The sequence below is a fragment of the Gordonia sp. 852002-51296_SCH5728562-b genome, from assembly GCF_001665475.1.
Lineage (GTDB): Bacteria > Actinomycetota > Actinomycetes > Mycobacteriales > Mycobacteriaceae > Gordonia > Gordonia sputi.
The window spans coordinates 1-57,671 of sequence record NZ_LZMI01000109.1; the positions used below are offsets into that span (position 1 = coordinate 1).

Annotated in this window: 48 protein-coding genes and 4 tRNA genes (1 of these 52 running past the window's edge); 16 read left to right on the top strand and 36 right to left on the bottom strand. The window is 65.8% G+C overall.

Annotated elements, in window-relative coordinates; genetic code table 11:
* Positions 1-195 precede the first annotated feature (195 nt).
* From A5766_RS18320 to rplJ, 15 genes are all read right to left on the bottom strand, one after another.
* Entirely contained in the window at positions 196-4,152 is a 3,957-nt protein-coding gene (locus A5766_RS18320; RefSeq protein ID WP_049698696.1) for a DNA-directed RNA polymerase subunit beta', read from the bottom strand.
* 79 nt (positions 4,153-4,231) lie between these two features.
* Positions 4,232-7,729: a DNA-directed RNA polymerase subunit beta gene (gene rpoB, locus A5766_RS18325; RefSeq protein ID WP_064905894.1), complete on the bottom strand. Its 3,498-nt coding sequence runs from the start codon at positions 7,727-7,729 to the stop codon at positions 4,232-4,234.
* Between the two features lie 596 nt (positions 7,730-8,325).
* On the bottom strand, positions 8,326-9,438 hold the full coding sequence (locus A5766_RS18330) for a hypothetical protein (protein WP_064905834.1): 1,113 nt from the start codon (positions 9,436-9,438) through the stop codon (positions 8,326-8,328).
* On the bottom strand, positions 9,438-10,094 hold the full coding sequence (locus A5766_RS18335) for a hypothetical protein (protein WP_064905838.1): 657 nt from the start codon (positions 10,092-10,094) through the stop codon (positions 9,438-9,440). Before A5766_RS18335 ends, A5766_RS18330 begins: the two co-directional genes overlap by 1 nt.
* 81 nt (positions 10,095-10,175) lie before the next feature.
* Positions 10,176-11,453: an MCE family protein gene (locus A5766_RS18340; protein WP_064905841.1), complete on the bottom strand. Its 1,278-nt coding sequence runs from the start codon at positions 11,451-11,453 to the stop codon at positions 10,176-10,178.
* Entirely contained in the window at positions 11,454-12,788 is a 1,335-nt protein-coding gene (locus A5766_RS18345) for an MCE family protein (protein WP_064863206.1), read from the bottom strand.
* Positions 12,788-14,104, bottom strand: coding sequence for an MCE family protein (locus A5766_RS18350; protein WP_064905843.1), 1,317 nt, complete (start codon positions 14,102-14,104; stop codon positions 12,788-12,790). Before A5766_RS18350 ends, A5766_RS18345 begins: the two co-directional genes overlap by 1 nt.
* Positions 14,101-15,156, bottom strand: coding sequence for an MCE family protein (locus tag A5766_RS18355; RefSeq protein ID WP_005209189.1), 1,056 nt, complete (start codon positions 15,154-15,156; stop codon positions 14,101-14,103). The genes A5766_RS18350 and A5766_RS18355 overlap by 4 nt, the downstream gene beginning before the upstream one ends.
* 2 nt (positions 15,157-15,158) lie before the next feature.
* Positions 15,159-16,238, bottom strand: coding sequence for an MCE family protein (locus A5766_RS18360; RefSeq protein WP_064863203.1), 1,080 nt, complete (start codon positions 16,236-16,238; stop codon positions 15,159-15,161).
* Positions 16,235-17,572, bottom strand: a complete 1,338-nt coding sequence (locus A5766_RS18365; RefSeq protein WP_064905845.1) for an MCE family protein — start codon at positions 17,570-17,572, stop codon at positions 16,235-16,237. Before A5766_RS18365 ends, A5766_RS18360 begins: the two co-directional genes overlap by 4 nt.
* A gap of 3 nt (positions 17,573-17,575) precedes the next feature.
* A complete protein-coding gene (locus tag A5766_RS18370) occupies positions 17,576-18,448 on the bottom strand; it encodes an MlaE family ABC transporter permease (RefSeq protein ID WP_005209184.1) in 873 nt (290 codons plus the stop codon).
* 2 nt (positions 18,449-18,450) lie between these two features.
* Positions 18,451-19,257 (bottom strand): MlaE family ABC transporter permease, encoded by an 807-nt coding sequence (locus tag A5766_RS18375; RefSeq protein WP_005209182.1) that lies wholly within the window; start codon positions 19,255-19,257, stop codon positions 18,451-18,453.
* A gap of 2 nt (positions 19,258-19,259) precedes the next feature.
* Complete coding sequence (locus tag A5766_RS18380; protein ID WP_064905847.1) at positions 19,260-20,534, bottom strand: ABC transporter ATP-binding protein; 1,275 nt, start codon at positions 20,532-20,534, stop codon at positions 19,260-19,262.
* Positions 20,535-20,938: 404 nt separating this feature from the next.
* The gene (rplL, locus tag A5766_RS18385; RefSeq protein WP_039857022.1) at positions 20,939-21,328 is read right to left on the bottom strand and encodes a 50S ribosomal protein L7/L12; all 390 of its coding nucleotides are present in this window, start codon (positions 21,326-21,328) and stop codon (positions 20,939-20,941) included.
* 98 nt (positions 21,329-21,426) lie between these two features.
* Entirely contained in the window at positions 21,427-21,951 is a 525-nt protein-coding gene (rplJ, locus tag A5766_RS18390; RefSeq protein WP_049698686.1) for a 50S ribosomal protein L10, read from the bottom strand.
* A 295-nt stretch (positions 21,952-22,246) separates the two neighbouring features.
* On the opposite strand from rplJ, the gene A5766_RS18395 reads away from it, so the two are divergent.
* Together A5766_RS18395 and A5766_RS18400 are read left to right on the top strand one after the other, a co-directional pair.
* Positions 22,247-23,470: a glycoside hydrolase family 76 protein gene (locus A5766_RS18395; protein WP_064905850.1), complete on the top strand. Its 1,224-nt coding sequence runs from the start codon at positions 22,247-22,249 to the stop codon at positions 23,468-23,470.
* Between the two features lie 253 nt (positions 23,471-23,723).
* Positions 23,724-25,766 (top strand): CocE/NonD family hydrolase, encoded by a 2,043-nt coding sequence (locus tag A5766_RS18400; protein WP_064905853.1) that lies wholly within the window; start codon positions 23,724-23,726, stop codon positions 25,764-25,766.
* 18 nt (positions 25,767-25,784) lie between these two features.
* On the opposite strand, the gene A5766_RS18405 is transcribed toward A5766_RS18400, so the two are convergent.
* Positions 25,785-26,285, bottom strand: coding sequence for a TIGR04338 family metallohydrolase (locus A5766_RS18405; protein ID WP_064863198.1), 501 nt, complete (start codon positions 26,283-26,285; stop codon positions 25,785-25,787).
* Here A5766_RS18405 and A5766_RS18410 point away from each other — a divergent pair.
* Positions 26,284-26,841: a hypothetical protein gene (locus A5766_RS18410; protein ID WP_082933679.1), complete on the top strand. Its 558-nt coding sequence runs from the start codon at positions 26,284-26,286 to the stop codon at positions 26,839-26,841. The genes A5766_RS18405 and A5766_RS18410 overlap by 2 nt on opposite strands.
* A 10-nt stretch (positions 26,842-26,851) precedes the next feature.
* Here A5766_RS18410 and A5766_RS18415 read toward each other — a convergent pair whose 3' ends face one another.
* Entirely contained in the window at positions 26,852-27,688 is an 837-nt protein-coding gene (locus A5766_RS18415) for a DUF2786 domain-containing protein (protein WP_064863197.1), read from the bottom strand.
* A 154-nt stretch (positions 27,689-27,842) separates the two neighbouring features.
* On the opposite strand from A5766_RS18415, the gene A5766_RS18420 reads away from it, so the two are divergent.
* Positions 27,843-28,304: a hypothetical protein gene (locus A5766_RS18420; protein WP_005209160.1), complete on the top strand. Its 462-nt coding sequence runs from the start codon at positions 27,843-27,845 to the stop codon at positions 28,302-28,304.
* Positions 28,301-28,660: a winged helix-turn-helix domain-containing protein gene (locus A5766_RS18425; protein WP_039857021.1), complete on the top strand. Its 360-nt coding sequence runs from the start codon at positions 28,301-28,303 to the stop codon at positions 28,658-28,660. The genes A5766_RS18420 and A5766_RS18425 overlap by 4 nt, the downstream gene beginning before the upstream one ends.
* A 24-nt stretch (positions 28,661-28,684) precedes the next feature.
* On the opposite strand, the gene A5766_RS18430 is transcribed toward A5766_RS18425, so the two are convergent.
* Positions 28,685-29,641, bottom strand: coding sequence for an L-lactate dehydrogenase (locus A5766_RS18430; RefSeq protein WP_064905896.1), 957 nt, complete (start codon positions 29,639-29,641; stop codon positions 28,685-28,687).
* A gap of 264 nt (positions 29,642-29,905) precedes the next feature.
* Between A5766_RS18430 and A5766_RS18435 the strand changes: the two genes are divergently transcribed.
* Together A5766_RS18435 and A5766_RS18440 are read left to right on the top strand one after the other, a co-directional pair.
* Positions 29,906-31,477 (top strand): amino acid permease, encoded by a 1,572-nt coding sequence (locus tag A5766_RS18435; protein WP_005209154.1) that lies wholly within the window; start codon positions 29,906-29,908, stop codon positions 31,475-31,477.
* A gap of 128 nt (positions 31,478-31,605) precedes the next feature.
* Positions 31,606-32,538 carry an alpha/beta fold hydrolase gene (locus tag A5766_RS18440; protein WP_064905854.1) on the top strand — a complete coding sequence of 311 codons (933 nt, stop codon included), beginning with the start codon at positions 31,606-31,608 and terminating at the stop codon, positions 32,536-32,538.
* 115 nt (positions 32,539-32,653) lie between these two features.
* Here A5766_RS18440 and rplA read toward each other — a convergent pair whose 3' ends face one another.
* The 5 genes from rplA to A5766_RS18465 form a co-directional block, all read right to left on the bottom strand.
* The gene (gene rplA / locus A5766_RS18445; RefSeq protein ID WP_005209149.1) at positions 32,654-33,370 is read right to left on the bottom strand and encodes a 50S ribosomal protein L1; all 717 of its coding nucleotides are present in this window, start codon (positions 33,368-33,370) and stop codon (positions 32,654-32,656) included.
* Positions 33,371-33,486: 116 nt separating this feature from the next.
* On the bottom strand, positions 33,487-33,918 hold the full coding sequence (gene rplK, locus A5766_RS18450; RefSeq protein WP_005209147.1) for a 50S ribosomal protein L11: 432 nt from the start codon (positions 33,916-33,918) through the stop codon (positions 33,487-33,489).
* A gap of 109 nt (positions 33,919-34,027) precedes the next feature.
* Complete coding sequence (gene nusG / locus A5766_RS18455; protein WP_064863700.1) at positions 34,028-34,882, bottom strand: transcription termination/antitermination protein NusG; 855 nt, start codon at positions 34,880-34,882, stop codon at positions 34,028-34,030.
* An 82-nt stretch (positions 34,883-34,964) separates the two neighbouring features.
* The gene (gene secE / locus A5766_RS18460; RefSeq protein WP_005209143.1) at positions 34,965-35,438 is read right to left on the bottom strand and encodes a preprotein translocase subunit SecE; all 474 of its coding nucleotides are present in this window, start codon (positions 35,436-35,438) and stop codon (positions 34,965-34,967) included.
* Positions 35,439-35,476: 38 nt separating this feature from the next.
* Positions 35,477-35,549 (bottom strand) — tRNA-Trp (locus A5766_RS18465).
* 347 nt (positions 35,550-35,896) lie between these two features.
* Here A5766_RS18465 and A5766_RS18470 point away from each other — a divergent pair.
* Entirely contained in the window at positions 35,897-36,769 is an 873-nt protein-coding gene (locus A5766_RS18470) for a type IV toxin-antitoxin system AbiEi family antitoxin domain-containing protein (protein ID WP_064905856.1), read from the top strand.
* 102 nt (positions 36,770-36,871) lie between these two features.
* On the opposite strand, the gene A5766_RS18475 is transcribed toward A5766_RS18470, so the two are convergent.
* Positions 36,872-38,272: an aminotransferase-like domain-containing protein gene (locus A5766_RS18475; RefSeq protein WP_039857019.1), complete on the bottom strand. Its 1,401-nt coding sequence runs from the start codon at positions 38,270-38,272 to the stop codon at positions 36,872-36,874.
* Between A5766_RS18475 and A5766_RS18480 the strand changes: the two genes are divergently transcribed.
* Entirely contained in the window at positions 38,271-39,275 is a 1,005-nt protein-coding gene (locus A5766_RS18480; protein ID WP_082965566.1) for a DMT family transporter, read from the top strand. The two genes, A5766_RS18475 and A5766_RS18480, sit on opposite strands and share 2 nt — an antisense overlap.
* A complete protein-coding gene (locus A5766_RS18485) occupies positions 39,272-40,588 on the top strand; it encodes a diacylglycerol/lipid kinase family protein (protein ID WP_005209136.1) in 1,317 nt (438 codons plus the stop codon). Before A5766_RS18480 ends, A5766_RS18485 begins: the two co-directional genes overlap by 4 nt.
* 252 nt (positions 40,589-40,840) lie before the next feature.
* On the opposite strand, the gene A5766_RS18490 is transcribed toward A5766_RS18485, so the two are convergent.
* From A5766_RS18490 to A5766_RS18510, 5 genes are all read right to left on the bottom strand, one after another.
* Positions 40,841-41,926: a fused (3R)-hydroxyacyl-ACP dehydratase subunits HadA/HadB gene (locus A5766_RS18490; RefSeq protein WP_005209135.1), complete on the bottom strand. Its 1,086-nt coding sequence runs from the start codon at positions 41,924-41,926 to the stop codon at positions 40,841-40,843.
* 294 nt (positions 41,927-42,220) lie between these two features.
* Positions 42,221-42,388 carry a 50S ribosomal protein L33 gene (gene rpmG / locus A5766_RS18495; protein ID WP_003929651.1) on the bottom strand — a complete coding sequence of 56 codons (168 nt, stop codon included), beginning with the start codon at positions 42,386-42,388 and terminating at the stop codon, positions 42,221-42,223.
* An 88-nt stretch (positions 42,389-42,476) separates the two neighbouring features.
* Positions 42,477-42,550, bottom strand: a tRNA-Met gene (locus A5766_RS18500).
* 76 nt (positions 42,551-42,626) lie between these two features.
* Positions 42,627-42,699, bottom strand: a tRNA-Thr gene (locus tag A5766_RS18505).
* Positions 42,700-42,823: 124 nt separating this feature from the next.
* Positions 42,824-42,904 (bottom strand) — tRNA-Tyr (locus A5766_RS18510).
* 392 nt (positions 42,905-43,296) lie between these two features.
* Here A5766_RS18510 and A5766_RS18515 point away from each other — a divergent pair.
* The gene (locus tag A5766_RS18515; RefSeq protein ID WP_005209133.1) at positions 43,297-43,788 is read left to right on the top strand and encodes a YajQ family cyclic di-GMP-binding protein; all 492 of its coding nucleotides are present in this window, start codon (positions 43,297-43,299) and stop codon (positions 43,786-43,788) included.
* 22 nt (positions 43,789-43,810) lie between these two features.
* Here A5766_RS18515 and htpX read toward each other — a convergent pair whose 3' ends face one another.
* Both htpX and A5766_RS18525 read right to left on the bottom strand, forming a co-directional pair.
* A complete protein-coding gene (gene htpX / locus A5766_RS18520) occupies positions 43,811-44,665 on the bottom strand; it encodes a zinc metalloprotease HtpX (RefSeq protein WP_064905860.1) in 855 nt (284 codons plus the stop codon).
* A 97-nt stretch (positions 44,666-44,762) separates the two neighbouring features.
* The gene (locus tag A5766_RS18525) at positions 44,763-45,776 is read right to left on the bottom strand and encodes a polyprenyl synthetase family protein (RefSeq protein WP_039857016.1); all 1,014 of its coding nucleotides are present in this window, start codon (positions 45,774-45,776) and stop codon (positions 44,763-44,765) included.
* Positions 45,777-45,838: 62 nt separating this feature from the next.
* Here A5766_RS18525 and A5766_RS18530 point away from each other — a divergent pair, with 62 nt between their 5' ends.
* On the top strand, positions 45,839-47,140 hold the full coding sequence (locus A5766_RS18530) for an FAD-dependent monooxygenase (protein ID WP_005209126.1): 1,302 nt from the start codon (positions 45,839-45,841) through the stop codon (positions 47,138-47,140).
* Between the two features lie 111 nt (positions 47,141-47,251).
* The gene (locus A5766_RS18535) at positions 47,252-48,193 is read left to right on the top strand and encodes an oxygenase MpaB family protein (RefSeq protein ID WP_005209125.1); all 942 of its coding nucleotides are present in this window, start codon (positions 47,252-47,254) and stop codon (positions 48,191-48,193) included.
* Between the two features lie 910 nt (positions 48,194-49,103).
* On the opposite strand, the gene A5766_RS18540 is transcribed toward A5766_RS18535, so the two are convergent.
* The 4 genes from A5766_RS18540 to menD all read right to left on the bottom strand — a co-directional run bounded on the left by A5766_RS18540 (position 49,104) and on the right by menD (position 53,678).
* Positions 49,104-49,799 carry a demethylmenaquinone methyltransferase gene (locus tag A5766_RS18540; protein ID WP_039856312.1) on the bottom strand — a complete coding sequence of 232 codons (696 nt, stop codon included), beginning with the start codon at positions 49,797-49,799 and terminating at the stop codon, positions 49,104-49,106.
* Positions 49,800-49,812: 13 nt separating this feature from the next.
* Entirely contained in the window at positions 49,813-50,970 is a 1,158-nt protein-coding gene (locus tag A5766_RS18545; protein ID WP_064905862.1) for a glycosyltransferase family 4 protein, read from the bottom strand.
* Positions 50,971-50,980: 10 nt separating this feature from the next.
* On the bottom strand, positions 50,981-51,781 hold the full coding sequence (locus A5766_RS25570; protein WP_064905864.1) for a DUF3592 domain-containing protein: 801 nt from the start codon (positions 51,779-51,781) through the stop codon (positions 50,981-50,983).
* 193 nt (positions 51,782-51,974) lie between these two features.
* Positions 51,975-53,678, bottom strand: a complete 1,704-nt coding sequence (gene menD / locus A5766_RS18555; RefSeq protein ID WP_064905866.1) for a 2-succinyl-5-enolpyruvyl-6-hydroxy-3-cyclohexene-1-carboxylic-acid synthase — start codon at positions 53,676-53,678, stop codon at positions 51,975-51,977.
* 70 nt (positions 53,679-53,748) lie between these two features.
* On the opposite strand from menD, the gene A5766_RS18560 reads away from it, so the two are divergent.
* The 3 genes from A5766_RS18560 (at position 53,749) to A5766_RS18570 (ending at position 57,075) form a co-directional block, all read left to right on the top strand.
* The gene (locus A5766_RS18560; protein WP_064905867.1) at positions 53,749-54,366 is read left to right on the top strand and encodes a class I SAM-dependent methyltransferase; all 618 of its coding nucleotides are present in this window, start codon (positions 53,749-53,751) and stop codon (positions 54,364-54,366) included.
* A gap of 164 nt (positions 54,367-54,530) precedes the next feature.
* Positions 54,531-55,676 (top strand): AbrB family transcriptional regulator, encoded by a 1,146-nt coding sequence (locus A5766_RS18565; RefSeq protein ID WP_064905869.1) that lies wholly within the window; start codon positions 54,531-54,533, stop codon positions 55,674-55,676.
* Positions 55,677-55,761: 85 nt separating this feature from the next.
* Positions 55,762-57,075, top strand: a complete 1,314-nt coding sequence (locus A5766_RS18570) for a saccharopine dehydrogenase family protein (protein WP_064905871.1) — start codon at positions 55,762-55,764, stop codon at positions 57,073-57,075.
* Between the two features lie 65 nt (positions 57,076-57,140).
* Here A5766_RS18570 and A5766_RS18575 read toward each other — a convergent pair whose 3' ends face one another.
* A protein-coding gene (locus A5766_RS18575; RefSeq protein WP_064905873.1) for a GGDEF domain-containing protein crosses the window boundary here: on the bottom strand, positions 57,141-57,671 show its 3' portion. 459 nt of this gene lie beyond the right edge of the window; the window shows 531 of its 990 coding nt (coding positions 460-990); the start codon falls outside the window, past its right edge — the gene reads right to left on this strand; its stop codon occupies positions 57,141-57,143.

The following is a 57,671-nucleotide window of genomic DNA, read 5'->3' on the forward strand; positions in this document are numbered from 1 at the left end:
GAACACAGTCCTCCTGAAACGACATGATCGCCGCAACCTCTCACCTGAGAGTGTTGCGACGATCATGTGAACCCGCCCGGAAAGGTGCGGGGCCGCTTCGGTGATCTCGACAGGCTCGATCAACGAGAACTACAGCTCGATCAGCGGTGATCTCGACAAGCTCGATCAGCGGCTGGCTCGATCAGCGGGTAACCGTCAGCGGTAGTCGCTGCCGAATCCGTAGTCGTCCAGCGGAACCGCAGCGCCGGCCGGAGCACCGAAGGTGCCGTCCGGGCTGTAGTAGGTGTCGTCGTAGGACGGCACCGCGTAGGCGGCCGCGCGGGCCTCCTCGGTCGGCTGGACCTCGATGTTGCGGTACCGGTTGATGCCCGTACCAGCCGGGATCAACTTACCGATGATCACATTCTCCTTCAGACCGATCAGCTTGTCGCTGCGGCTGTTGATGGCCGCATCGGTCAGGACACGCGTGGTCTCCTGGAACGACGCCGCCGACAGCCAGGACTCGGTCGCCAACGAGGCCTTGGTGATACCCATGAGGACCGGACGTCCGGCGGCGGGCTCGCCACCCTCGGACACGACCTGACGGTTCGCGGCCTCGAACTCGGCACGCTCGGTGAGCGAGCCGGGCAGGAACTCCGTCGAACCCGAGTCGATGATCGTCACGCGACGCAGCATCTGACGCACGATGGTCTCGATGTGCTTGTCGTGGATCGACACACCCTGGCTCCGGTAGACCTCCTGGACCTCGTTGACCAGGTGCACCTGCACCTGACGCGGACCCATCACGCGCAGCACCTCGTGCGGGTTCGCCGAACCCTCCATGAGCTGCTGGCCCACCTCGACGTGGTCGCCGTCGGCGAGAAGACGCTCGGAGCCGTCGTCGTGCTTGAAGACACGCAGACGCTGACGCTTCGAGATCTTGTCGTAGACAACCTCTTCCGATCCGTCATCGGGGATGATCGTGATCTTGTAGAAGCGGTCGTCGTCCTCGAGACGAATCCGTCCGGAGACCTCCGCGATCGGTGCGACACCCTTGGGTACGCGCGCCTCGAAGAGCTCCTGGACACGCGGCAGACCACCGGTGATGTCGTCACCGACGCCACCCTGGTGGAACGTACGCATCGTCAGCTGGGTACCGGGCTCACCGATCGACTGTGCGGCGATGATACCGACGGCCTCGCCGATGTCGACGAGCTTGCCGGTCGCCATCGAACGGCCGTAGCACATGGCGCAGACGCCGGTGCCGGTCGCGCAGGTCAGGACCGAACGGACCTTGACCTGGTTGATGCCTGCTGCGAGCAGAGCCTCGATGGCCGGATCGCCGAGGTCGTGACCACGTTCGACGATGACGTTGCCGTTCTCGTCGACCGCGTCGGCGGCCAGAGTGCGGGCGTACGCCGAGGTCTCGACGTGCGCGTCGCGGATGATCGAACCATCCGGCTGCTTCTCGCCGAGCAACACGTTGATGCCGCGCTCGGTGCCACAGTCGGTCTCGCGGACGATGACGTCCTGGCTGACGTCGACCAGACGACGGGTCAGGTAACCCGAGTCGGCCGTACGAAGTGCGGTGTCGGCCAGACCCTTTCGAGCACCGTGCGTGTTGATGAAGTACTCGGCGACGGTCAGACCCTCGCGGAACGAGGACTTGATCGGACGCGGGATGAACTCACCCTTCGGGTTGGTCACCAGACCCTTCATGCCCGACAGGTTTCGCACCTGCGTCATATTTCCGGTCGCGCCGGACTTCGGGATCATGGTGATCGGGTTGTCGTCGGGGTAGTAGTCCTCCATGGCCTTACCGACTTCCTCGGTGGCCTGCTTCCAGATCTCGACCAGAGCGTCACGACGCTCGTCCGGGGTGAGGGCACCACGCTGGAACTTGCGCTCCAGTCCGTCGGCCCGCTCCTCGTACCGCTCGAGGATCTCAGCCTTGGCCGGCGGCACGAGCACGTCGGCCATCGACACGGTGACACCCGAACGGGTAGCCCAGTAGAAGCCGACGTCCTTGAGCTTGTCGACGGTCTGCGCGACAACGATCATCGGGTAGCGCTCTGCGAGATCGTTGATGATCGCAGCCTGACGCTTCTTCGGCATCTGCTCGTCGACATACGCGTACTCGACGGGGAGCAGCTCGTTGAAGAGCACGCGCCCCAGCGTCGTCACGACGTCCCACGGCTGACCGAACTTCCAGCCATCCGGGAACTGCTCGGCCTCGATGTCGGCAGGCGGACGCTGATCGGTCAGACGCACCTTGATGCGCGACTGCACGGTGAGCGCACCGCGGTCGACGGCCATGATGGCCTCAGCCGGGCTCGAGTAGACGCCACGCTCGATGTCGTCGTCGGTTGCCGGGGTGTACTCGCCTGCCGCGCCCTCCTTGAGGGTGGTCAGGTAGTACAGACCGGTCACCATGTCCAGACGCGGCATGGCCAGCGGGCGACCCGACGCGGGCGACAGGATGTTGTTCGACGACAACATCAGGATGCGCGCCTCGGCCTGCGCCTCCGCACTCAGCGGAAGGTGCACGGCCATCTGGTCACCATCGAAGTCGGCGTTGAACGCCTCACACACGAGCGGGTGCAGCTGAATGGCCTTGCCCTCGACGAGCTGCGGCTCGAACGCCTGGATGCCCAGGCGGTGCAGCGTCGGAGCACGGTTGAGCAGCACGGGGTGCTCGGCGATGACCTCTTCGAGGACGTCCCACACGGCCGGGCGCTGACGCTCGACCATGCGCTTTGCACTCTTGATGTTCTGCGCCTGGTTCAAATCGACGAGGCGCTTCATCACGAACGGCTTGAACAGCTCGAGAGCCATCAGCTTGGGCAGACCACACTGATGCAGCTTGAGCTGCGGGCCGACGACGATGACCGAACGGCCCGAGTAGTCGACGCGCTTACCGAGCAGGTTCTGACGGAAACGCCCCTGCTTGCCCTTGAGCAGATCAGACAGCGACTTGAGCGGACGGTTGCCCGGTCCGGTGACCGGACGGCCGCGGCGGCCGTTGTCGAACAGGGCGTCAACCGACTCCTGCAGCATCCGCTTCTCGTTGTTGACGATGATCTCGGGGGCGCCGAGGTCGATCAGTCGCTTGAGGCGGTTGTTGCGGTTGATGACGCGGCGGTACAGATCGTTGAGGTCGGAGGTCGCGAAGCGGCCACCGTCGAGCTGCACCATCGGACGCAGCTCCGGCGGGATCACCGGCACGGCGTCGAGAACCATGCCCAGCGGCGAGTTGCCCGACTGCTGGAACGCCGCGACGACCTTGAGTCGCTTGAGCGCGCGCAGCTTCTTCTGGCCCTTACCGCTGCGGATGGTCTCGCGCAGCGACTCGGCCTCGGCGTCGATGTCGAAGGTCTCGAGGAGCTTCTTGATCGCCTCGGCGCCCATGGCACCGGTGAAGTACTCGCCGTAGCGGTCCTGCAGCTGGTGGTAGAGCTTCTCGTCGATGATCAAATCGCCGGGAGAGAGCTTCACGAACTTGTCCCACAGCTCTTCGAGAGCGTCGAGCTCACGCTGTGCTGCGTCGCGCATCCGCTTCATCTCGCGGTCGCCACCGTCGCGCACCTTGCGGCGCACGTCGGCCTTGGCACCCTCGGCCTCGAGCTCGGCGAGGTCGGCCTCGAGCTTCTGCTGACGCTCGTTGAGGTCGGCGTCGCGCTGATCGGCGACAGCCTTCTTCTCGACCTCCATCTCCGCCTCGAGCGTCGAGAGCTCGTTGTGGCGGAGCTCGTCGTCGACCGAGGTGATGACGTATGCGGCGAAGTAGATGATCTTCTCGAGATCCTTCGGCGCGAGGTCGAGCAGGTAGCCCAGGCGGCTCGGTACACCCTTGAAGTACCAGATGTGGGTGACCGGCGCGGCCAGCTCGATGTGGCCCATCCGCTCACGGCGCACCTTGGCCTTGGTGACCTCGACGCCGCAGCGCTCGCAGATGATGCCCTTGAAGCGCACGCGCTTGTACTTGCCGCAGTAGCACTCCCAGTCGCGAGTAGGTCCGAAGATCTTCTCGCAGAACAGGCCGTCCTTCTCAGGCTTGAGCGTGCGGTAGTTGATGGTCTCCGGCTTCTTGACCTCGCCGTACGACCAGTTGTGGATATCGTCGGCCGTTGCAAGACCGATTTTCAGTTCGTCGAAAAAGTTGACGTCGAGCACTTGTTACCTTTCCAGAGCTCTGTCAATAAAGGGCCGTTGGCCGCCGGTCACGGAAACTCCGTGACCGGCGGCAGCGAGATCAGTTCGCGAGGTCGTCGACGGTGGCCGACTCGTTGCGCGACAGGTTGATGCCGAGGTTCGCGGCTGCGCGCTCGAGATCCTCGTCGTCGGTGTCGTGCATCTGAATCGCCGCACCGTCGGAGCTCAGCACCTCGACGTTCAAGCAGAGTGACTGCAGCTCCTTGAGGAGCACCTTGAACGACTCGGGGATGCCCGGCTCGGGGATGTTCTCGCCCTTGACGATGGCCTCGTAGACCTTGACGCGGCCGACCACGTCGTCGGACTTGATCGTCAGCAGCTCCTGCAGCGTGTAGGCAGCGCCGTACGCCTGCATGGCCCAACACTCCATCTCACCGAATCGCTGGCCACCGAACTGGGCCTTACCGCCGAGCGGCTGCTGGGTGATCATCGAGTACGGACCGGTGGAGCGAGCGTGGATCTTGTCGTCGACCAGGTGGTGCAGCTTGATGATGTACATGTAGCCGACAGACACCGGGTACGGGAACGGCTCGCCGGAACGACCGTCGAACAGCGTCGCCTTGCCGTCGCCGTTGACCATGACCTCACCGTCGCGGTTCGGCAGCGTCGAGGACAGCAGTCCGGTCAGCTCCTCCTCGCGGGCGCCGTCGAACACCGGGGTTGCGGTGTTGGTGTCGGGCTCGGCCGAGTACATGTCCTCGGGCAGCTTCGACGCCCAGTCGGGCACACCACTCGCGACGTTGATGTTCCAGCCGGTCTTGGCGATCCACCCGAGGTGGGTCTCCAGGATCTGACCGATGTTCATACGACGCGGAACACCGTGGGTGTTCAGGATGATGTCGACAGGGGTGCCGTCGGGCAGGAACGGCATGTCCTCCTGCGGGAGGATCTTGCCGATGACGCCCTTGTTGCCGTGGCGGCCTGCGAGCTTGTCGCCGTCCTGGATCTTGCGCTTCTGGGCCACGTACACGCGGACCAGCTCGTTGACACCGGGAGCGAGATCGTCGTCGTCGTCGCGGCTGAAGACGCGAACACCGATGACCTTGCCGGTCTCACCGTGGGGCACCTTGAGCGACGTGTCGCGAACCTCGCGAGCCTTCTCACCGAAGATCGCGCGGAGCAGACGCTCTTCCGGGGTCAGCTCGGTCTCGCCCTTCGGGGTTACCTTGCCGACCAGGATGTCGCCGTCACGGACCTCGGCACCGATACGCACGATGCCGCGCTCGTCGAGGTCGGCGAGGACCTCATCGGAGACGTTCGGGATGTCGCGCGTGATCTCCTCGGCACCGAGCTTGGTGTCGCGGGCGTCGATCTCGTGCTCCTCGATGTGGATCGAGGTGAGTACGTCTTCCTCCACGAGCCGCTGGCTCAGGATGATGGCGTCCTCGTAGTTGTGACCCTCCCACGGCATGATCGCCACGAGCAGGTTCTTACCCAGTGCCATCTCGCCGTTCTCGGTACACGGACCGTCGGCCAGGACCTGGCCTGCCTCGACGCGCTGTCCCTCGTCGACGATCGGGCGCTGGTTGGCGCACGTGCCGTGGTTGGAACGCGCGAACTTGCGCATCCGGTAGGTGTCGCGGGTGCCGTCGTCTGCCATCACGGTGATGTAGTCGGCGGAGACCTCTTCGATCACACCGGTCTTGCCCGAGACGATGACGTCGCCGGCATCGACCGCCGCGCGCAGCTCCATACCGGTGCCGACCAGCGGCGACTCGTTACGGACCAGCGGCACGGCCTGACGCTGCATGTTCGCACCCATCAGGGCGCGGTTCGCGTCGTCGTGCTCGAGGAACGGGATCATCGCGGTCGCGACCGACACCATCTGTCGCGGCGAGACGTCGAGGTATTCGACCTCGGTCGCGCCGACGAACTCGACCTCCGAACCCTTCTTACGGACCAGCACGCGATCGTCGGTGATGGTTCCGTTGAGGTCGAAGTTGGTGTTCGCCTGGCCGATGAGGAAGCGGTCTTCCTCATCCGCGGTCAGGTACTGGATGTCGTCGGTGACGACACCGTCGACGACCTTGCGGTACGGCGTCTCGATGAAGCCGAACGGGTTGACCCGCGCGTACACCGAGAGCGATCCGATCAGACCGATGTTCGGACCCTCAGGGGTCTCGATCGGACACATGCGGCCGTAGTGCGACGGGTGGACGTCGCGGACCTCGAGGCCCGCACGCTCACGGCTCAGACCACCGGGGCCGAGAGCCGAGAGACGACGCTTGTGCGTCAGACCCGACAGCGGGTTGTTCTGATCCATGAACTGCGAGAGCTGCGACGTTCCGAAGAACTCCTTGATCGCCGCCACGACGGGACGGATGTTGATCAGGGTCTGCGGAGTGATCGCCTCGACGTCCTGGGTCGTCATGCGCTCACGCACGACGCGCTCCATACGCGAGAGGCCGACGCGAATCTGGTTCTGGATGAGCTCGCCGACGGTACGCAGACGACGGTTGCCGAAGTGGTCGATGTCGTCGACCTCGATCGGGACGTCGAGGCCGTCGGGTCCGGCGACCTTCGCGAGCGACACGGTGTGCGGGTCGGAATCGTGCAGACGCACGAGGTACTCGACGGTCGCGGCGATGTCTTCGCGGGTCAGGACCGACTCGCCCGTCATCGGGTTGTCGGTGAGGCCCAGCTTCTTGTTGATCTTGTAACGACCGACACGTGCGAGGTCGTAGCGCTTCTCTTTGAAGAACAGGTTCTCGAGGAGGTTCTCAGCCGACTCGCGGGTCGGGGGCTCGCCCGGACGCAGCTTGCGGTAGACCTCGAGCAGCGCCTCGTCCTGGTTGGCGGTGTTGTCCTTCTCCAGGGTCGACATCATGATCTCGGAGAACCCGAAGCGCTCGCTGATCTCTTCGTTCGTCCAGCCGAGAGCCTTCAGCAGCACGGTGACCGGCTGACGACGCTTGCGGTCGATGCGCACACCGACGGTGTCGCGCTTGTCGACGTCGAACTCCAGCCACGCGCCACGGCCCGGGATGACCTTCACGGTGTGGAGGGTCTTCTCGGTGGCCTTGTCGACGGAGGCGTCGAAGTAGACGCCGGGGCTGCGGACGAGCTGCGAGACGACGACACGCTCGGTGCCGTTGATGATGAAGCTGCCCTTGTCGGTCATGATCGGGAAGTCGCCCATGAAGACGGTCTGCGACTTGATCTCACCGGTGTTGTTGTTGATGAATTCCGCGGTGACGAACAGGGGCGCCGCGTAGGTCATGTCCTTGTCTTTGCACTCCTCGACGGAGGCCTTGACCTCGTCGAAGTGAGGGTCGGAGAAGGAAAGCGACATCGACCCCGAGAAGTCCTCGATCGGCGACAGTTCGTGGAGGATGTCCTCCAGTCCGCCGACGGGGTTCTCTTCGCCACGGGCGATGGCCTTGGCGCGCCACTCGGGGGAGCCGACGAGCCACTCGAAGGAATCGAGCTGTAGATCAAGGAGGCCCGGTACCTCCAGAGGCTCGCTGATTTTCGCGAACGATGCGCGGTGCGGCGCATTCGGGATGGTGGTTGAGGTGGACTGGCGATCGACTGCCAAGGTGCGTCCTTCCAACACGAGGGTTCTGCCTAGCGGTGTGTGCAACAAGCGCTAAGTGGCTTGGTGGGCCGTTCGCTGGTGACAACCTTCGATCGCGATCACCATGCACACACCAGAGGAGAATGTGGCCAGAAGGAGAATCGACAGATGGACAGGAGGCAGCCAGCGCAACGTCCAACTGTAGCAGAAAATAGACGCACTTTGTCAAGTAGCGTCTGGAAACGATTTCGCACTGGTGGCTGCCCGCGCTGCAATCGCTGGTGACAGATTGGCCCGCCAACGCCGCCACGTCAAGCGGTACGCGCCAATTTGTGCAAGAAAATTAGCGCCTCACCTGCGTGATGCCGCGTTGGCGGGCTCGCTGCGGCAAGAGTTCAGCACCCCGTCGCGCGTAGAACACGCGCTGGCCACACGGCTGCCCTGGGCGTCGTGAAGCGACCAGCGCCGGTTCACGCGAGGAGCGTAGCGACGATGGGCCAGCGTCGGCTCGTGGCGGCGCCGCCCCGTTCTGCACGACGAAGAGCGAGGAGCGAAGCGACGATGCGATGAGGAGGAAGAACGGGGCACGAGGCGCAGCCACGAGCCGCGCAAAAAAATCAGATATCTGCGACCTTGGCGATCAGCCACGAGTCGCCCTGCTTCTCCATGTTCACTTGGTAGCGCGGGGTGAGGCTCTGCGTCGGTACGCCGTTCTGGGTGCCGGACAGGACCATGTTGACCACGATGACGGCTCGTGAATCGTCGCCGCTGCCGGTGAGTTCACGAACGCCGATCGCGTCGATCTGGCAGTCGGTGGTGGCTTTGGCCTGCTCCATGACCTGTTTGAGCGGCGCGACCTGCTTGTTGAACTGTGCGAGCGCTTCCCCGGTCAGGCCGGCTCTCGCCTTGTTCGACCATTCGTCGAACTTCGTTCCGTTCGCGGAGTTGGCCGTGCAGACCTTGGTTTGTGCCTGTGACACCAGCTCGGTGGTGGCGGCCTGGTCGACGAATGCCTTGTTGGGGCCGATCGTCGCGCCCGGGTGCAGCGCCAGCACGATTGCGGCGATCACCAGGACGCCGGTGACGACTCCGAGGACCGTCAGCGTGCGACGGCTCAGCCTCAGAAGCGATGTCGGCGACCCGACCCGACGCTTCTTCGAATCCTGATCCGACGACGCCTCTGTCGTCGAAGTCTTCGACGAGGTGTTGGGTTTGATGGTCGACACGCGTGCGACACGTCGAGTCTTTGCGGTCGGCCGGGTTTCCGCGGCACCCCCGTCGGACTTCGTGAGCGATAGCCCACCGCCCGCGGTGGTGTCGGCGGCCTCGGTGGAGTCGGCGGCCTCGGTGGAGTCGGCGACGGGCTCTGCAGTGTCGGCGGCCTCGGCGACGGGTTCTGCGGTCCCCTCGGCGCTGTCCTGAGTGCCTTCGAGGCTGTCCTCGGCACCGTCGGCAGTGACAGCCGCGTCAGCGGTGCCCCGCCCGGCGCCGTCAGCACTCTCGGCGCTACTGTCGGCACTCTCGGCGGAAACGTCCTTGACCGGCGAGCTTTCTGTGGCCTCAGGAGTCCCCGCGTTCGCAGGGCTCTCCGTGGCCTCAGGGCTCTCGGTCGTTTCGGGCGTCTGCGGCTCGCCGGTGGCCGAGGTACGGCCACGGCCTGCGACGCGCGGCCGGTAGGCGGAGGGTCGACGGGACGGGCCGTTACCCGACTTGCGCGGTGGACGTACCATCAGTTCCCCCCTCCCTGTTGCTGACTGGGTTGCTGGCCGGACTGCTGACTCCCAGAGCCGGACTGTCCCGGGTCGTCGACGCTGATCCCATCGAGCGGGGAGATGTTAGACGCCTTCCAGGTGCCGTCCGTCTTGGTCATGCTGACCGAGAAGCCCATCGTCTGGGTGACGCCCGCCTCGTTCTCGCGCTTGCCCGTGGCGTCGACGTAGATCAGCACCTTGGCAGTGCCTGCGTCGGCATTGACCTCGGTCGGAGCTGAGCGCTTGAGCCGCGACGTCAGCGTCGCAGCCTGTGGCCCGGCCTGCGTGATCTGCTGATTGAGCGTCGTCACGTCCTGCGCCGTGATCTGCTCCTTGGCCTTGCCGGTCAACGAGCTGTCGACGCGACGCTTCCAGTCGGCGGTGTTCTTGGGGTCGACGGTCGTGACGTTGATGATCGCCTGCTCGGCACCCGACACCGCCTCATCGCGCGCGGTCTGGATCGGCTTCTCGACGAAGTACACCTCGTAGGCGCGGTAGCCGAAGAAGGCAACGCACGCTGCGGCGACAAGCACCGCGACGATTGCGAGCACACCGACGAGCGGGTGACTACGCCACGTGCTGTCGTTGGCATTCGTCGGCTCCGACGCCTTTGTCGGATCAGTCATGGTGGTCATCGCGCGTCACTGTATCGAGCACACCTGAGAGAGAGCCAATTCGATCGACGCACATCGTCGACGACGCGGCGCTCTCCCAGGTCAGCCACCGAATCCGTCGGTTCCGAACCCGCCCGGCTTGACCGGACGGACGCCCATCATTGCCGCCAGCTGCGTGGCCAACGGGGTCAGATTCAACTTGTCCGGATCCTTCTTCGGGGTCGAATCCCAGGGCTGGGTGATATTCGGGTTCGCGTACTCCACGCGCTTGGCGCTGCGCACACCGGTCGGATTTCCGAACGGGACGTCGCAGGAGGCCTGCGTGTTGAACGGGAACTCGTCGTAGCGGATATCGAATTTCGGGTCCTTCTTACGGATCTGGTCGATCATGGCGTCGGTCGACTCATAGCCACGCGTACACGCCGCCGGGTTATTGGTCTCGAGCACGATGCCGAAGTGGATCTGTCCATCGCCGGGCGCAGGTGAATGGCTACCCGCCGACAGCGCCGACAGCATCGCGAACGTTCCGTTCGTCATGTAGCCGGCGGGCTGGATCGTGCGTGCAACCTCGGAGAGCTGACCGACGACCTTCCCGATGTCGCCGCCGTTCTTCTGGATGAGATTCGAGATCTGCGTCGCCGACGTCGTTCCGGTGGTGAGCAATCGCCTCAGGTCCGGGTCGGACGCCGCGAGCGTCGCGGTGACCAGGTCGAGGCTGCGCGACCACGCGAGGATCTGATCGGACTGCTCGGCTTGCGTCGCCAGCACGACGTTGGCGTTGTTGATCAGCGAGATCGTCTGGTCGAGATTGTCGACACCTGCGCGCGAGAGCTTGCCGAGTGAGTCGACGAGCCGCGTCAGGTTCTCGGACTGTCCGTTGAACGCCTTGCCGAGCTCGGTGATGACCGTGTGCAGGTCGTCGATCGGGATCGACTGTGTGAAGTCGATCGCCGACGACACGACGTCTTCGAGTGGCGGCGGAACCGACGACCGAGTGATCGTCGAGTTGTCGGCGAGGTAGGGCGAGCCCGTCGACTGCGGCTGCAGGTCGACATACTGCTCACCGATCGCCGAACGGTTCGCGACCACCGCGACCGAATCCGCCGGGATCTGTGGCGAGTTCGAGTCGATGACGAGTGCGACGTTCACTCCGGTCTTGGTCAGCTCGAGCTTGCCCACACGACCGACCGGGATGCCCATGTAGGTCACCTCGGCATTGGTGAAGATGCCGCCTGAATCTTTCAGCGACGCCGTCACCGTGTACGTGCCGATGCCGACCGTCTTGTCTAGTCGTGCGTACTTGGCGCCGACAAAGGCGATCGCGACCAGGCCGACGACCACAAACAAGATGAGCTGGATCTTCGCGAGTCTGCTGATCATCTATCCGACCCCCAGGAGTTTCAGCGGACCATCGATGAACCTCTGGTCACTCGACGCCGGCGCCGGGAAGTTGGCAGGTTTGGCCGCCGACGCTCCACTGCCGCGCGGGACCGTCGCCGATGCCGGATAGCGGCCACCCGACGGTGGTGTGTTCGGACCCGGTGTCGCATTGGCGGCAGGCGGCAACAACGTGATGGTCGGCCATCCGTAGCGCGGGCCGTTTCCGTTGATGTACGGGTTGCTCTGATTCACCGGAACGTCGTGGCGCTGCGGGGGCGAGTACTTCGGCGTCCCCTGACCGACGCCCAGCGCCTCGAGCTGATTCAGCAGCCGCAGGTCGAGCGTCATGAACAGGTTCGTCGAATCGCCCTGCACCGCAGGCAACAACGAGTCCGGGAACGGGTGCGTCAGCATCAACGGAGCTGCGGTGATCAGGTCCGGCGCCGCCTTCGCGAGCTCGGTGAGCACGGGGCGCAGCGCCTTCAGATCGGTGATCAACGCATCGTGCGATCGTCCGAGAACGTCGGTGCCGACCTGTCCGAGCTTGTCGAGCTTGGTCAGCAGGTCGACGAACTGCGGACGCTGCTCCTCGAGCACCGCCACACCTGCAGGCAGTTCCTTGAGGATGCGGTCGATCTGCGTCGTCTGCGCAGCGGCCCTGTCCGACAACCTGTCGAGGCCGTCGATCGCCGCGAGAATCGAGTCGCGCTGGCGATTGAGACCTGCCACGAGTGAACTGGCGTTGCCGATCAGGTCGTGCACCTTGTCGGCACGACCGTCGAGCGCCTTGTTGAGCTCGGTCACGATCGGTTCGAGCTGGTTGATCCCACCACCGTTGAGCAGCATCGACAGCGCACCGAGTACCTGCTCGATATCGGTTGCGGTACGCGTGCGATCCAGCGGGATCGCCGTCGACTGGTCCTGGCGTGGCAACGAGGCACTGTTCGCAGGCTCTGTCAGTGCGACGAACTTCTCGCCGAGCAGTGACGTCTGCTGCACTGCTGCACCAGCCTGATCGGACAGGTCGATGTCGTTCTTCACCTTGACGGTGACCAGCGCGAACCACTCGTTCTTCGGGATCTCGACACTGGTCACACGTCCGACGGGGATGCCGTCACGCTTGACCACCGACTGCGGAACCAGATCGAGAATGTTCGAGAACTGGATCTTGTAGGTGCGCGGGTTGTCGCCGACGTCGACGCCGCCGGGCAGCGGAATCGACTGGATTCCATTCGACCCGCAACCTGCGACCGTCAGCATCGCGGTCAGGACCACCACCGCGGCGATGACCCCACGCCACGCGCGCGGAACGAACCGACTGAGATGCCGAGTCATCAGTTACCTCCCGACCGTGGTGTGGCCGACGGCTTCGCCGATGCCGGCGTCTTGGTCGCCGGGCCCGGGTTCGCCTGCGCGTCGGGTGTCCCGGGAACAGTTCCCGGGACCGGGTACTTCTGCAGCTTGTTGTTGCTCATGATGCCGAACGGCAACACCGGCAGGATCGGGGTGAGCACGTTGTTGGTGATCTGCTTACCGATCGTCTTGCACTGGTTGATGAACGGCTTGAGCGTGTCGCTGAACTGATCTGCCGCGGGATTACCCGGAAGCAGCGCACCGAGGTCGAGGAACTGGCACGTCGCCTGTGTCGGGTCCTGCAGGTCAGGCAGCGTCAGTCGCATGGCGATCGTGCCCGACTCCGCGTCGTACGCGTTGATCAGGTTGTTGATCGTCAGCGGCAGCACGGTCAGCGTCTCCTTGAGACTCTGTTGAGTGTTGACGAGCGCCTGGGTCGTCGGCTTGAGATCGTTGACGGTCTGGCCGATCTGCTCGCGATTGTCAGCGACCAACGTTGCGACGTCGCCGAGTGCGATCGACAGTTTGTTCAGCGCGGCCGACAGTTGCTGACGCTCCCCCGCGAGGAACGTGTTGAACGACGCCATCTGGTTGTTGAACTGGCGCACCTGGGAGTCGTTCTCCTTCAACGCTCCGACGAACACGTCGAGATTGTTGACGGTGTCGACGATGTTGCCGCGCGAGTCCGACAGGGTCGTCGTCGCCTTGGACAGATTCTCGATGGCATCGCCGAGCTTGGCGCCGTTGCCCTCGAGGTTCTGCGCGCCGACCGCGACGAGGTCGCTGACCGCGCCGTCCTTGTTGGCTCCGTTGGGACCCAACGCCTTTGACAGCTTTTCGACGCTCTCGTAGATCTTGTCGACCTCGACGGGAACCATCGTCTGCTTCTCGGTCAGCGTGATGTTTCGCGGCGCCTTCGGGCCACCCGAATAGGCGGGCGTCAGCTGCACGTAACGGTCGGCGACCACTGACGGGATCACCTGAACCGCACGCACATCGGCGGGGAGGTCGACGCCGCGGTTGACGGTCATCGTCACCTTGACGGTCTGGCCGTCGGGGGTGACCGAGTCGACCTTGCCGACGGGCACGCCGAGAACCCGGACGTCGGAACCCTTGTAGATACCGACGGTCCGCGCGAACGTCGCGTTGATCTTGGTGGTCCCCATCGAGCTGAAGACCCACCACAGCGCGCCGGCGACGATCAGCGCGAGAATCAACCCGAGCACGATGATCACGATGTGGCGTGGGGTGAACCAACGTCCGGGACCGGAGGTCTTGGACAGATCCGGGGTGGTCATCCGGTTGCCTCCGTTCCACCGTTGTTCTGGTTGGCCTGCTTGTTGGGCAGGCGCGTCGTGTTCTGCTGCGGCAGTGCAGGCGGCAGGAGGTTGGTCACCACGGACTCGAACCACCGACCGTTGCCGAGCACGTTCGCGTAGAGCCGATAGAACGGCGCCATGTACGTGATCGTGTCCTGAAGGTTCTTGTTCTGCTCCTTGAGCAGATCGTTGACGCCCTTCAGCGAGTCGAGCGCCGGGCCGATCTGAGCCTCGTTGTCCCGAACGATCCCGCTCAGCGAATCACTCAGTGCCGTCGTCGTTTTCAGCAACGCCGAGATGTTCTTCTGGCGGTTGTTGAGCTCGTCGAGCAACTGGCCTGCACCCGCGATCAGCTTCACGAACTCCTGGTTGCGATCAGCGAGAATCTTCGACGTGCTCTTGGTCGCTTCGAGAAGCTTCTGCACCTCTTGGTCGCGGCTGGCGATCGTCTGCGACAGACGCGTGACGCCCTCGAGCGCAGGTCCGACATCGCCCGACGTTCCGGAGAACGTGTCGGAGATCGCCTTCATCGACGTCGCGAGCTGATCGGTGTTCAAGGTCTCGACCGAGTCTGCGGCGTCGGAGAACGCCTCGATCACGTCGTAGGGCGACACCGTATCGGTGAGCGCGACACTCGGGTCGGCGATCTTGCTACCACGGGGATTGAGCGACAGATACTTCTGCCCCAGCACCGTCTTGATCTGGATCGACGCCTGCGTCTGATCGCCGATCCACGTGTTGGTCACGCGGAACTTCACGTCGACGCGGTTGCCGTCGAGCGAGACGTCGCTGACCTCACCGACCTTCACGCCCGCGACGCGCACCTCGGCGCCCTTGCGCAGCCCGGCGGCCTCGGTGAACTTGGCCGTGTACTGGGCACCCGCACCGACGAGCGGCAACGAGGTCAGGTAGAACGCCGACACCGCCATCATGAGCAGGATCAGGATACCGATCGCACCGATACTGACGGGGCTGCGATGCCCACCGAATCGCTTGTGCCCCGGCTTCTTCTGGGCTGTTCCGTCTGCCATGCTCACCCCCCTGGCTGGTTGTCTTTCCAGCAACGGCTTGCCGCGCTGGTGTAAAGGACGTGGTTGATGTATGGAAGCGGGACGAGCGGCTGCGTCAGCAGCGTCGACTTGCCGTTTCCTGCGACGACGTCGATTCCGCACAGATAGAACTGGAACCAGGAACCGAATGTCGCCGCACGGCCGATCTTCTGGAGCTTGATCGGCAGGTTGGTCAGGATCTGCGCGACGTCGTCGCGACGCTTGTTGACCTGGTCGGCCACCTGCTTGAGGCCGGCGATGTCGCCCTGGATGGACGGCCGCGTCGACGTGAGGATCGACGCCGTGACCGCTGTCAGGTTGGAGACCGACGTGATCGCCGAACCGACCGAACCGCGTTGTGCGGCAAGGCCCGTCACCAACTGCTCGGTGTTGTCTAGGAGCGCGGTGAACTGCTCGTCGTTCCGGTTGACCGTGTCGAGGACCTTGGTCAGGTTGGTGATCAGGTCGCCGATCACGGCGTCCTTGTCGGCGATCGAGTTGGTCAGATCGGCGGTATCGCTGATCAGACTCGACACGTTGCTCGACTCACCCTGGAAGACCTTGATGATCTCGTCGGAGAGCTTGTTCACGTCTTCGGGCTGAAGCTGGCGGAACAGCGGCTTGAAGCCGTTGAACAGCTGCGTCAGGTTGACCGCGGGATGCGTGTTGTTCTCGTTCGGGTTCGCACCGAAGGTGTGGCCGGGGTTCACGGTCTGCGACGCATCGCCCGCACCCTTCTCGACCGAGAGGTAACGCAGACCCGTGAGGTTGCGGTACTTGATGTAGATCTGCGCACCCTCGGGCAGCTGGCGGTCGACGTTGAACGAGACCTGCGCCCGGTTCTTGTCGTAGACCTCGACGTTGCTGACCTGGCCCACACGCACACCGGCGATGCGCACGTCGTCGCCCTTGTTGAGCATCGACGCGTCGGTGAACACGGCCTTGTAGTCGTTGTCTGCCCCACCACCGATGTTGGCGATGGTCAGCGCGAGCAACGCAGTCGCGACCACGGTGACCACCGCGAAGACGATCAGTTTGGTCAACGGCCCCACAATGGACTTCATTTGATGTGCACCTGCGCTCCCTGCAGTGGCGCAGCACCGATCATGGTGGTCCAGGTGGGCACGTCGTCGGGTTCGGTCCCGCTGGCCGCGCCGTAGATCACCTTCAGCTGCGCCCGGTAGGTCGGATCGTCGAACGAGTTCTCGCGGATTGTCCCGACAGGCGTCTTCGTGAACTGCGGTTGCGGCAGCTTCTGGACGGTCGTCGGGCCGGGGTTGCGTGACGGCGGCTGGTACGAGCCGTCGGCGAGGCCACCGCCGGGGTACTGCGGGAACGGGCGGCCGTTGGTCGGCGGGTCGTAGCAGACAGCCGGGGCATCCTGGTCGAAGAACCGTGGCTCGTCCTGGTTGGGCAGATAGCGACCGCGCGGATTGACGAACTGCAGATTCACGCGCACACCCGGATTCTTGGTGCCCTTTCCGACGATCTTCTCCGATTCCGGGATCAGCGTCGCGAAGTTGTGGAAGGCGCAGACGAACGTCGGCGACTGCTTGGCGAGTCCGGTCAGGAACGGCTCCGAGTCGGTGACGAGATCAACGAGGTTGTTGCCATTCTGCTGCAACCAGTTCGTCGTGTCGATCGACGCAGTTCCGAGCGTTGCGATCAACGTCCGCAGATCGCCCTGACGGTCGACGATCGTCTTGTTGGTCGTGCGGAAGTTGTCGAGTGCGTCGATGACGTCGGGCAACGCCGTCGAGTAGGTCTTCGAGAACGACGCGAGGCCCTGCAACGTGCCCTCGAGCGAATCGAGATTCTTCGGTGTCGACAGGCGACCGAAGATGGTGTTGAGCTCTTCGAGCGTCGTACCGATCTGCTCACCGCGACCCGAAAGCGCCTGCGACAACGCGGTCAGGGTCACGTTGAGGTCCTGCGGCGGGATCGCGTCGAGGACGGGCAGCAGACGGTCGAGGAGATCCTGGACCTCTTTCGCGTTGCCGCTCGTGTCGGTCTGGATCGTCGCGCCGTTTGCCAGCGTCGGACCCGACGCCTGCTCGGGCACCTGAAGTGCGACGTAGCGCTCGCCGAACAGCGTTTTGGGCAGGATGCGTGCGGTGGTGTCGGCAGGCAGTTGCGCGGCCATCTCGGGCTTGAGGCCGAGCGTCACGTTGACCGTGCCATTGCCTGCGGGTTCGACGTCGCGCACCTCGCCGACGAGAACGCCGCGCGCTTTCACGTCAGCATTCGACGGTAGCGCATTACCCACCGAGTCGGTCTTCAGCGTGACGTCGGTGAACGTCGTGAAGTCCTTGTTGAATTTCATGATCGTGAGCGTGAAGAACAGTGCGACCACGATGAAGAACACCAGTCCCAGCAACCGGCGACGAATCACTGTCATCGCCTAGCCCCCCACTCTCACAGTCGTCGTCGTCCCCCAGATGGCGAGGCCGAGAAAGAAGTCGAGCACGGCGATCAGGACCAATGCCGCTCGAACCGCGTGTCCGACGGCCACGCCGACACCCGCGGGGCCACCACTTGCGTAGTAGCCGTAATAGCAGTGCACGAGAATGATCACGAACGCAAAGACAAGCACCTTACCGAAAGACCACAGCACGTCTTCCGGTGGTAGGAACAGGTTGAAGTAGTGGTCGTACGAGCCGCCGGACTGTCCGTTGAAGACAGTCGTCACCACTCTGGAGGCGAAATACGCCGACAACAGTCCGAGCACGTAGAGCGGGATGACCGCGATGAAGCCTGCGATCACGCGCGTCGACACCAGGAACGGGATCGACGGCACGGCCATCGACTCCAGCGCGTCGATCTCCTCCGAGATGCGCATGGCTCCGAGCTGGGCGGTGAAACCGCAACCGACCGTCGCCGACAACGCGAGACCCGCGACGAGTGGCGCGACCTCTCGGGTGTTGACGTACGCCGACAAGAAGCCGGTGAGCACCTGCGAGCCGATCTGGTCGAGTGCGGCGTAGCCCTGCAGACCGACCACGACGCCGGTGAACCCCGACATCAACACCATCACGCCGACGGTGCCGCCGATCACGGCGAGACCGCCGGAACCGAACGCCACTTCGGCGAGAATGCGCAGGACCTCGCGCGTGTAATGGACCAGCGTGCGCGGAATCCAGGCGAGCGTGCGTCCGTAGAAGGACATCTGCTCGCCCGCACCGTCGAGCAACTTCAGTGGTTTGCCGAGCTGTTTGCGCGCCTCGTACATGTAGTACTCGGGGCGGCTCTTGGCGATAGTCACTCCACCGGCCATGGTCAGCTCCCCTTCGGCGGGACGATCTGCAGGTAGACCGCAGTGATGATCAGGTTGGCCAGAAACAGCAGCAGGAAGGTGATGACGACGCTCTGGTTGACCGCGTCACCGACGCCCTTGGGGCCGCCCTTCGGGGTGAGTCCCTTGTACGACGCGACAACGCCCGCGATCACACCGAAGATGGCAGCTTTGAGAAGTGAGATCCAGAGGTCGGGAAGCTGGGCAAGCGCGCCGAATGACGCCAGGTATGCACCCGGCGTTCCGCCCTGGACGACCACGTTGAAGAAGTAGCCACCCCCGATGCCGACGACGGCGACCAGACCGTTGAGCAGGATCGCGACCAGCACCATTGCGAGCACACGAGGTACGACGAGGCGCTGGATGGGATTGATGCCCAGCACCTCCATCGCGTCGATCTCTTCGCGAATGGTCCGCGATCCGAGGTCGGCGGCGACGGCCGAGCCCGCGGCGCCCGCGATCAACAGCGACGTGACCAGCGGCGAGCCCTGCTGGATGACGACCAGCACCGACGCGGCGCCGGTATACGACTCCGCTCCGAGCTGCTTGATCAGCGAACCAGTCTGCAGAGACACGATGGCGCCGAACGGGATCGCGATGAGCGCAGTCGGCAGGATCGTCACGCTTGCGATGAACCATGCCTGCTGGATGAACTCGCGCCACTGGAATGGGCGCACGAAAGTCTGGCGTGCTACATCGACGAAAAGCTGGACGATATTGCCTGTCTGGGCGAGTGCACCTTCACCGGCCCGCGCGATTCTGTCGACGCCACGCGTGGTGGCATTCGTCATACCTATGAGCCCCCGCCGTAGTGACGCCCACCCTCGGGACGTTCCGACTCGATCTGCTGAGTCTTCGCTTCCTCCGGCACAGCCCACTGCTGGGTCTGCGCATCGTCACCGGCGTAATCGTTACCGGCGTAGTCGTTTCCGTACCCACCCTGATTGCGGTCACCGTGATCGATGACGTCGGTGGAGGTGTCGACCATGACGTTCTCGCTGCCTGCCTGGAGGCCACCCTCGGAGTCGGACCATTCGACGCCCTGGGTGGTTGCGGCGTGGGCTCGGGATTCCTCGCGGATCTGGTCTTCCTGCTGCATCGACTCACGGATCGCGCGTTGCGCGTTCTCCGGCAACGACGGCAACAACTCCAACACCCGCTCACGATGCCGAGCGACCGCTTTACGCTCAGGCATCCCCGGATTCGGCTGCACCTGCGGAATGATCTCCGAGAAATCATCCTTCGTACCGCCACCACCAATGCCGGCGGCCTGCATAGCCTCTTCCTGCTTCTGCACCGCCTCGTCCTTCTCCTCCGACATACCGATCGGACCAAACCGATCACCGGAGAGGAACTGCTTGACCACCGGCTGCTCCGAAGTCAACAACTGCTCACGCGGCCCGAACATCACCAACTCCTTCCGGAACAACATGCCGATGTTGTCCGGAATCGTGCGGGCGATGTTGATGTTGTGCGTCACGATCAAGATCGTCGCGTCGATCTGCGCATTGATGTCGATCAGCAACTGGGAGATATAAGCAGTACGCACCGGATCGAGACCCGAGTCCGGCTCATCACACAAAATGATCTGCGGATCGAGCACCAACGCCCGCGCCAACCCGGCACGCTTACGCATACCACCGGAAATCTCACCCGGCAGCTTGTCTTCGGCGCCGGCCAAACCGACCAGATCGATCTTCTCCATCACGATCCGCCGGACATCGTCTTCCTTCTTCTTCGTGTGCTCACGAAGCGGAAACGCGATGTTGTCGTACAAACTCATCGACCCGAACAGAGCGCCATCCTGGAACAACACACCGAACAACTTGCGGATCTCATAGAGCTCCTTGGCCGAACACTGCGTGATATCAGTGCCGTCGATCACCACCGAACCCTGCTCAGGATGCAACAAACCGATCAACGTCTTCAAAAACACCGACTTGCCGGTACCCGACGGCCCCAACAACGCAGACACCTCACCCGACGGCAAGGTCAACGTCACATCACGCCAGATGTTCTGAGAACCAAAAGACTTGGTGAGCCCCTCGACGCTGACCTCAACACCCACTACATCCTCCAAGAAACTCGGGTCCCGAAGCGTGGCAGCCAAGGCAAGACATCGGACATAGGCGGCACGAACGCAGGCGGACTCAACTGTGGTTGGGGTCACTCTAGCGGACTGCTCCCCCGTATCCACACCGCCTCTCGGCGGTTCTCAGGTTTGGCCAATTACCGGCCGGTAACCTGACTGCCCAAGAGAGTATCCCATGCCACCGACATAATAAAAGTAGGTTGGCGGTCACATTGTGCGGCAACTGTGGGCTACCGCGGACAGCAACGAGCCCGGGACAGCACAGCTGTCCCGGGCTCGTGTGAAGAGCGTGGCTGAAAGCCTTCGGAGACCGTCTTACTTGACGGAAGTCGACACGCAAGCGCGCTCCGCCAACCTCCGCAGGCTCCGGTTGCCTCCGCTTACTTGACGGAAACCTTGGCGCCGGCCTCTTCGAGCTTGGTCTTGGCAGCCTCAGCGGCCTCCTTGTCGACCTTCTCCAGGATCGGCTTGGGAGCACCCTCGACGAGGTCCTTCGCCTCCTTCAGGCCGAGGCCGGAAACGACCTCACGCACGACCTTGATGACCTGGATCTTCTTGTCGCCGGCACCCTCGAGGATGACGTCGAACTCGTCCTGCTCGGCAGCAGCGTCGGCGCCGGCAGCAGCCGGTGCGCCTGCAGCGGCAACAGCGACCGGTGCGGCCGCGGTGACCTCGAAGACCTCTTCGAACTTCTTCACGAAATCGCTGAGCTCCAGCAGGGTCAGTTCCTTGAACTGATCGATGAGCTCGTCAGCGGTGAGCTTCGCCATGGTGGCGTCCTTCCTGTAAGTCCCCACGCGGGGCATCTTGTCTTGTCAATCCCCGCGCGGGGGAATGCTTGTGTGCTGGCGGATGAGTACCGAGGTACTTATTCGCCTGCGGATTCCTTCTTCTCCTGCAGGGCGGCAGCGAGTCGTGCCACCTGCGACGCCGGCTGATTGAACAGTCCGGCGGCTTTTGCCAAGTTGCCCTTCATGGCACCGGCGAGCTTGGCCAGCAAGACCTCACGGGTCTCAAGGTCGGCGATCGTTTCGATCTCGGCAACGGACAGCGGCTTGCCATCCATGTACCCGCCCTTGATGACCAGAGCCTTGTTGTCCTTGGCGAAGTTCTTGATCGCCTTCGCGGCCACCACCGGCTCACCTTCGATGAAGGCAATCGCGGTCGGGCCGGAGAACAGCTCGTCGAGTCCCTCAACGCCCGCCTCAGCAGCGGCACGCTTCACCAGGGTGTTCTTGGCGACGGAGTAGGTTGCGCCCTCGCCGAGGGAACGTCGCAGATCGGTGATCTGGGTGACGGACAATCCACGGTATTCCGTGACGACCGTCGCCGTTGAGCCCTTGAACTGCTCGGCGATCTCAGCGACTGCTGCGATCTTTTCGGACTTGGCCATACTTCGCCTCCTTCCTCATCACTCGAGTTGGTCAGAGTTCGGACCAGATACCCGCAAGGAGGGGCGAAACAAATAAACGCCCCGGCACGCAGATGGCACGGGGCGTAGTTTCTCGGCGAGGCGCTCCAGGGCGCCCACCACTATTCCTCGTTCTCCCTGCGTGGGCCGCCGACCTCGCGCCTTGCGACGCTGCAGTCGTCCTTCGATCGGAATCGCTTCCGATGACCGACGGTCTCTGGTTGAACCGATACGACGTACACGTGCACGTCACACCGAAGTAATAGGCTACCCGACCATGGGGAATGCATCCAAATCGCCCGCCGGCGCCGTCTCGGATCCCAACGACCGCGCCGCAATCGCGGCCGACTCGATCCTCGGTAGGCATCTTCGACATGCGTGGTGGGTGCCCGGCACACGCATCGCAACGGTCGCATGGCCGCTGAGTCGCCTCCCGCTCGACGTTCTGCGTAGTCGCTTCGGATTCTGGCACTACTGGTGGCACGCCCATCTACTCGACCTCATCGTCGACGCCGCCATCCACCGCCCCGTCGACGACGCACCCTACGACCCCGACCTCGCCGACCTCGCCAACCGACTCCTGCGCGGCATCCGGCTGCGCAACCTCGGACGGTGGACCAATAACTACTACGACGACATGGCGTGGCTAGGGCTTGCGATCGAGCGCGCCGACCGTCACCTCGACCTCCACCACCCGAAGGCACTGCGCGTCTTGAGCAAGCGCATGTACGACGCCTGGGAGCCTGAACGTGGCGGCGGCATCCCGTGGCGCACCATCGACACCTTCTTCAATGCCCCCGCCAACGGACCCGCGACCATTCTGCTCGCGCGGACGGGGCAGGCCGGGACCCAGCCCGGCAGCCATGCGAAGCGCGCATTGGAGATGTGTGACTGGATGAACGCAACACTCGTCGACCCCGATTCCCACCTCGTCATCGACGGCGTCAAGCCGCGCGACGGCGGGTTCGAGCGCGTCACCGCGATCTACACGTATTGCCAGGGAGTCGTCTTGGGCTCGGAGGTCGAGGCCGCGCGGCTCACCCGCGATCCCGTACACCTCGCCCGGATCGACCGTCTGCTCACAGCGGTCGAAAGCCACGAGTGCCCCGACGGCGTGATCCGTGGTGCGGGCGGCGGCGACGGCGGACTGTTCATGGGCGTTCTCGCCCGCTATCTGGCGCTCGTCGCGACCGATCTGCCCGCCGACCTCCCCGGTGCCGATGAGCTTCGTCGTCGGAGCGCGGCGCTCGTCCTCACCAGCGCCGACGCCGCCTGGCAGACGCGCACCGAGGTCGATGACGCCGTGGTGTTCAGCGCCGACTGGCACCAGCCCGCCGCGAGGCCCACCCGCGGCGGCGGGGACGCCGCATTCGTGGCGGGAGCGGTCAACTCGTCTGCGGTTCCCGAGCGAGATCTCTCTGTTCAGCTCTCGGGATGGATGGTTCAAGAAGCCGCCGCCGCGGCGGATCTCGGACTATCCGAACAGAATGTTCAGGATTGATACAACCTTGACCTGCGCCTTTGTCTACGATGGCCAAATTGACGCCCCCTAGTTAGCGTTCCGAGACCACACATGGGCTAGTGTCGGTGTCCGGAGTGAGATGGACCACAACCGGGTGGGGTTGGGGCCATGCGCCACAACGCGGTTCAGCTTCTCCAACCGACACGATGAAGTGACGGCATCGGCGACAGCACGCCCACCGGTCGAACCGGCTGACGCAGGTGCAGTGACCTCAAAGGCAGGCTGATGCATCATGGCGTTTCAGTTGGGACCGACAGAATCCGACCGCGGTCGGGTTGAGCCACTTCCGCTCGACCCGGTTCCTCAGCGTCGATCCACGTCCGATGCGCCCGTGTTCGGAACCCTCCCCCTCGGCGACCCCACCGGCGGCGCCAGTGCGATGCGCTGGCGCGAGCAGGTCGACGGCCCGCAGGTCTACCCACGCGTCTCGATCGACCGCGATGTCACTCTGACGATGAGCGACGGCGTCGAGTTGCGGGCGACCATCGTCCGGCCGGCCACACGCTTCGGCGACGTGGTGACGACGCCCTACCCGGCGATCATCAACATCAACCCGTACAACCGAGCGGCGATCGACTTCATCGACACCACGATGCACGCCCCTGTCATCGGAGGTGCCGTGCGCGCGGCAGCCCGATCGGTCGACGCGACGGGCACACCGCTCGAGGGGCTGACCACCCTGACCCAGGTACTCGCCGGCGGCGTGATCGACGTCTTCGGCATCAATCGAAACCTGGTGCGCAGCGGTTACGCCCAGATCATCGTCGACGTTCGCGGCACCGGCGCCAGCCACGGCAAGTGGGAGATCCTCGGCCCACGTGAACAGCAGGATTCCGTCGAGATCATCGACTGGGTCTCCGAGCAGGAGTGGTGCAACGGCAAGGTCGGACTCGCGGGATGGTCGTACTCGGCCATCAACTCGCTACAGGCCGCCGACAAGCGGCCGCCCCAGCTCGGCGCGGTCTTCGCGGTCGAGGGCTGCGACGACATCGTGCGCGACATCTACATCACCGGCGGCATGCCCTCGGCGTTCATCCCGGCATGGTTGTCCGTGGTGAACATCCTGAAGTGGGTACCGAATCCGTCGACTCTGCTGCGAGATGTTCTGCGCGGCAATCACTTCCGCTACCTTCGCGACCGTGTCGCATCTCCGGCAACCGAGATCCCGTCGCTCCTCTGGGGCTTCCTCACCGCCCGCGACGACCGCATCTTCGACGACCCGTACTTCGACGCCCGCGATCCGCAGATCGATCAGATCGAGGCGCCGACGCTCACCGTCGGGGCATGGCACGACCTCTTCGGTCGTAGTGCCACAGGGATTTACGAGCGTCTGAACCTCGAACCGGGCCGCAAGCAGTTGATCGTCGGCGACGGTTATCACTTCGACGTCGGGTCCGGCTATGGCGGCAAATTCGCGCCACCTCGTCTCGACGTCCTCGAGCGCGCGTGGTTCGACCGCTGGCTCAAGGGACACGCGAACGGCGTCGAGCACTACGGACCGGTGACGCTGCGCCAGCAGGGTGGCACGTGGACCGCGGGCCAGTCGTTCCCGCGCCAGGGCGTCGCACCGCGTCGGCTCTACTTGTCGAGCGAATGTTCCTCCAGCGCAACACATTGCGTACACGACGGCAGCCTGCAATCCACACCGTGCACCGATTACACCTCGCTGCACGTCCGCCCGGACGTCCGCGGACTCATCTCGCGCGACATGACACAGGTGACCGCGGGCGCGACGATGGCCCTGGGTAAACCCTTCACCTCCGACGCCAGATTCCAAGAGCGCGGCGCACTCTCGTTCACCAGTGCTCCCGTCACCCAGCAGACGCAGATCAGCGGTGCGATGAATCTGCGCCTCAACGTCGCCACCACGGCACATGAGGCCATCTGGGCCGTCACCGTCAACGACGTCGCGCCGGATGGAACGTCGAAGGTGCTGACCAACGGCGCGCTCTCGGCGTCGAATCGGGCGCTCGATCCCAGCAAGTCGACCTACGCCTCGGACGGCAGTCTCGTTGGCGCGCACCACTTCTTGTCGCGCAAGCGCAAACTTCCGGTGCCACCCGACGCCCCGGTGCGCATCGACGTCGACCTCGTCCCGACCGATGCCGTCCTCGAACCCGGCCATCGACTACGCGTCGACGTATACGCGGCGAGTTTCCCGCGCTATCTGACCGTCGTGCCCGATCTGGTCAAGGCGCGCGGCCGCAGACAACGCCTGGTCCTCGACCCTGAGCACCCGAGCCACCTGACGTTCCTTGCAGGCGAAGGCTTCTGAGCCAGGTCGCCGGACCCCTCACAAACCCGAATCCGCGAACACCACGCGGTAGACGAACTCGGCCTCCGGGCCGAGGACCACTCCGACGAGCTCGGTCAGCGTCGTCGCAAACTCCCGACCATGCGCCGGCCCGTCCGAATCGTCAAGGTGATGCGCGATCTCGTGCAGCACGACCAGTTCGCGCAGCGCCCAGCGGCCCTCCGTGGAGTCGGGGATCGCGATCTCACGCTGATCCGAGTCCACGCGTCGTGCGTAGTGGGCCGAGCGATGTCCGCGGCGTGCCCGCACCGACACCGGCGTCGACGCGGCGTCGAAGCGCTGCTTCACCGACGGCATCGACAGCACACGACCGACGTAGTCGCGCACGGAGTCGACCGAGGCGAACTGGACCTCGACGGGCAGCGTGAGCTCCGTGCCCGCGAGCTGCACCGTGTGCGTACCGCCTGCACGCTCGAACATCCGGAACACCATGCGCTCGGCCTCGTAGAACCGTTCGCGCCGAGTGTCACGCGGCGGCATGACGCTCCCCGACCTGTCGCACCCCGATATGGCGCATGCCGCGGGCTGCCCCGCCATGACTAGGCTCGACGACGTCAGCATTTCGCACCTCGACACGCAGGGAGTCCACGCGATGACGCCGCGCTCGCACACCATCGGGAAGTCCGCCGCGACCGCGATCGTCGGCGCCGCGATCGTCGGGGTTGCGCTGACCGGCTGCAGTTCGTCGGCGGGTGAGGTCACAGCGGTATCGGCGCCCTCGACGTCGTACGTCGACAATCCCGTCGACCCCGCCCAACTCAACCAGGTACTCGACCGCATCGCCGCCACCGGACTGCCCGTCACCGGTCGTCACGACGCGACTGCCGCGCGATGTCCCGAAGCCGGGTGCAGCAGAGCTGTCGAATCCGACCAAGTTGTCCTCATGCAGTTCCCCACCTCCGGCCGTGCCCAGCTCTACGCGGGTGCACATCCGGGAGACTTTCAGGTCGTCGACCTCGTCATGACCTTTCCCGAGGGCACCGACGCCGCCCAGAACGCGCGCTACAAAGACGCCCTGCAGGGCGAGATGCGCTGAGCCGCACACCCTAACCCTCGAGTGCCCCACGGGGAGCGCCGAATTCGCGGTCGGCACCGATCTTTGCTCGACGCCCCGCGCGGTCGCCCGCTTTGCGCGCGCCCTCCGAGTACCCCGACGACGCGGTCGTCGGGCGCCAGGTGCCACGCGCCGTCGACTCGGTTTTGTAGAAGCTGGTGACCTCGAGTTCTTTGTCGCGCAACGCAAGTGCGGTCGACGTCGAGCCCGCGGGAAGTTCGCGGGAGTTGTCACGCTCCACCGCCTCCGCCCGTGCGGCATCGCGTGCCTCGGTCAGCCGCACGCCGATCCGCTCGGCGAACGCCGACTGGAAGTTCAACCGCGCCGTGATCGGGGCGAGCGGCTTACGTTCGACGACTCTCCGCGACCGCCAACCCGTCCCCTTGCGCACCACCCGCGCCGACGTCTCGCCCCGGTAGTCACCCGATCGCAGGTAGGCGTCGCTCGCCGCGACCATCTGGATCAGCAGCGACGTGTAGAGCGCCTCACATGTGTCGATGTCGGCCTCGTATCCGTACGCGAGCACGAACGTGTTGTTGCCCGCGACGTCGACGGTCACGTCGTTGGCACGCGCGATCGCGACGAAAAGCTGTACGTACGTGCGCAATCCACGCTTTCCGGTCTCGCCGATCGCGACCTGCCTGGTGATCGGCGTCGTCTTGCGTCTGGCCGCGGGGTCGTGGGCACGGGCCACCGCAAGGTCGATCGAGGCCGACGTCGCCAACCGTTGCGCGGCCTGCATGAACGTCTCGGCCTCGTGCTCGTTGTCGGTGTTCTCGGCCTGCCGCAGCAGCCCCGCGATCCGGGTGAGGAGTTTGTCGTCGCGCATACAGATCAGACTAGATCGATGGCCGTTTGGTTCCACTTCACGGAGGATTTGTCGAATCTGTTGACTTTCCCAGTAGGAAAGTAGAGACTACTTTCCTATACGGAAAGTGGCCCACAAACATCCACGGCAAAAGACCACCCACCGAGGAGACCTCATGGACATCACTCCCGACCAAGCGCGTGAGGCGCTCGGGTCCGTCGACGGAGCACGTCGTCGGGTCGCCGACGACCTCGGGCTCCCCCGCATCTACTGGTGGGCGATGGCCGTCTCCTGGGTCGTTCTCGGCGTCATCGGCGCATTCGCTCCCCCGTGGGTCACGACCGTCGCGACCATCGTGTTCGGCGTGGTTCACTCGACGATCGCCTCCCGACTCTTCGACGGCCGCCGCGCGAGCACACACGTACGCCCCGCGCGCAGCGTGGCCGATCGTCGCATCCCATTGATCGTCATCGCCATGCTGCTGACCGCGGTCGTCGTGACGGTTGGCGCAGCGCTGGCACTCGACGCCGACGGCACGCGGCACCCGTCCATCTGGGCAGCCGTGTTCGTGGCGGCGATCCTGGGCTTCGGCGGACCGCAGATCTTCGACGACATCCGCGGGCGAGTGGGCGCGTGAGCACACCGAAATTCGACGAGTTGATCCACCCGAGCACCCGCCTGACGCTCGTCGCGACCCTCGCCGCCGCCGATTGGGCCGATTTCGGCTACCTCAGAGAACGACTGGCCCTGTCGGACTCAGCGTTGTCCAAGCAGCTCGCCACGCTGGAATCTGCCGGCTACGTGAGCACCGAACGCCCGAGCACCGGTCGTCGACGTAGCGTCCGGGCCCGCCTCACAGACGCCGGACGCGAGGCGTTCACCGGCCACGTCGCCGCGCTGCAGGCCATCGTCGGCGGCACGCGAGAAGACGGCCCGCACCAGGACAGCACGCAACAACCCGACGCCCCATTCGACGCCGAGGCCAAACCCTGACCTAGCGCGCGCCGGCGAGCGGCGCTACAGCCCGAACTTGTCCTGCATCTCCCGCAGCGTCTCGGCGGACTTCATCAGTCCCTCGTGCTCGGCGTCGGACATCTTGATCTCGAGTCGGCTGCCCGCGCCGTTGCGGTCGATGAGCGTCGGCAGTGACAGGCACACGTCGTCGAGTCCCTCGTACCCGCCCGTGACAGTCGAGATCGGCAGCACGCGGTGTTCGTCGTTGAGCACCGCTTCGACGATGCGCGTCGTCGCGAGCCCGATGGCGTAGTTGGTCGCGCCCTTGCCCTCGATGATCTTGTAGGCCGCGTGCACCACCTCGTGCTGGATGCGTTCGCGCGCCGGCGCGTCGATGGCCTGGCCGCCCGGCAGGGGCTTCCACTCCAGCAGCGGTACGCCACCGATCGACGCCGAACTCCACAGCGGGATCTCCGAGTCGCCGTGCTCGCCGACGATGTAGCCGTGCACGTTCTGCACCGCGACGCCGACGTGCTGCGCGATGAGGAACCGCAGGCGCGACGAGTCGAGCACCGTGCCCGAACCGAACAGCTGATTGCTGGGCAACCCGCTGTACTTCAGCGCCGCATAGGTCACGATGTCGACGGGGTTGGTGACCATGATGTAGATCGCGTTGGGTGCGACCTTGATGGCACCGGGCAGGATGTTCTTGGTCAAATTGATTGTGGCTTCGGCCAATTCGAGCCGCGACTGCCCCGGCTTCTGTTTTGCTCCCGCGGTGAACACGACGACGTCGGCGTCTGCGCATACCGACACGTCGTCGTCGCCGACGATGTCGGCGCGCGGCACGAATTCGAGTCCGTGCGAGAGGTCGAGGACTTCTGCGGTCACCTTCGACGTGTTGATGTCCATCAGCGCGATCGTGCGCGCCACACCGCGAATCAACGACGCATACGCGATCGCGGTACCCACGGCGCCTGCCCCGATGATGGCCAGCTTGCTCGGTCGGGCTTGTCTCACGTTCACCGCCTGTGTCTCGTGCTGCCCCGAAATCCTCGCCCCTGCGGTTGATTATCGTCGGCCGACGCCATGTCCGCAGCCCGATCGTCGATCATTTCACCCGCCGTCCATACCGCAGTTTCGCGACAGAAGCGACCATCACACTCACGAATTCGTCGTCATGTCCGTTTCTGGCATGCGAAATCACCACGGAGAGCTTATGTTCTGCTGGTCTGCGCATCGCAACGGCGCGTCGCACCATCACTTACCCGGGGGAGCACACCCATGCCAGAAGGCCATGACACCGTTGCCGAGGATCTTTCCGACGACGAGGCCCACCTCGCGAGACTCGGCTACACCCAGGAGCTGCACCGCTCGTGGTCTGGATTCTCGAACTTCGCGATCTCGTTCTCGATCATCTCGATCCTGTCGGGTTGTTTCACGTCTTTCGGACTCGGATGGAACAACGGCGGACCGGCCGCGATCGCATGGGGCTGGCCGATCGTCTCGATCTTCATCCTGCTGATCGGCTTCTGCATGGCCGAACTCGTCTCGGCATACCCCACATCCGGCGGAATCTATTGGTGGGCAGCCAAACTCGGCGGCGCCAAGGCGGGCTTCTACACCGGGTGGCTCAACCTCATCGGCCTCATCGCCATCCTGGCATCGGTCGCGTACGGCGCTGCGACGTTCCTCGACCTCACCATCGGCACATTCAGCCAGTCATGGCTCGACGGGTACAGCCTGACCAGAGTGTTCATCATCTTCCTGATCATCTTGGCCTGCTCGGCGCTGATCAACATCTTCTCCGGTCACCTGCTCTCGATGCTCAACAACATCTCGGTCTGGTGGCACGTATTCGGTGCTGCCGCAGTCATTCTCATCCTGTTCCTGCTCCCCGATCAGCACGCATCCTTCTCCGACGTCTTCGCCAAGACCGTCAACAACAGCGGCATCTTCGACGGCAAGACGTCGGGCTTCGGCTTCATCCTCTTCGTGCTGCCCATCTCGGCGATCCTCACCCAGTACACAATCACCGGCTACGACGCTTCCGCCCACCTCTCCGAGGAGACCAAGGGCGCGGCCAACGCTGCGGCACAGGGCATTTGGCGTTCCATCGCCTACTCCGCAGTCGGTGGATGGATCCTGCTGCTCAGCTTCCTGTTCGCAGTCCAGGACGCAGACGGCGTCTCCAAGAGTGGCGGCGCGGTCGCGACGATCTTCACCCAGGCGCTCACCTCGAAGTGGGCAGGCGTCGTGCTGATCATCTCCACCGCAGGCCAGCTCTTCTGCACGGCCGCATGCCAGACGAGTGCGTCGCGAATGATGTTCGCGTTCAGCCGCGACGGCGCCGTGCCCGGCCACAAGCTCTGGTCCAAGGTCCGCTCAAATGGCATGCCCGCCAACGCCGTTGTCGCAACAGCCACCATCGCCGCGATCATCACCCTGCCCGCGCTGGTGTCGGTCGACATCAACGGCGCACCCGTACCCGTCGCCTTCTATGCCGTCGTCTCGATCGGCGTCGTCGGGTTGTACCTGTGCTTCGCGGTCCCGATCTACTACCGCTGGAAAGCGGGAGACTCGTTCGAGGCCGGCTCGTGGACGTTGGGCTCCAAGTACAAGTGGATCGCGCCACTTGCGCTGATCGAGATCGCGCTGACCTCGCTCGTCGCGATGTTCCCGACCTCGCTCGGCGGCATGCCCTGGGACGCGAGCTTCGAGTGGAAGTACGTGAACTACACCCCGCTGCTCGTCGGTGGCGCACTGATCCTGCTCTACGGCTACTGGCACGTGTCGGTGAAGAAGTGGTTCACCGGACCGATCAAGCAGGTCGACGCCGAACCCGTCGACGCCTGACCCGGGCGCGTCTGGGCGAGCCGATCAGACAGCGCGCGCACGACGCCGACCCCAGCACGGCCCCACGCGATTAACCTCGGACGTGACACAGTCACGCCGCGCTCGCGGCCCGTCGGAAGAGGACAGCGTTGTCACTTCACGAAATCGAGTTCACGTCGGCCAACGGTCGCGACACCATCTTCGGTTGGGTCTACGAGCCCGCCACCAAGACGCGCGGCATCATCCACATCGTCCACGGACTCGGTGAGCACTCGCGCCGCTACCTTCGACTGATCACCAAGCTGCTCGACGCCGGGTTCGTCGTCGTCGCCGACGACCACGCAGGACACGGCAAGACGGCCATGACCTCGGGGGTCTGGGCCGACGCCGGAGACGACGCCGACAAGGTCGTGGTGGCTGATGAGCGCACTCTGCGCGACAAGGTGCGTGAGCTCTACCCCAACCTGCCCTACGTCGTCTTCGGGCACTCCTGGGGTTCGATGATCGCGCGCGGTCTCGTGTCCGACGACAGCGACTGGCTCAAGGGACTCATCCTCTGCGGCATCGCGGCCCAGATCCACGGCATCGACGACGTCCTCGACCGCGAGGCCCTGGCCGCGGAGTCCGACCCGACGTCGACAGCGACGGAGACCTACGCGGGGCAGATGTTCGACGGCTTCACCGCGCGCTTCGGCCCCGACGCCTTCCCCACGGCATGGGTGGCTCGCGATCCCGGGGTCGTCCGCGACCACGCCCGCGACCCCTTCAACAACTTCGGCGCACCCATGTCCGTGCGATTCATCCGCGGATTCGTCGATCTCTACGACGCCGTCAACGCCGAGACCTGGTATCCGACAGTCCGCTCCGACCTCCCCGTCCTCATCCTCGCGGGCGACGCCGACCCCGTCGCCAACTTCGGCGAGGGCGCCTACCACGTCGGCAATCAGCTCGCAGCGAGCGGACACTCCGACGTGCGCACCCGCATCTACACCGGCTACCGGCACGAGGTGCACAACGAGCCGCCCATCCGCGACGAGGTCGCCGACGAGATCATCGCCTTCGCTGAGCGCGTCGTCGGATAGACAGTGGCATCGTCGGATAGCGGCGACGTCGTCGGATAGATCCCAACGCAGAAGCCCCCGAACGCCAGTGGCATTCGGGGGCTTCGAAACTGTTGCGCTACAACAGATGACGCTCTCAGTCCTGAGGAGCCTCGGTGAAGTTGCGCGTCACGGCCGGGTCGACCGGGATGCCCGGGCCCGTCGTCGTCGAGACGGTCACCTTCTTGATGTAGCGGCCCTTCGCGGCCGACGGCTTCGCGCGCATGATCTCGTCGTACGCTGCGCCGTAGTTCTCGGCGAGCGCGCTCGGCTCGAACGACGCCTTGCCGATGACGAAGTGCAGGTTGGCTGCCTTGTCGACGCGGAAGTTGATCTTGCCGCCCTTGATGTCGTTGATCGCCTTGGTCACGTCGGTGGTGACCGTGCCGGTCTTCGGGTTCGGCATCAGGCCGCGCGGTCCGAGGACACGCGCGATACGGCCGACCTTGGCCATCTGATCAGGGGTGGCGATCGCGGCGTCGAAGTCGAGCCAGCCGCCCTGGATCTTCTCGATCAGGTCTTCGGCGCCGACCTCGTCGGCACCCGCTGCTACGGCCTCAGCGGCCTTGTCGCCTGCGGCGAACACGATCACGCGGGCAGTCTTACCCGTGCCATGAGGCAGGTTGACGGTGCCTCGAACCATCTGGTCTGCCTTACGCGGGTCGACGCCCAGCCGGATTGCGACCTCGACGGTCGAATCGGTGTTCTTCGACGACGTTTCCTTCGCCAGCTCAGCAGCCTCCAGCGGGCTGTAGAGCTTGTCCTTGTCGACCTTCTCGGCCGCGGCCTTGTAGGCCTTGCTGCTCTTGCTCATTGCTCTGTTCTTTCTCCGTATTGATGATTCGGGTTGGTGGTGTGTGGGCCGAGCCGGCCCTCCCACTCAGCGGGCTGATCAGCCCTCGACGGTCAAACCTGCGCGAGTTCGCAAGCTCACTCGACTGTGATACCCATCGACCGCGCAGTACCGGCGATGATCTTCGCGGCCTGGTCGATGTCGGTGGCGTTGAGGTCTTCGGCCTTGGTCTTGGCAATCTCGCGGACCTGGTCCATCGAGACCTTGCCGACCTTCTTGGTGTGCGGCTCACCCGAACCCTTCTGCAGACCGGCGGCCTTGAGCAGCAGCTTCGCTGCGGGCGGGGTCTTGAGCTTGAAGTCGAACGAGCGATCTTCGTACACGAAGATCTCAACCGGCACGACGTTGCCACGCTGCGACTCGGTCGCGGCGTTGTACGCCTTGCAGAATTCCATGATGTTCACGCCGTGCTGACCGAGCGCCGGACCCACTGGCGGGGCCGGGTTTGCCTGGCCTGCCTGGATCTGGAGCTTGATGATCCCGGCGAGCTTCTTCTTCTTGGGAGGCATCCTTGTTCCTTGTTTGTTTCTTGCAGATCCACGTCCGCTGGAGGCGTGGAAGTTCATATTCGGTGTGTCACCCGCTCCCTGAGGAGCGAGCTTCTCGAAGGGCGCGCGACTAGATCTTCTCGACCTGGTTGAAGCCGAGTTCCACCGGCGTCTCACGACCGAAGATCGACACGAGCACCTTGACCTTGCGCTGCTCGGCGTTGACCTCGCTGATCGACGCGGGAAGCGTGGCGAATGGGCCGTCCATGACGGTGACCGACTCGCCGACCTCGAAATCGACCTCGACGACCGACGTCGCAGCCGCTGCGGCCTGCTCGACACTCTCGGCGCCCTTGGCAGTGGCCTTCTTCGCCGGGGTGCGCGGCAGCAGGAACTGCAGCACTTCATTGAGACTCAACGGCGACGGCTTGCTGGTCATTCCGACGAAGCCCGTGACACCCGGGGTGTTGCGCACCGCGCCCCACGACTCGTCGTTGAGGTCCATGCGCACCAGGATGTAGCCGGGCAGCACCTTGCGGTTGACCTTCTTCTGCTGGCCGTTCTTGATCTCGGTGACCTCTTCGGTCGGGACCTCGACCTGGAAGATGTAGTCGCCGACGTCGAGGTTCTGCACGCGGGTCTCGAGGTTGGTCTTGACCTTGTTCTCGTAACCGGCATAGCTGTGGATGACGTACCACTCGCCGGGTGCGCGACGCAGTTGCTTGCGCAGTTCCTCGGCGGGGTCGACCTCTTCCTCGGCTTCGGCCTCTGCTGCGTCGGCATCAGCTGCGGCGTCCTCGGCGGCTTCTGCCTGCTCGACGGCCTCTTCGCCACCGTCGACGGCTGCGGCGTCGTCCTGTGCGGCCTCGACCTGCGCCTCGGTGCCCGGATCGTCGGTCTCGTCCACGGTCGCTTCGCTCCCGGCGTCGGTGACGTCGGTCTCGACCGTGTCGGTCGGGTCGAACTCGTTATCCGGGGTGCTCACTGCAGCCCACGCTCCTCTTTCATGAAGTTGGTCGTCCGTCGGATGACCCGGTCGGGAGCGGGCTCACCTGAGTGAGCCCGAATCAGCCGAGGATCCAGAGAACTAGCTTGGCGAAGCCGATGTCGATCCCGAAGATGAACGCGGTCATCACCACCACGAACACGAGCACGATGATCGTGTACGTGATCGTCTCGCGCCGCGTCGGCCAGATGACCTTCTTCATCTCCGAGACGACCTGCTGCATGAACACCCAGATCCGCACAAACGGATTGCTGCTCTGCTCGGACGCCTTCTTTACCTTGCGTTCCTTGACGGCGACTGCGGATCCACCGTCGGAATCCGCATCACCGTCTGTCGTGTCGACGGCACCCGCTGACGAGCGACGACGTCCCGAACGCTTACCCGTCGGGCGAAGATCGCCCGACGACGCATCCGAGGCTCCGCCATCTGCGTCCTCGACGGCGTCGTCGCGGGTCTCGAGCTCCTCCGCTGCCGAATCGGCGGCGGTGGACTGCCCGTCGTTTTTGGCGCGGGCTGCTCGATCTCGCTTGCTCACCTTCGAGGTCCTCTCGTCAACGTGTGCCCTCTCCAGGGCAGGGGCGACAGGACTTGAACCTGCAACCTGCGGTTTTGGAGACCGCTGCTCTGCCAGTTGAGCTACGCCCCTTTGCGGCTGCGTTCACTCTCGCGAGTTCTGCAACCACCGGTCATGGTCGACCTGCCGGAACCAGCCTACCGATCCGAAACCGATGGGCCGTCGCCGACAAAACCAACGCGCCACCCTATGGGCGGCGCGCAAGTCAAGGGTAAACCTGACACTTCAGTGTAGAACACCCGCCCCGGTTAACCCAAAACACTTCCTGCACCGACCCGCCCCCACCAGCGCCGATCGGCGTGATTTTCCGGTTGCCCAGACGCTCGGATTCCGCACCTCTGGGCAACCGCAAGTTTCCGGCCTCGGCGCGGAACCTTCGGACATGGAACCTCAGGGTGTCCCGTTGCGTCCGATCTCGCATGACCACGCTCGCGCAGCACCTGTCCACGCACGACGGCGTCATCACTCTCGCACAGGCGCGAGCGCTCGGCGTGAACAGGCATTCGGTGCGGCGTCGACTTTCCGCGGGCACGTGGGTGCGCGAGGCTGAGGCGACGTTTCGGGCCGTCGACCATCCGCGCACGGCACGCGTCCGAGTCCGGATCGCGGTCGCATCGGTCGGCAAATCCGCGGTGCTCGTCGGGTCGTCGGCCGCATGGTGGCACGGCCTGACCAGTGCTTTTCCGTCGAAGATCACCGTCGCCACCCAGGTGAAGGGCCGCCACGCCGGTGCGTCGTCGGGCGTGAAGGTCACACATCGCCGCCTGCACGAACCAGACATCGTCGTGGTCGACGGGCTTCGCGTGGCGTCGGTCGCGGCCACCCTGCTCGACGTCGCCGCCGACGGCGACACCTCGACCGTCGACAACGCCCTCCTCAAGCACCGCGTCTCCATCACCGAACTCGACGACGCGCTGGGCCGTTACCCGCGACGTCGCGGTGCACCCGAGGCACGACGGCTCTTCGACGCGCTGCGGTCCGGTGCGCGATCCGAGGCCGAACGCACCACCACCGCGCTGTTCGACGCACACGACATCACCGGGTGGACGGCCAACACCGAGGTCCTCGGGTACCTGCTCGACTTCGTGTTCCGCGACGCACGACTCATCGTCGAGATCGACGGCTTCGCGTTCCACCGCGACGCCAAGACCTTCCAACGCGACCGGACCAAACGCAACGCCCTCCTCGCCGACGGCTGGCGGATGCTGAACTTCACCTGGGACGACATCACTCGACGCCCCGACGCCACAGCCCGCCAGGTTCTCGACGCCCTCGACGCATCAGCCGCCTAGTGGGCACACGCCTAGCTGCAGCACCCCGGTTCCGGTTGCCCAGACGCTCGGATTCCGCGCCTCTGGGCAACCGGAACCCCTACCGCTCTGCCAGGACGCCGCCTAACACGACCCCGCGAGGATCTCGACGGCCTCGGCGTAGCGGTCGGGTCCCGCAGCGGCGTAGCTCAGCCGCACATACGGACCGGTCGGCTCGGCCGGGAACCACTCGCGGCCGGCCACCACCGACAGCCCGCGCGCCAGCGCCCGAGCCGCGACCACGTCCGGGTCGGTGGGCACATCCCCAGCGCCGACGTCGGGCAGCCGAACCCACAGGTGCAGCCCGCCCGGCGGTGTCGTGGCCGTCAACGACGGTTCGGCGCGCAGCGCGTCGAGCAAAGCGTCGCGACGCGCACCGAGTCCGCGTCGCAGCCGCTGCAACGATGTGCGCCACGCGGGCCTGGTCACGACGTCGAGCGCGGCGAGCTGCAGGATCGGCGACACATACAGGTCGGAGAGCGCCAGCGCGCTCTCGATGCGCTGACGCACCGGCCCACGCGCCATCACCGCGGCGACCCTGATCGACGACGACATGCTCTTCGTCAACGACCTGAGGTAGACGACGTGACCGTTCTCGTCCGCGGAGACGAGCGTGCGCGGCGCGGTGTCGACGCCGAAGTCATGCGCCCAGTCGTCCTCGACGACGAATGCCCGATGCGCCGCCACGACGTCGAGCACCTCTGCCCGCTGCTGTGCCGACCACTGCTCGCCGGTCGGGTTGGCGTAGTTGGGCTGGGCGTAGAAAACGCGTGCACCTGACGTCGCGAACGCGGTGTCGAGGTCGACGGCGCTCGGTGCGCCCCCGGTGCGCGCGACGGGCACGATCACCAGACCGGCCTGCCGTGCCGCGGCGATCGCACCCCAGTAGGTCGGCGACTCCATCACGATCGCCTCACCCGGAGCGGCGATCGCCCGCATCGTCGCGGCGAGCGCGGCCTGTCCGCCCGAGGTGATCACGACGTCGGAGTCGCGCCAACCGCGATCACCGCCCTCCGCGAGCTCGCTCACGAACCAGCGACGCAACTCCGGAACACCCGCGACCGGCGGCCTCGTGAACGCCTCGGCCTGCCGCGACACACGACGCACCGCGGCCGCGACAGGCTCCTGCGGTAGCAGCTCCTCGTCGGGGTATCCGCCGTGCATGGCGATGGTGTCGTGCGGGACCATCCGCAGCGTCGACCCGGTTGCGGGGATTCCGGAACGCTCCGGTCCGAGCGCTGCGGTCTGCCATCCGATGTCACGTCTTGTGGCGAGGCGTCGAGAAGCGACGAATGTTCCCTCACCCGAACGTGTTTCGACGATGCCGTCGGACACCAGCGTGGCAAGTGCTCGCTGCACGGTCACCGGACCGGCCCCGAACTGCTTGGCCAGCGCGCGCGTCGACGGCAGCCTCGAGCCCGGCTGCTCACGCTCGGCGAGCACTCTGAGGTGTTGCGCGATGCGTGAACTGCTATCGTCGAACATGAGAGACAATAGTAGCGCTATCGCGCCAAGTTCGACGCCGCTATCGCTCCAAACACCGACAAGTGGTCTGGTCTGGGGCTTCGTCGGGGTGGCCGCGTTCTCCTTCTCGGTGCCGCTGACCCGCATCGCCGTCGGTTCGGCAGGTACACCAGGACTCGACCCGCTGCTCGTCGGATGCGGCAGGGCCGTCGTCGCGGCAGCGCTGGCCGTCGTCGCGCTCGGTGTCACGCGCACCCGCTTTCCCACCGCCCGTCAGTGGCTTCGTCTGGTCACGGTCGCCGCGGGCGTCGTCGTCGGATTCCCGCTGTTCACCTCTCTTGCCCTGCGACATTCCGATTCCGGTCACGCCGCGGTGATCGTCGGACTGCTTCCCGCGATGACCGCCGTCGTGGCGGTCACACTCACTAGCGAACGTCCCGGAGTGCGGTTCTGGATCGGTGCGTCCGCGGGAGCCATCGCAACGGTCACGTTCGCGCTCCTCGCACACGGCGGAGCGTCGTCGAGCAGCATCGACGACGTCTACCTGCTCTGCGCCGTGGTTCTCGGCGCGGTCGGCTATGCCCAGGGCGGCATTCTCGCGCGAGAACTCGGCGCGTGGCAGACCATCTGTTGGGCCCTGGTGCTCGCGCTGCCGGTCATGGCGATGGCGTCTGCCCGCTCGATCCACCTGCGACCGCCGACAGACATCAGCGCGGCACACTGGACGTCGTTCGGATATCTCTGTGCCGTCAGCATGTTCCTCGGATTCTTCGCCTGGTACCGCGGACTCGCGATCGGGCCGATGACCGTCGTCAGTCAGGCGCAACTCGTCCAACCCGTCCTCTCGGTGGCGTGGGCGGCGCTGCTGCTGCGCGAGTCGGTGTCGCTCGGTGTCATCGCCGGTGGCATCGCTGTGATCGCCTGCGCTGCATTCACCGTCAGGAGCCGAACCCGCGACAGTTCCGTGCGTCGCGGCCCGATGTCCCGCGTCACCACTGGTCGGCTGCGTATCGTGGGCGGATGACACAATCTGCGGGACAACGACGCGGTTTTGCCATCCTCTCGCTCGCCTCGGGCGCACTCGGCGTGGTGATCGCCATCGTCTCGGCGGGTAACCAATTCCCCGTCGGACTCATCGCACTCGTCCTCCTGCTTGTCGCCGCGGGACTCGCCGTCGACGGCTTGTTCAACATCGGGAACCGACGCCTCGCCGAACTGATCATCGCGGTGATCCTGGCTGTCGTCGCCATCGTCATCGTCGTGCTGCGCAGTTGGTGGCTCCTGATCGGCACACTCGTCGTGATCGCACTGTTCGCAATCGCCATCGCCGCGGCGTCGCGGGCGTTCCGGGTCTCGGTGCCGTTGCCCGTCGTCGCGCCCCCGAGCGCTCCCGTACTCATCTACAACCGACGCTCCGGCGACGGCAAAGCCGACCGGCTCCACCTCGCCGACGAGGCGGAACGTCGGGGTTACCGGACCATCGAACTGGTCAAGGGAGACGATTTGCGAGCCCTCGCCGAGGGCGCCGTCGCCGACGGTGCCGACGCACTCGCAATGGCTGGCGGCGACGGTTCGCAGGCGGTCGTCGCCGACGTCGCGGCGTCGCACGATCTGCCTTACGCGTGCATTCCGTCGGGCACTCGCAATCATTTCGCACTCGACCTCGGCGTCGACCGCGACGACGCTGTCGGAGCCCTCGATTCCTTCGTCGAAGGTGGAGAACGTCGCGTCGACCTCGGCGTCGTCAACGGACAGGTCTTCGTCAACAACGTCTCGCTCGGCGTCTACGGCGAAGCGGTCCAACGCGAGAGCTACCGCAACGCCAAAGCCAAAACGCTGCTCGACGTCGCGTCGCAGGTCCTCGGACCCAACGCCGACCAACCGTCGGTCTCCTGGCACTACCCCAACGGCACAGAACACGAGTCGGTCGCGGCAGTCATGGTGTCCAACAACCAGTATCGCCTCGGACACATCATCGGGTCGGGTACCCGCCCGAGCATCGAGGACGGGCTGCTCGGCGTCGCAGTCATCGCCGACCCCGCATCACGTCCCGGTTCGACACGGCTACAACACCTCTGGAGCGAATGGGTGGCGCCGACGTTCGAGATCGATTCGGACACCGACCTCAACGCCGGAATCGACGGCGAGGCCGCGACACTGACCGCGCCTGTGCGCTTCGAGATCCGCCACCAGGTGCTGCGTGCTCGCATCGCCCGCCGGCACCCCGGCGCCTCGCCGTCCGCCGACGTACCGGACGGCGCCCTCGATTCGGTGCGCGCTCTCTTCCGCATCGCGCTCGGGCAGCCGGTCCACGTGGCGACGCGTCAGGCTGCCTGACGCCCACAGCTGGTCGAGCTGCCCGCGCTGGTCGAGCTGCCCGCGCTGGTCGAGCTTGTCGAGACCACCCCGCCCGCTGGTCGAGCTTGTCGAGACCACCCCGCCCGCTGGTCGAGCTTGTCGAGACCACCCCGCCCGCTGGTCGAGACCACCCGCCGGCCGAGCCCCACACCCGCTGGTCGAGCCGAACCCGCTGGTCGGCCCCGACCGCTGGTCGAGCTTGTCGAGACCACCCACCGAGAGCCGCGGGCGTCAGTTGAACTGCACGTGTGCGTGGGCGCGGCCGAAGATCTTGCGGTCGCCCTGCTTGGCGACGATGCTGATCACGCCGCGTCGGGTCTCCGGGTCGAGCGACTTGATCTTGCCCGTGAAGTCGACGTTGGCGTAGGTGTCGGGGTAGACGTACACCGGGCTGGTGAAGCGCACGTTGTACTCGTAGACCGCGGCCGGGTCGCCGATGAACTCGGTGATGAAGCTCGCGCCGAGGCCCATCGTCTGCATGCCGTGCGCCACGACAGTCTCGAGGCCGATGACCTTGGCCAGCTCGTCAGAGAAGTGGATCGGGTTGGGATCTCCCGCGACACCCGCATAGTTGACCAGGTTGCCGCGCGTGAGGGTCTTGGTCATCGGGGTCAGCTCCTGGCCGACCTCGAGGTCGTCGAAGTTGATTGCCGAGTACGGCTTCGGCGCAACCACCGGGTCCGGGTCGTCGTAGCGATCGAACGGTCCGTGCACGCTGCGCGGCAGCGTCGGCTCCTTGTCGACCTTCATCATGACGTGCTCGAGCTCGTCGAGGACCTCGGGATCGGCGTCGACGGCCGCCCGCGCGACAAGGCTTGTAAAGGTCGTCATGACCGGCTCGTCGTGCTGGTTCCAGATGATGTTCTTGGTGACCATCACGTCCGCGCCACCCATCTGCCGGAACGACTCCAGCGAGACGTCGCAGATCAGTCGGTCGCCCACCTTGATCGGCTGGTGGAAGATCAGCCGCTGGTCGGTCTGCATGATCTGCCACAGGTCGTAGCCGGTGACGATGTCTTCGAAGAGCCGACGCTGCGCGATGATCCCGAGCACCGAGACAAAGGTCGGCGCGGCAATCAGGGTGTCGTGACCCATCTCCGCAGCCGCCGCCTCGTCCCAGTGGACGGGATGCGCGTCCTGAACGGCGCGAGCGTGCTTGCGGATCTCCTCGCGGCCGACCTCGTAGTAGTCGTCGACCGTGTAGTTGAAACCGACCATCGACTTGGTGTGCGCCGCGATCTCTTCCGGAGTCAATTTCACACCGTTCTTCAACGCATCGATCCGGTCTTGGATCTCGCTATCGGTGATCTGTGACATCGGGTGAACTCCTCACGCTGCACTCGGCTGTGCGTCCGACGGACGGAGGCTGACCGCTCATCGTCGAGACACATACTCGCTGGCAACTGTACTGAATTACTTCATCTGAACGACAACTGCGGGCTGCCTCGTGTGAGACAGCCCGCAGTTGCACAAACTCGTGGGTGCGCATCTCGCGACGACGCACAATGCCGAACTACGCAAACCGGATTCGACGTTGCGCTCACGGCGGAGACATACCCCGATACGACCGTCATTCGACGACGCTCCGGGGCCATTGGCCTCGGGGAAGAATCAGCGCGACTCTTTGTGCGCCTGGTGCTTGCCGCAGTTCGGGCAGAACTTCTTGATCTCGAGACGATCGGGATCGTTACGACGATTCTTCTTGGTGATGTAGTTGCGGTGCTTGCACACCTCGCAGGCCAAGGTGATCTTTGGCCGGACGTCAGTTGAGGAAGCCACTGGGTTCGCCTTCTTTCGGGTGGGTCTGGGTCGTCGGAGCACTAGGCGCCGCCTCGCCCGACCCGGGCCGCGCGACAAGCCTTACGTGTAGCGGTGGAGGGACTCGATCCCTCGACCTCACGATTATGAGTCGTGCGCTCTAACCAGCTGAGCTACACCGCCATGGTGACATGAACGCCGTCAGCGTGGACGCAGTCCTCGCGGTGGCGTTGCGGCGTCGGGCGTTCAAGTCCTACCGAGCCCCCTGACGGAATCGAACCGTCGACCTTTTCCTTACCATGGAAACGCTCTGCCGACTGAGCTAAGGGGGCGTTTCCGGCTGCCCTTGCGGGCGTCCGGAGAGCCTTAACGAGGTTACACACCGATGCGGCGGCTCACCAAATCGCTGCTCTCACAGCTCTCCGATGGACCGCCGACCAGACGTTCACCTCGTTGTGGCAGATGCAGGATTCGAACCTGCGTAGCTTTCGCGACGGATTTACAGTCCGCTCCCTTTGGCCGCTCGGGCAATCTGCCGTGCTGTTTCCCACGACCTTCGAGACCGTAAGAACAACGCCGAGAAGAATACAACGAACCCCGGTCTTCGACGCAAACCCGCAGGTCAGCCCGACGCCCCATCGCTGGTCGAGCGGTCACGCGCTGGTCGAGCTTGTCGAGACCACCCGCCGCACGGTCGAGCGCCCCCGCCGCTGGTCGAGCCGACCGATCGCTGGTCGAGCTTGTCGAAACCACCCGCCGCACGGTCGAGCGCCCCCGCCGCTGGTCGAGCTTGTCGAGACCACCGCCGACCGAGCTGCACCCCGCTGACGAGCCCCTACCCGCTGGTCGAGCCTCTACCCGCTGGTCGAGCTTGTCGAGACCACCCCACTCGCCCCGAGCCCGAGCGGCGTCGGGCTACGCTGTGATCCATGGCTGATTCATCGTTTGACGTGGTGAGCAAGATCGACCGCCAGGAGGTCGACAATGCCCTCAACCAGGCCGCGAAGGAACTCTCGCAGCGCTACGACTTCCGCGGCACCAACACCGGCATCGACTGGTCCGGCGAAGAGACGATCGTCATCACCTCCGACGCCGAGGAGCGCGCCCAGGCGGCCCTCGATGTGTTCAAGGAGAAGCTGATCCGCCGCGACATCTCGCTCAAGGCGTTCGACGCCGGCGACGTCCAGTCGTCCGGCAAGACCTACAAGATCTCCGGCAACCTCGTGCAGGGCATCGACTCCGAGCACGCCAAGAAGATCTCCAAGAAGATCCGCGACGAGGGCCCCAAGGGCGTCAAGGCGCAGATCCAAGGCGACGAACTACGCGTGTCGAGCAAGAAGCGCGACGACCTCCAGTCCGTCATCGCGCTTCTCAAGGGCGAGGACTTCGGCATCGCCCTGCAGTTCGTCAACTACCGCTGAACTGACACGAAGCGCGGGCCCGCTAGACCCCCCGCCGCGCCATCTCCTGCAGCCGCCGGATGCGCTCCTCGGTCGGCGGGTGCGTCAAGAACATCTTGGCCATGCGGTCCGTCGCGCGGAACGGACTCTCGATCATCGCGTGGCTCTGCGCGGCGATGTCGGGCTGCGGGGGTAGCGGTGCCACCTGGATGCCGCCGGAGATCTTGGCGAGCGCCGACGCCAGCGCCAACGGATCGTTGGTCAGTTCAGCACCCGACTTGTCGGCCTGAAACTCCCGCGACCTCGACACCGCAAGCTTGATCAGCGTCGCTGCAAACGGTCCGAGCAGCGAGATGAGGATCAGCGCAATCGGGTTCGGTCCGTTGTTGCGGTTGCCCGACATCCCGAAGAACATCGCGAAGTTCGCCAGACCGCTGATGATCGCGGCCATCGCGCCCGCGACCGAACTGATCAGGATGTCGCGGTTGTAGACATGCGAGAGCTCGTGGCCGAGCACCGCGCGCAGTTCTCGTTCGTCGAGGAGTCGCAGGATTCCCGCCGTACAGCACACCGCCGCGTTCTTCGGATTACGTCCCGTCGCAAACGCATTGGGCGACTCCGTCGGACTGATGTACAACGCAGGCATCGGCTGCCGCGCCTGCGTCGCGAGCTCGCGCACCACCCGGTACATCACCGGCGCCTCGACCTCCGTCACCGGCTGCGCATGCATCGCCTTCAGCGACATCTTGGCGCTGTTGAAGTACACGTAGCCGTTCACGGCGATCGCAAGGATCACCGACCCCCACAGAATCGTCGGACTCCGGAAACAAGCACCGATCGCGACGATCAACGCCGACATCGTGCCGAGCAGAAGTGCCGTCTTCACACCGTTTCGCATCAGATCCTCGTTCGAACTCGCCTCCGACGCGCTGCCGGGGCTCTCAGTTTCTCAAACGATCCAAGGTGTGGTTGGGTTTCCGTGCGGCGTCGGCGAGTTACCCCGTGCGCGCGATCGTGTAGTCGACCAGCGAGGTGAATGCGGAATGAGCGGGCCCCTCGGGAAGCGCACCGAGCACCTGCCCCGCCTCGTCTGCGTATCCGCGCAGCGTCGCGTTCGCCTGGGCCATGCCACGCGACTCGACAAGCAGTCCGAGCGCCTCGGCAACCTCGGCGTCGTCGGTCAGCGGCTTGGCCGCACCGCCGTCGTCGACGAGCAGTTCTCGCAACCTGTTCGACGCCGCATCGTCGTCGGCAAGTGCGTAGAGCACCGGCAGCGTGTGCACACCCTCACGCAGGTCGGTTCCGGGGGTTTTGCCCGAATCGCCTGTCGCAGAACTGATGTCGATGATGTCGTCGGAGAGTTGGAATGCGGTGCCGACGATGTCGCCGAGCCGGGAGAGCCGCTCGACGTCGTCCACGTTTGCACCGGAAGTCATCGCGCCGAATCGACCAGCAGCCGCGATGAGCGAACCGGTCTTCTCCCACACCACCTTCAGGTAGTGATCGATCGGGTCGACGTCGCGTGCGCCGATGGTCTCGCGCATCTGACCCGTCACCAGCTCGGCGAAGGTCTCGGCGATGATGCGCACCGGGTCGGGTCCCAGCGTCGACACCAGACGTGACGCGCGGGCGAACAGGTAGTCGCCGGAGAGGATCGCGATGCTGTTGGACCACCGCGCGTTGGCGCTCTGTGCGCCGCGTCGCATCGGGGCCTCGTCCATCACGTCGTCGTGGTAGAGCGTCGCGAGGTGGATCATCTCGACGACCGTTGCGGCCGTGATCACCTCGCTCGCATCCGGACGCGGCCCGAACTGGGCGGCCAGGATCGCGAACATGGGACGAAAACGCTTGCCACCAGCCTTGGCCAGGTGGCTCGCGGCTTCGGTCATGACGTCGTCACCAGATGCCAGCTCAGACAGCAACAACTCTTCTACCTGGGCCAACGAGGTCCGCACGGTACCCGCGAACTCTTCGGAACCCAGATCCAGACCCGCGAAAGTCGACTTCACTCCGCCGAGCCTAGTCGGTGGGCGCGTGCGGCGAGCGTGCCGGGAGGCCACATACTGGTCGAGTGACGAGCCAGATCCCCGAGAGCGCCGACGTCCTCGTCGTCGGCGCGGGACCGGGCGGGTCTGCCGCCGCCGCCCACGCCGCCGCTGCCGGTCATGACGTCGTACTCCTCGACGCCGCCACCTTCCCCCGCGACAAGACATGTGGCGACGGCCTGACGCCGCGCGCGACCGCCGAACTCGTCGCGCTCGGATTCGCCGACCGCCTCGCCGCCAGCCCCCGCATCGACGGTCTCGAACTGCACGGCTGGGGCGCCACCCAGCGCGTGCCGTGGCCCGCGGGCCGCTTTCCTGCGTACGGCAGCGCCATCACACGGATGGAACTCGACGACGAGCTGCGCGCCCTCGCCGTCGCCCGCGGCGCCCGAATGTTCCAGGGCGCCAAGGCCGTCGACGTCGAGATGTCCGGCGACCGGATCTCGACGGTCACCGTCGACGACGCCGACGGACCGCACACCATCCGCGTGCGCGAGGTCATCGTCGCCGACGGTGTGCGCTCGACTCTGGGCAAGAAGCTCGGCCGAGAGTGGCACCGCGACACCGCATTTGGTGTCGCAGCACGCGCCTACGTCCCGTCGACACGTGCCGACGACAACTGGATGGGCTCGCACCTGGAGCTACGCGCCCCCGACGGCGAGCTCCTGCCTGGCTACGGGTGGCTCTTCCCCCTTGGGGGCGCCGCGGGCGATTCGGATCAACATGGCACCGGGAGCGAGCCGGATCAGCACAGCACCGAGGGCGGCCTGTTGAACGTCGGCGTCGGGGCGCTGGCGACGTCAAAACGCCCGGCGCACATGGCTTTACGACCCATACTCGACCACTACGCGCGCATGGTCGGCGACGAGTGGCAGATCACCGGGAAGCCCGCTCGACTGACGTCGGCGCTGCTGCCGATGGGTGGCGCGGTGACGGGCGTGTCGGGGCCCAACTGGATGCTCATCGGCGACGCCGCCGCATGCGTCAATCCGCTCAACGGCGAGGGCATCGACTACGCCCTCGAGACCGGCCGCCTTGCCGCGCAGCGCCTCGGCAGCCCCGACCACACCGCACAGTGGCAGCAGACCCTCGTCGAGCACTACGGCCTGGCTTTCTCGGCCGCTCGACGCCTCGCCGGCGTGCTGACCGTTCCTCGTGCCGTGCCGCTGCTCGGTCGGCCGGGCATCCGATCGGCAAAGGTGATGTCGCTCGTCGTACGCGTGATGGGCAACCTCATCACCGACGACGACGCCGATCTGGTCGCCCGGGCCTGGCGTGCGGCCGGGCACATCTCCACGCGCATCGACCACCGGCCACCGTTCGCCTGAACCCACCCCGGTGGCCCCGCGACGGAGCGTCGACCATTGGTTTGAGACGTTCTGCGTGATACGTTTCATTGTGAATGTGTCATACGCCACAACGTCGACAAGGGAGCACCCATGCCTCTGCGGACACTGCCTTCGCGGCTTCTAGGCACGATCTCCGCGCGTCGACGCGAGCGCTACCGTCGCCGCGACGAACTCGCCGCCGTCGACCCCGCCGAGGAGCCACGTACCTACGCCCTCGAACTGTCGAGCACGGAGTTCGTCTGGGCCACAACGCAAGCGCTCAGCTTTGCGCTGTTCCGCACGTACGCGGTGCCGTCGATCGGCGAATTGCTGTACAAGACACTCCAATTCACCGACGAAACCCAGAAGCGCTACGACGACACGGTGCTCCTCCTGTCGGCGCCCGTCGAGCACGGTTTTGCTCCGGGCAGCCAGGGGCACGCGGCGGTCCGTCGGATCAACCAGATGCACGGCCGCTACGACATCTCCAACGACGACATGCGCTACGTCCTTGCGACATTCGTCGTCTGCCCACCCCGCTGGATCAACGCGTACGAGTGGCGCACGCTCAGCCAGCGTGAGATCGACGGGCTCACGAATTACTACCGCCTACTCGGAAAGCACTTGGGAATCAAGGACATTCCCGACACCTACGCCGAGTTCGAGTCCCTGATGGACTCCTACGAGCAGCAGCACTTCGACTTCCGCGAAGGCTCACGCGCAGTCGCCGACTCGACCCTCGACCTGCTGACCACCTTCATGCCGTACCGACTGCTCCCCGCACCGCTCGTCCGACGACTCGCCCGCGCACTCATGGACGAACCCCTCCTCGACGCGTTCCACTACCCGCACCCCACACGCGCCGAGCGGGTACTCGTCACCGCGGGGCTCAAAGCGCGCGGCCTGGCGATCCGCTACTTCGCCACACCCCGAACCGAGCCGGTCTTCGGCATCGACACCGCCGAGGTCCGCGGCTACCCGAACGGCTACCGCGTCGACGACCTCGGCACCTTCCCCACGGGATGCCCCGTCGCGCACAAGAGTTCGGCCTAGCGACCATTTGCCCTTCGGAGCCACGCCGACCCGCCGCACGCCCGAACCTGGGCCCGCTGATCGAGCCCCCGCCCACTGATCGAGCTTGTCGAGATCACCCGCCGATCGAGCCCCCGCCCGCTGATCGAGCCTCACTCCGCTGATCGAGCTTGTCGAGATCACCCCGCCCGGCCCAGTGGTCTCGACCTGGGTACTCGCTGCGCTCGCGCCCGCTCGACCAGCGGGGCTGCTATTTCGCAGTCGGCCCCGGCCCGCCGATTGAGCCCCACCCCGCTGATCGAGCTTGTCGAGATCACCCGTCGGGCGCAGTGGTCTCGACCGGGGTGCTCGCTGCGCTCGCGCCCGCTCGACCAGCGGGGCTGCTGTTTCACAGTCGGGCCCGGCCCGCCGATTGAGCCCCACTCCGCTGATCGAGCTTGTCGAGATCACCCGCAGCGCGCGTACACAACTCGGTCGCCAGCGCGACGCCGAGACAATAATCTCCTCGGCGCCCCGCTCACGTCACGATTGTGTACGCACCCCGGCTCCAGCTAAGCCTTGCGGCCCGTGTGCACCGCGGCGATCCCGCCGGTCAGGCTCTCCCAGCCAGCCCCACGTCCCTCAAGAGTTGCGCCCGGCCGCCCCACGGCCCCGGCCCGCCGATCGAGCCCCGCCGCTGATCGAGCTTGTCGAGATCACCCGCCGGGCCCAGTGGTCTCGACCTGGGTGCTCGCTGCGCTCGCGCCCGCTCGACCAGCGAGGCTGCTGATTCACAGTCGGGCCCGGCCCGCCTATTGAGTCCCACCCCGATGATCGAGCTTGTCGAGATCGCCCGCAGCGTGCGTACACAACTCGGTCGTCAGCGCGACGCCAAGACAATAATCTCCTCGGCGCCCCGCTCACGTCACGATTGTGTACGCACCCGGCCGCCCTAGGCCTTGCGGCCAGTGTGCACCGCGGCGATCCCGCCGGTCAGGTTCTGCCAGCGCACGTCGGTGAACCCCGCGTCGCGGATCAGGTCGCCGAGGCCGAACTGGTCGGGCCACGCCCGAATCGACTCTGCCAGATACACATACGCCGCCGGATTGCTCGACACCTTGGTCGCCACCGCGGGCAGCGCCTTCATCAGGTACTCCATGTACACGGTGCGGAAAGGCCCGAAGGTCGGGGTCGAGAACTCGCAGATCGCAAGTCGCCCACCGGGTTTCAGCACACGGCTCAGCTCGGCCAGCGCGAGTGGGACCTCCTGCACATTCCGCAGCCCGAACGAGATCGTCGCGGCGTCGAACGATCCGTCCGCAAACGGCAACGCCAGCGCGTCGGCCGCAACCTTGGGAACGTCACGGTCGGCGCCCGCCTTCAACATGCCCAGCGAGAAATCGGCGGCGATGCACGTCGCTCCCGACTCCCCCAGCTCGACGGTCGAGACAGCGGTCCCCGCCGCGAGATCGAGCACCACGTCCGACGGGCCCAGCGCCAATGCTTTGCGTGTCGCCTTGCGCCACCGACGATCCTGCGCGAAGGAGAGCACGGTATTCGTGATGTCGTAGCGCTTCGCGACGCCGTCGAACATCGCGGCGACCTCGGCAGGCGCCTTGTCGAGACCTGCGCGGTCGGTGATGGCCATGCCGACCACGCTACTACCCGGCCAACAGCTCCGAATCGGTCAGTCCGCTCTGTCCTGCGATCGCCGCGCGGTAGTGCCCAACCAGTTGCTCGCAGATCGCGGGCCAGGTCCGATCGCGCACCGCTGCAAGCCCTGCCCGACCCATCGCCGCGCGATGCGTATCGTCGCGCAGCACGTCGATCACCTCGGGCAACTTCGCCGAGTACGACGCCGGCTCGAGCAGATATCCCGTCCGCCACGCCGACACCAGATCACGCGGCCCACCTGCGTCCGGCCCGACGACCGGCAGCCCGCTTGCCATCGCCTCCTGGATCGCCTGGCAGAACGTCTCGTGCTCGCCCGCATGCGTGAAGACGTCGAGGCTCGCGTACGCACGAGCCAACTCGACACCCCGCAACTCCCCGGTGAACACCGCGTCGGGCAGCAGCCGCGTCAACCTCGCACGCTCCGGTCCGTCGCCGACGATCACCACCCGCACCGAGTCGTCGTGCGCGAGTGACGCCAACCGCTCGACGTGCTTCTCCGGCGCCAACCGCCCGACGAATCCGACGACCAACCGCTCCCGATCACCCATCCACTCACGACGCAGCGCCTCGTCCCGTCGCGTCGGATTGAACAACTGAGTGTCGACGCCGCGCCCCCATCGATACAGGCGCGGAACACCATGTGCGCCAAGCGATTCCAGTGTCGCACTCGAGGGAACCAGCGTGCGGTCGCACATCTCGTGCAGGCGCCTGGTGTACCGCCACGCCGCGCGCGAAGCCATCCCGAGCCGGTATGCGTCGGCGAACCCCGCGATGTCGGTCTGAAACACCGCCACCGTCGGGATGTCGAGGCGTCGAGCAACCATCGCCGCGGCCCCGCCCACCACGAACGGCGACGCGAGATGCACGACGTCGGGCTGAAAATCACGCAACGTCCGATACAACACGGGCGCGGGCACCCCCACCGGCAACGACGACACCCGCGGCACCTTCACCGACGGCAACAGGTGCACCGGCGTGCGCCGACCCACCAGTCGCGGACCACGTTCGACGCCGCGCGCCGAGTCGGGAGCGATCACCACAGCCTCGTGGCCGTGGCGTTCGAGGTGGTCGATGACCCGGAGAACCGAGTTCACGACCCCGTTGACCTGCGGAAGGAAGCTCTCGGCGGCGATTGCGACGCGCATGCCGCAAGAATCAGCGGCCGAGGTTTCCGGCAACCTCGGCCGACGTGTCGGGTCTCGAAACTCCGCGTGAAGTCTCGGCGGTCGACGAGCCGGATTCTGAGCCCGCAGACTGGACCTCGGCTTTGACCTGGGCGTCGCCGGACTGGGCCTCCGCCCGGTCACCGTCGGACTGGGCCTCCGCCCGGTCACCGTCGGACTGGGCCTCCGCCCGGTCACCGTCGGACTGAACGCCTTCGGAGTCAGCGTCGGCGTCGTCCCGCGCCCCGCCGTCCCCCGCGCGGTCGGACCGGTCGTCGGGCTTGGCCTCAGCTCCGTCGTCAGCCTGAGCGTCGGGCTTGGCCACCGCTTCGTCGTCGGCATCGTCCCGCGCGGTGCGCAGGGCGGCGCGGCGTCGGCCCCAGCGTCGGGAGAACTCCGCGACGCCGAGCATCAGCGCCCCCACGACGATCCAGCCCAGCACAGCCACCGACACCGCGGGCACGATCGAGAGCACCGCGGTGCGCCCGGTCGGTTTGGCGAGGTCGGGGTTTGCGGTGCTGTAGTCGACGCGAATCCGCTGGCCCGCGGTCAGCTCCGTCGGGTACAGCAGGCCAAGGCGCGGACTGTGCACCGAGCCGTCGGGCGTCTGGAAGTACGCGTTGGCGTGCAGCCGATCGGCGTACACGACGTCGGCGGTCACCGTGGCTTTGTGCGCCTCGATCTGCGCGTCGTTACGAAAACACGCCACGACCAGCACCAGGCACATCGCCGTCACGACCAGCCCCAGCGTGAGCAACACCTTCTGCACACGCCGCAGGATGGTCGGATTCATGGCTGCCAGGATAACCGTCGGGCCCGACGCCCCCGTCGAGCGCGGCACCCTCGCGCAGAAAACTACGTCCTACGGGCCGTCGACCTGTACCGGTACACCCCGACCACCCCAGGGCCGCACTTTTCCGCGCGCACCCCGGCCAGCCCAAGCCGCACGGCCCAGCCAAACCCCAGCCCGGAAGCCAGGCCCAGCCCTACCCCGACACCCGAGCGGCGATGGCGGCGTGGACGTCGCGCAGTCGGCCGCGGTCGGTGACAACCTCGACGACCTCGATGCCCCCGGCGTCGGCGGGCAGCTCCTCGCCCAGCACACCCGCCAGCTCGCCCAGCGACACCCGACGATGCGCCACCCGCATCCCGGCGCACAGAGCGGCCAGGTCGGTGCGGTGCGGCGTCCCGAAGACCCGCTCGTACGCCCCCGACAACGCCCCGGAGTCGAGCCGCGGGTCGCCCTGCTCCAACAGCCCGAAGATCCCACCGCCATCGTCGTTCGCCACGACGATCCGCAACGACGAGGGGCGCGGCTCCCCCGGCCCAATGATCAGCCCGGTCGAGTCGTGGATGAACGTCAGGTCGCCCATCAACGCGACGGTCGACGCCGCACCCCCGGCCAGCGCAGCGCCGATGGCCGTCGAATTGGTCCCGTCGATCCCCGCGACGCCGCGGTTCGACAGCACGCGCACACCCTCGGACACCCGACCTGCCAGCGCGACGTCGCGAATCGGGTTACTCGCCCCGACCACGAACTGATCACCCGCCGACAACGCGCCGCTCACCACGCGCGCGACGTGCAGCCCGGTCGGCGGCCCCGGCTCGTCGAGCACGGCGTCGACGGCCCCCAGCACACGCTGCTGCAGGGCGGCGCACTCCTTGAGCCATTCCTCGCGCGGCTCGCCGCTGACCTCCGCGCGCGTTCCGGTCGCGTACACGTTGCCCGACACGTCCGGCCAGCGCGGCCCCGTGGTCAGCGCATAGACGCGCACCTCCGGGTCGGCCAGCAGCCTCGACACCCCGCGATGCAGCGTCGGACGTCCACAGATGATCGCCTGCTGCGGCTTGATCGACCCGAGCGCCAGCGGGTGCAGCGGCGTCGCGGCGTGCGGCGCCGTCGGCTCGGCGACGGTCGGCACGCCCGCCAACTCCGGATGCACACCCGACCCGTGACCCGAGATCACCACGGTGTCGAGCGAGAGATCGATCGGCAGCGGGACGTCGAGCTTGGCCACCGGCGCCTGTGTCCACGGCATCCCGCCGGGTCGTCCGGAGAACGCGCCGAGATCCTCGGACGTACTCGCGACGTCGGGTACCAGCGGCTCGCGCAGCGGAATGTCGAACTGCACCGGCCCGGCGTTTCCCGTCCGCGCACCGCGCGCAGACGCCAGCACACGCCCGACGGCCGAGCGCCACTGACTGTTCGCGTCGAGCCCCTCCTCCGCGAGCCCGATGCTGATCGCCGCCCGCACCTGCGTCCCGAAGATCCCGAACTGTTCGACGGTCTGATTGGCACCAGATCCCAGCAGCTCATACGGCCGATTCGCGCTCACAACCACCAGCGGCATGCGCGCGTAATTCGCCTCGAACACCGCGGGCCCCATGTTGGCGACGGCCGTGCCGCTCGTCATCACGATCGGCACCGGCTGCCTCGACGACACCGCCAACCCCAACGCCAGAAACCCCGCCGACCGCTCGTCGATCCGCACATGCAGCCGCAGCCGACCCTCCCGATCGGCCAGGTACAGCGCGTAGGCGAGCGGCGCGTTGCGCGACCCCGGACACAGCACGGCCTCCCGCACACCCCCGCGGATCATCTCGTCGACGATCACCCGCGCCTGCAACGTCGACGGATTCGGCCCGCCCGCCTCTGCCGCAAAAGTCGCTGACCCTGTCGAGGAATTCATGAGCTCCAGCCTATGTCCGCACCTAAAGTGATCACCGATACGTGCCGCCGGCTCGACAGAAGGTGGGCAAATGGGCTTCTACACCGATCACGTTCTGCCGCGCGTCATCAACGTGACGTGCGGCTCGTCGATGCTCGACCCTCTTCGACGCCGCGCCTGCGCACCACTCTCCGGCCGCGTCGTCGAGATCGGATTCGGCTCTGGCCGCAACGTCGGGCTCTACCCAGAAGCCGTCACGTCCGTCGACGCGATCGAACCCGCCGACGTCGCGTGGAACATGGCCGTCGAGCGCGTCACCGCCTCGCCCATCCCGATCCGCCGCGCCGGACTCGACGGCCAGCGCCTGCCCTTCGACGACAACACGTTCGACGCCGCGCTCACCACCTTCACTCTCTGCACGATCCCCGACGTCGACGCAGCACTCGCCGAGATCGCCCGCGTCGTGCGCCCCGGCGGCACCGTCGCCTTCCTCGAACACGGCACCGCCCCCGACGACGCCGTCCGACGCTGGCAGCGACGCCTCGAACCGATCCAGAAGCGCACCGCGGGCGGCTGTCACCTCACCCGTGACATTCCGAAACTGTTGACCGACAACGGTTTCGACCTCACCGAACTCGACCAGTTCTACCAACGCGGCGCACCCCGCCCTTTCGCCGCACTCAGCCTGGGCGCCGCAACCACCCCCTGAGCAACCCCCTCGCGACGCTCGTCACATCCCGATCGCTCCACCCGACCGCCCGATCACCCCCTCGCTACGCTCGGCTGTCTGCTCGCCCCCTCGCTACGCTCGGCTGTCTGCTCGCCCCCTCGCTACGCTCGGCTGTCTACTCTCCCCCTCGCTACGCTCGACCGGTGACCCGCTGGTTCCTGCTCGCCGCCCTCACGGTCGGCGTCAGTGTCCTGCTGGACCTCATCGACGTCGACGCCGCACCGCTGTTCGCAGGACTGCTCGTCGCCGCACTCCTCGCGATCGTCGGATACGCCCCGCGCCCACGCACGCCCGCCGACACAAGCACCCAAGCCGCTCCCGCACCACACCCCGACAGCGCAACAGGACCCGCCGACAAGGCCACACAGCCCGCCGCCACCGATCCGCCGACGGTCCCCCGCGCGGCGATGCTGGCGGCGCAGGGCACGGTCGGCGTCTACATCGGCACCATGGCCGATCCGACGACCATCTCCGGCCTCGGCTCCGCCTGGCTGCCGGTCCTCGTCGTCGGGCTCGGCACGCTGGCGCTGTCGGTCGCGGGCGGCGCGCTCCTCGGCCTGCACCGTGAGGTCGACGCCCTGACCGGCTCGCTCGCTCTGGTAGCGGGCGGGGCGTCGGGCCTCGTCGCGTTGACCCGCGATCTCGGTGGTGACGAGCGCGTCGTCGCGGTCGTCCAGTACGTCCGGGTCGCGCTCGTGACCAGCACCATTCCACTCGTCGCATCGCTGGTGTTCCACGCGTCGTCGTCGAATGTCGTTGTGGCTCGGCCAACATGGACAGAGCAGGCCGCGGGCGTCGCACTCCTCGCAATCTGTACAGGTGTCGGCATCCCGCTCGGCAAACTCATCCACCTCCCCGCAGCCGGCCTCCTCGGACCGATGGCGCTCGCAACCGCAGCAGAACTCACCGGGATCGCAGGCGACGCCGCCGTCCCGTCGGTCCTGCTCGCCATCGCGTATGCGGTGATCGGCTGGCAGGCAGGTCTCGGATTCACCCTTCCCCGACTTCGCGCCATCGGCCGCATCCTGCCCGCCGCGGTTGTGCTGATCCTCGCGATCGGCGTCGGCTGCGCGCTGCTCGGTGTGCTGCTCTCCTGGTGGACGGGCGAGTCGATGTTCGACTGCTACCTCGCCACCACCCCGGGCGGCATCTACGCGGTGCTCGCGGCAGCAACGGCCGCGGGCTCCAACGTCGCATTCGTCGTCGCGGCCCAAATCCTGCGCGTACTGCTCATGCTGTTCGTCGCGCCCTTCGCGGCACGCGCGGCCGCCCGCAGGCTCACCTCCTGAAACCCGTGACTGACCTGCGACGCTCCACCACCAGCGCGATGCAGCCCATCGTTACTGTGACTTCAGTCGCATATACATTGAACTCATGACCGGTGAAAGCCAGCCCGAAAACACCCCGTCGTCAGCTCCGACGAGCTCGTCCGAGGCACCTGAGATCCGCGAGTTCGACGTCGTCGTCTTCGGCGCCACCGGATTCGTCGGCGAACTCACCGCCCGCTACCTCGCCGAGCACGCCCCCGCCGGAACGCGCGTCGCGCTCGCGGGACGGTCCGAGACCAAGCTCGCCGACACCCGACGCCGACTCCCCGACGCCGCGCACAACTGGCCGCTCATCGTCGCGGACTCGTCGTCACCCGCGTCGCTCGACGCCATGGTCGCCCGCACGCGCGTCGTCTGCACCACCGTTGGTCCATACCTTCGCTACGGCGAGGCCCTCGTCGTCGCCGCTGCCACCGCGGGTACCGACTACGTCGACCTCACCGGCGAGGTCCCCTTCGTGCACTACTCCATCCAAAAAGCCCACGAGGTCGCGGAGGCCACCGGCGCCCGCATCGTGCACTCGTGCGGATTCGATTCCGTCCCATCGGATCTCGCGGCGTACGAGCTCTATCGCGGCGTGACCGACGCCGACGCCGGCGAGATGACCGACACCACGATGGTCGTCGCCGCGATGCGCGGCGGCGTCTCCGGCGGCACCATCGACTCGATGCGCGTCATCGCCGAACAGGCAAAAGACTCCAGCATCCGACGCCTACTGCTCAACCCGCAGGCACTCTCCGGCACACCCGCCCAGACCCCGCGCGCGGCGCTGTCGTCGGAGCCGAGCGACATCGGAATCATCAACGCGCACAAGGTCGACGAGTCGCTGCGCGGCACCCTCGCACCCTTCTTCATGGCCTCGCACAACACACGTATCGTCCGACGCTCCAACGCACTCCTCGACGGCGCGTACGGCAAGGACTTCCACTACGCCGAGACCATGTCTGTCGGCGGCGTCCCGGGAGTGTCGACGGTCATCGCGGGCGCGGTCGGTGTCGGGTCGGGCGCGTTCCTGGGCGCGATGTCGTTCGCGCCGACACGCGCACTCCTCGACCGTGTGCTCCCCAAACCGGGTTCCGGCCCGAGTGAGAAGACCCGGGAGAACGGCTATTTCGTGATCCGCACGTACACGCGCACGACGACTGCTCGACGCTTCCGCTCCACCTTCTCGATGAAGGGCGACCCCGGGTACAAGGCCACTGCCGTCATGCTCGGCGAGAGCGCACTGACACTGGCACTGAACCGCCACCAACTACCATCGCGCGCAGGCGTTCTCACGCCCGCAGTCGCGATGGGCGACGCACTGATCGACCGACTCCGCACCGCGGGCGCCACCATCGAGGTCACCGAACTGCACTGAAACCCAGAACCGCACCGGGTCACCGAACCACGCCTGCAGCCAGCCGCCCGCGGCCAGGACGATCCCTAGTTCGGTCGCCGCTTGTGGCGCAGCATCATTCGATCCGCCTCGTTGATCAGCACCCGCAGCGCCCCGGCGTCATCCGGCCCACATTGTGCCCACCCGATCGCGACGCCGAAGTGCGGAACTCGTGCACGTAAATGCTCCACCCGCGATCGGAACTGCGACACCTCATCCGGTCCGCCACGCGCGATCAACGCGAACTCGTCGCCGCCAACCCGTGCCGCCAGTCCGCCTTCGTCGAGCACCCACCTCAACGACTGGCCGATACCGGCGAGGTGACTGTCACCGACGAAATGTCCGTGACAGTCGTTGATGCCCTTCAGGTTGTTGACGTCGATGAAGGCGACGATCACATCGTTTCCCGACGCGAGCGCCGCGTCGACAAATGCCTGTCCGCGTTCGGTCAATCCTCGACGATTCAGCAGACCCGTGAGCTCGTCGGCCACCGCCATGTGCGCGATGGTCTCGGTGGCTGCCTCCAGGCGGCGCTCGGTGCGTCGCCAGGTCAGCGCGATCACGAGCGCTAGTACGTC

Coding starts and splice junctions, on each gene's coding strand:
- A5766_RS18330 (WP_064905834.1), bottom strand. CDS start 9,438: ATGGTACGTCCACCGCGCAAGTCGGGTAACGGCCCGTCCCGTCGACCC.
- A5766_RS18370 (WP_005209184.1), bottom strand. CDS start 18,448: ATGGCCGGTGGAGTGACTATCGCCAAGAGCCGCCCCGAGTACTACATG.
- A5766_RS18400 (WP_064905853.1), top strand. CDS start 23,724: ATGGCGTTTCAGTTGGGACCGACAGAATCCGACCGCGGTCGGGTTGAG.
- A5766_RS18490 (WP_005209135.1), bottom strand. CDS start 41,926: ATGTCACAGATCACCGATAGCGAGATCCAAGACCGGATCGATGCGTTG.
- htpX (WP_064905860.1), bottom strand. CDS start 44,665: ATGCGAAACGGTGTGAAGACGGCACTTCTGCTCGGCACGATGTCGGCG.
- A5766_RS18570 (WP_064905871.1), top strand. CDS start 55,762: ATGACCGGTGAAAGCCAGCCCGAAAACACCCCGTCGTCAGCTCCGACG.
- A5766_RS18420 (WP_005209160.1), top strand. CDS start 27,843: ATGGACATCACTCCCGACCAAGCGCGTGAGGCGCTCGGGTCCGTCGAC.
- menD (WP_064905866.1), bottom strand. CDS start 53,678: ATGAATTCCTCGACAGGGTCAGCGACTTTTGCGGCAGAGGCGGGCGGG.
- rplK (WP_005209147.1), bottom strand. CDS start 33,918: ATGCCTCCCAAGAAGAAGAAGCTCGCCGGGATCATCAAGCTCCAGATC.
- A5766_RS18540 (WP_039856312.1), bottom strand. CDS start 49,799: ATGGCCATCACCGACCGCGCAGGTCTCGACAAGGCGCCTGCCGAGGTC.
- A5766_RS18355 (WP_005209189.1), bottom strand. CDS start 15,156: ATGGCAGACGGAACAGCCCAGAAGAAGCCGGGGCACAAGCGATTCGGT.
- A5766_RS18335 (WP_064905838.1), bottom strand. CDS start 10,094: ATGACCACCATGACTGATCCGACAAAGGCGTCGGAGCCGACGAATGCC.
- rplL (WP_039857022.1), bottom strand. CDS start 21,328: ATGGCGAAGCTCACCGCTGACGAGCTCATCGATCAGTTCAAGGAACTG.
- A5766_RS18375 (WP_005209182.1), bottom strand. CDS start 19,257: ATGACGAATGCCACCACGCGTGGCGTCGACAGAATCGCGCGGGCCGGT.
- A5766_RS25570 (WP_064905864.1), bottom strand. CDS start 51,781: ATGAATCCGACCATCCTGCGGCGTGTGCAGAAGGTGTTGCTCACGCTG.
- A5766_RS18345 (WP_064863206.1), bottom strand. CDS start 12,788: ATGACTCGGCATCTCAGTCGGTTCGTTCCGCGCGCGTGGCGTGGGGTC.
- A5766_RS18475 (WP_039857019.1), bottom strand. CDS start 38,272: ATGTTCGACGATAGCAGTTCACGCATCGCGCAACACCTCAGAGTGCTC.
- rplJ (WP_049698686.1), bottom strand. CDS start 21,951: ATGGCCAAGTCCGAAAAGATCGCAGCAGTCGCTGAGATCGCCGAGCAG.
- A5766_RS18395 (WP_064905850.1), top strand. CDS start 22,247: ATGGGGAATGCATCCAAATCGCCCGCCGGCGCCGTCTCGGATCCCAAC.
- A5766_RS18340 (WP_064905841.1), bottom strand. CDS start 11,453: ATGATCAGCAGACTCGCGAAGATCCAGCTCATCTTGTTTGTGGTCGTC.
- A5766_RS18470 (WP_064905856.1), top strand. CDS start 35,897: ATGACCACGCTCGCGCAGCACCTGTCCACGCACGACGGCGTCATCACT.
- A5766_RS18515 (WP_005209133.1), top strand. CDS start 43,297: ATGGCTGATTCATCGTTTGACGTGGTGAGCAAGATCGACCGCCAGGAG.
- A5766_RS18410 (WP_082933679.1), top strand. CDS start 26,284: ATGACGCTCCCCGACCTGTCGCACCCCGATATGGCGCATGCCGCGGGC.
- A5766_RS18405 (WP_064863198.1), bottom strand. CDS start 26,285: ATGCCGCCGCGTGACACTCGGCGCGAACGGTTCTACGAGGCCGAGCGC.
- A5766_RS18360 (WP_064863203.1), bottom strand. CDS start 16,238: ATGAAGTCCATTGTGGGGCCGTTGACCAAACTGATCGTCTTCGCGGTG.
- A5766_RS18480 (WP_082965566.1), top strand. CDS start 38,271: ATGAGAGACAATAGTAGCGCTATCGCGCCAAGTTCGACGCCGCTATCG.
- A5766_RS18560 (WP_064905867.1), top strand. CDS start 53,749: ATGGGCTTCTACACCGATCACGTTCTGCCGCGCGTCATCAACGTGACG.
- A5766_RS18545 (WP_064905862.1), bottom strand. CDS start 50,970: ATGCGCGTCGCAATCGCCGCCGAGAGCTTCCTTCCGCAGGTCAACGGG.
- A5766_RS18365 (WP_064905845.1), bottom strand. CDS start 17,572: ATGACAGTGATTCGTCGCCGGTTGCTGGGACTGGTGTTCTTCATCGTG.
- A5766_RS18485 (WP_005209136.1), top strand. CDS start 39,272: ATGACACAATCTGCGGGACAACGACGCGGTTTTGCCATCCTCTCGCTC.
- rplA (WP_005209149.1), bottom strand. CDS start 33,370: ATGAGCAAGAGCAGCAAGGCCTACAAGGCCGCGGCCGAGAAGGTCGAC.
- A5766_RS18415 (WP_064863197.1), bottom strand. CDS start 27,688: ATGCGCGACGACAAACTCCTCACCCGGATCGCGGGGCTGCTGCGGCAG.
- A5766_RS18350 (WP_064905843.1), bottom strand. CDS start 14,104: ATGACCACCCCGGATCTGTCCAAGACCTCCGGTCCCGGACGTTGGTTC.
- A5766_RS18535 (WP_005209125.1), top strand. CDS start 47,252: ATGCCTCTGCGGACACTGCCTTCGCGGCTTCTAGGCACGATCTCCGCG.
- A5766_RS18435 (WP_005209154.1), top strand. CDS start 29,906: ATGCCAGAAGGCCATGACACCGTTGCCGAGGATCTTTCCGACGACGAG.